The 57671-nt window shown below is 52.0% G+C and carries 44 protein-coding genes, 2 tRNA genes and 1 pseudogene (2 of these 47 cut by a window edge); 15 read left to right on the forward strand and 32 right to left on the reverse strand.

The genetic code is table 11. The features are described from left to right. The 7 genes from AC286M_RS20495 to AC286M_RS20525 form a co-directional block, all read right to left on the reverse strand. On the reverse strand, positions 1-6269 hold the 5' portion of the coding sequence (locus AC286M_RS20495; protein ID WP_488206161.1) for a strawberry notch C-terminal domain-containing protein. The gene continues 256 nt to the left of window position 1, outside the view; 6269 of the gene's 6525 nt are visible here — the first part of the coding sequence; it begins with the start codon at positions 6267-6269; the stop codon falls past the left edge of the window. Positions 6270-6275: 6 nt separating this feature from the next. Beyond that, positions 6276-6527 carry a hypothetical protein gene (locus AC286M_RS20500; RefSeq protein ID WP_488206162.1) on the reverse strand — a complete coding sequence of 84 codons (252 nt, stop codon included), beginning with the start codon at positions 6525-6527 and terminating at the stop codon, positions 6276-6278. After that, positions 6524-7129 carry a hypothetical protein gene (locus tag AC286M_RS20505; RefSeq protein ID WP_488206163.1) on the reverse strand — a complete coding sequence of 202 codons (606 nt, stop codon included), beginning with the start codon at positions 7127-7129 and terminating at the stop codon, positions 6524-6526. Before AC286M_RS20505 ends, AC286M_RS20500 begins: the two co-directional genes overlap by 4 nt. 62 nt (positions 7130-7191) lie before the next feature. Beyond that, entirely contained in the window at positions 7192-7851 is a 660-nt protein-coding gene (locus AC286M_RS20510) for a hypothetical protein (RefSeq protein ID WP_488206164.1), read from the reverse strand. A 1-nt stretch (position 7852) separates the two neighbouring features. After that, positions 7853-8230: a hypothetical protein gene (locus AC286M_RS20515; protein WP_488206165.1), complete on the reverse strand. Its 378-nt coding sequence runs from the start codon at positions 8228-8230 to the stop codon at positions 7853-7855. Positions 8231-8256: 26 nt separating this feature from the next. Further along, positions 8257-8508, reverse strand: coding sequence for a hypothetical protein (locus AC286M_RS20520; RefSeq protein ID WP_488206166.1), 252 nt, complete (start codon positions 8506-8508; stop codon positions 8257-8259). Beyond that, the gene (locus tag AC286M_RS20525; protein WP_488206167.1) at positions 8502-10649 is read right to left on the reverse strand and encodes a hypothetical protein; all 2148 of its coding nucleotides are present in this window, start codon (positions 10647-10649) and stop codon (positions 8502-8504) included. The genes AC286M_RS20520 and AC286M_RS20525 overlap by 7 nt, the downstream gene beginning before the upstream one ends. 183 nt (positions 10650-10832) lie before the next feature. Here AC286M_RS20525 and AC286M_RS20530 point away from each other — a divergent pair, with 183 nt between their 5' ends. From AC286M_RS20530 to AC286M_RS20550, 5 genes are all read left to right on the forward strand, one after another. Beyond that, positions 10833-11177 (forward strand): DUF5674 family protein, encoded by a 345-nt coding sequence (locus AC286M_RS20530; protein ID WP_488206168.1) that lies wholly within the window; start codon positions 10833-10835, stop codon positions 11175-11177. After that, the gene (locus tag AC286M_RS20535; protein WP_488206169.1) at positions 11168-11539 is read left to right on the forward strand and encodes a hypothetical protein; all 372 of its coding nucleotides are present in this window, start codon (positions 11168-11170) and stop codon (positions 11537-11539) included. The genes AC286M_RS20530 and AC286M_RS20535 overlap by 10 nt, the downstream gene beginning before the upstream one ends. A gap of 171 nt (positions 11540-11710) precedes the next feature. Beyond that, complete coding sequence (locus tag AC286M_RS20540; protein ID WP_488206170.1) at positions 11711-12862, forward strand: DUF262 domain-containing protein; 1152 nt, start codon at positions 11711-11713, stop codon at positions 12860-12862. A gap of 2 nt (positions 12863-12864) precedes the next feature. Next, complete coding sequence (locus AC286M_RS20545; protein WP_488206171.1) at positions 12865-14031, forward strand: AAA family ATPase; 1167 nt, start codon at positions 12865-12867, stop codon at positions 14029-14031. After that, on the forward strand, positions 14031-14993 hold the full coding sequence (locus tag AC286M_RS20550; protein ID WP_488206172.1) for a hypothetical protein: 963 nt from the start codon (positions 14031-14033) through the stop codon (positions 14991-14993). Before AC286M_RS20545 ends, AC286M_RS20550 begins: the two co-directional genes overlap by 1 nt. Before the next feature lie 52 nt (positions 14994-15045). On the opposite strand, the gene AC286M_RS20555 is transcribed toward AC286M_RS20550, so the two are convergent. The 8 genes from AC286M_RS20555 to AC286M_RS20590 form a co-directional block, all read right to left on the reverse strand. Further along, positions 15046-16074, reverse strand: coding sequence for a hypothetical protein (locus tag AC286M_RS20555; RefSeq protein WP_488206173.1), 1029 nt, complete (start codon positions 16072-16074; stop codon positions 15046-15048). Positions 16075-16091: 17 nt separating this feature from the next. Next, entirely contained in the window at positions 16092-17879 is a 1788-nt protein-coding gene (locus tag AC286M_RS20560; RefSeq protein WP_488206174.1) for a type IV secretory system conjugative DNA transfer family protein, read from the reverse strand. After that, on the reverse strand, positions 17876-18643 hold the full coding sequence (locus AC286M_RS20565) for a hypothetical protein (RefSeq protein ID WP_488206175.1): 768 nt from the start codon (positions 18641-18643) through the stop codon (positions 17876-17878). The genes AC286M_RS20560 and AC286M_RS20565 overlap by 4 nt, the downstream gene beginning before the upstream one ends. Further along, the gene (locus tag AC286M_RS20570; protein WP_488206176.1) at positions 18640-20115 is read right to left on the reverse strand and encodes a TrbI/VirB10 family protein; all 1476 of its coding nucleotides are present in this window, start codon (positions 20113-20115) and stop codon (positions 18640-18642) included. The genes AC286M_RS20565 and AC286M_RS20570 overlap by 4 nt, the downstream gene beginning before the upstream one ends. A 15-nt stretch (positions 20116-20130) precedes the next feature. Next, positions 20131-20880 carry a hypothetical protein gene (locus AC286M_RS20575; protein ID WP_488206177.1) on the reverse strand — a complete coding sequence of 250 codons (750 nt, stop codon included), beginning with the start codon at positions 20878-20880 and terminating at the stop codon, positions 20131-20133. Between the two features lie 12 nt (positions 20881-20892). Continuing rightward, positions 20893-21993 (reverse strand): hypothetical protein, encoded by a 1101-nt coding sequence (locus AC286M_RS20580; protein ID WP_488206178.1) that lies wholly within the window; start codon positions 21991-21993, stop codon positions 20893-20895. 213 nt (positions 21994-22206) lie between these two features. After that, positions 22207-23286 carry a PstS family phosphate ABC transporter substrate-binding protein gene (locus tag AC286M_RS20585; RefSeq protein WP_488206179.1) on the reverse strand — a complete coding sequence of 360 codons (1080 nt, stop codon included), beginning with the start codon at positions 23284-23286 and terminating at the stop codon, positions 22207-22209. Positions 23287-23361: 75 nt separating this feature from the next. Continuing rightward, complete coding sequence (locus AC286M_RS20590; protein ID WP_488208855.1) at positions 23362-25353, reverse strand: SUMF1/EgtB/PvdO family nonheme iron enzyme; 1992 nt, start codon at positions 25351-25353, stop codon at positions 23362-23364. Between AC286M_RS20590 and AC286M_RS20595 the strand changes: the two genes are divergently transcribed. Then, positions 25282-26214, forward strand: a complete 933-nt coding sequence (locus tag AC286M_RS20595) for a transposase family protein (RefSeq protein WP_488206180.1) — start codon at positions 25282-25284, stop codon at positions 26212-26214. The two genes, AC286M_RS20590 and AC286M_RS20595, sit on opposite strands and share 72 nt — an antisense overlap. Positions 26215-26274: 60 nt before the next feature. On the opposite strand, the gene AC286M_RS20600 is transcribed toward AC286M_RS20595, so the two are convergent. From AC286M_RS20600 to AC286M_RS20615, 4 genes are all read right to left on the reverse strand, one after another. After that, on the reverse strand, positions 26275-26511 hold the full coding sequence (locus AC286M_RS20600; protein WP_488206181.1) for a caspase family protein: 237 nt from the start codon (positions 26509-26511) through the stop codon (positions 26275-26277). Further along, entirely contained in the window at positions 26501-26944 is a 444-nt protein-coding gene (locus AC286M_RS20605; RefSeq protein ID WP_488206182.1) for a hypothetical protein, read from the reverse strand. The genes AC286M_RS20600 and AC286M_RS20605 overlap by 11 nt, the downstream gene beginning before the upstream one ends. Before the next feature lie 346 nt (positions 26945-27290). Further along, complete coding sequence (locus tag AC286M_RS20610) at positions 27291-28070, reverse strand: hypothetical protein (protein WP_488206183.1); 780 nt, start codon at positions 28068-28070, stop codon at positions 27291-27293. Beyond that, positions 28060-29619: a putative type IV secretion/conjugal transfer ATPase gene (locus AC286M_RS20615; protein WP_488206184.1), complete on the reverse strand. Its 1560-nt coding sequence runs from the start codon at positions 29617-29619 to the stop codon at positions 28060-28062. The genes AC286M_RS20610 and AC286M_RS20615 overlap by 11 nt, the downstream gene beginning before the upstream one ends. Positions 29620-29783: 164 nt before the next feature. Here AC286M_RS20615 and istA point away from each other — a divergent pair. The 3 genes and pseudogenes from istA to AC286M_RS20630 form a co-directional block, all read left to right on the forward strand. Then, positions 29784-30845, forward strand: a pseudogene (istA, locus tag AC286M_RS20620) (IS21 family transposase); the annotation flags it as partial. Positions 30846-31224: 379 nt separating this feature from the next. Next, the gene (gene istB / locus AC286M_RS20625) at positions 31225-32022 is read left to right on the forward strand and encodes an IS21-like element helper ATPase IstB (RefSeq protein ID WP_488203569.1); all 798 of its coding nucleotides are present in this window, start codon (positions 31225-31227) and stop codon (positions 32020-32022) included. A 211-nt stretch (positions 32023-32233) separates the two neighbouring features. Beyond that, positions 32234-32869 carry an XRE family transcriptional regulator gene (locus tag AC286M_RS20630; RefSeq protein ID WP_488206185.1) on the forward strand — a complete coding sequence of 212 codons (636 nt, stop codon included), beginning with the start codon at positions 32234-32236 and terminating at the stop codon, positions 32867-32869. Between the two features lie 105 nt (positions 32870-32974). Here AC286M_RS20630 and AC286M_RS20635 read toward each other — a convergent pair whose 3' ends face one another. The 4 genes from AC286M_RS20635 to AC286M_RS20650 form a co-directional block, all read right to left on the reverse strand. After that, positions 32975-34147, reverse strand: a complete 1173-nt coding sequence (locus AC286M_RS20635; protein WP_488206186.1) for a tyrosine-type recombinase/integrase — start codon at positions 34145-34147, stop codon at positions 32975-32977. A gap of 232 nt (positions 34148-34379) precedes the next feature. Continuing rightward, positions 34380-34451 (reverse strand) — tRNA-Gly (locus tag AC286M_RS20640). A 24-nt stretch (positions 34452-34475) separates the two neighbouring features. Further along, on the reverse strand, positions 34476-37769 hold the full coding sequence (locus AC286M_RS20645; protein WP_488206187.1) for an efflux RND transporter permease subunit: 3294 nt from the start codon (positions 37767-37769) through the stop codon (positions 34476-34478). 192 nt (positions 37770-37961) lie between these two features. Further along, positions 37962-39299 (reverse strand): efflux RND transporter periplasmic adaptor subunit, encoded by a 1338-nt coding sequence (locus AC286M_RS20650; RefSeq protein ID WP_488206188.1) that lies wholly within the window; start codon positions 39297-39299, stop codon positions 37962-37964. Positions 39300-39901: 602 nt separating this feature from the next. On the opposite strand from AC286M_RS20650, the gene AC286M_RS20655 reads away from it, so the two are divergent. Together AC286M_RS20655 and AC286M_RS20660 are read left to right on the forward strand one after the other, a co-directional pair. Next, entirely contained in the window at positions 39902-40768 is an 867-nt protein-coding gene (locus tag AC286M_RS20655) for an Npun_R2479 family HD domain-containing metalloprotein (RefSeq protein WP_488206189.1), read from the forward strand. Between the two features lie 151 nt (positions 40769-40919). Next, complete coding sequence (locus tag AC286M_RS20660; protein WP_488206190.1) at positions 40920-42272, forward strand: AI-2E family transporter; 1353 nt, start codon at positions 40920-40922, stop codon at positions 42270-42272. A gap of 6 nt (positions 42273-42278) precedes the next feature. Here the strand turns inward: AC286M_RS20660 and AC286M_RS20665 are convergent, their stop codons facing one another. From AC286M_RS20665 to AC286M_RS20685, 5 genes are all read right to left on the reverse strand, one after another. Further along, positions 42279-42986, reverse strand: coding sequence for an HAD-IA family hydrolase (locus tag AC286M_RS20665; RefSeq protein ID WP_488206191.1), 708 nt, complete (start codon positions 42984-42986; stop codon positions 42279-42281). A 218-nt stretch (positions 42987-43204) separates the two neighbouring features. Then, positions 43205-44215: a glycosyltransferase gene (locus AC286M_RS20670; protein WP_488206192.1), complete on the reverse strand. Its 1011-nt coding sequence runs from the start codon at positions 44213-44215 to the stop codon at positions 43205-43207. 217 nt (positions 44216-44432) lie between these two features. After that, positions 44433-44504, reverse strand: a tRNA-Gly gene (locus AC286M_RS20675). Positions 44505-44589: 85 nt separating this feature from the next. Beyond that, entirely contained in the window at positions 44590-46623 is a 2034-nt protein-coding gene (cobJ, locus tag AC286M_RS20680) for a precorrin-3B C(17)-methyltransferase (protein WP_488206193.1), read from the reverse strand. 205 nt (positions 46624-46828) lie between these two features. Then, complete coding sequence (locus AC286M_RS20685) at positions 46829-48424, reverse strand: NAD(P)H-quinone oxidoreductase subunit N (protein ID WP_488206194.1); 1596 nt, start codon at positions 48422-48424, stop codon at positions 46829-46831. An 874-nt stretch (positions 48425-49298) separates the two neighbouring features. Between AC286M_RS20685 and topA the strand changes: the two genes are divergently transcribed. Next, positions 49299-52046, forward strand: coding sequence for a type I DNA topoisomerase (topA, locus tag AC286M_RS20690; RefSeq protein WP_488206195.1), 2748 nt, complete (start codon positions 49299-49301; stop codon positions 52044-52046). 67 nt (positions 52047-52113) lie between these two features. Here the strand turns inward: topA and AC286M_RS20695 are convergent, their stop codons facing one another. Further along, positions 52114-52647, reverse strand: coding sequence for a gas vesicle protein K (locus AC286M_RS20695; protein WP_488206196.1), 534 nt, complete (start codon positions 52645-52647; stop codon positions 52114-52116). A 315-nt stretch (positions 52648-52962) separates the two neighbouring features. On the opposite strand from AC286M_RS20695, the gene remA reads away from it, so the two are divergent. Together remA and gmk are read left to right on the forward strand one after the other, a co-directional pair. Then, entirely contained in the window at positions 52963-53223 is a 261-nt protein-coding gene (gene remA / locus AC286M_RS20700) for an extracellular matrix/biofilm regulator RemA (RefSeq protein ID WP_488206197.1), read from the forward strand. A 235-nt stretch (positions 53224-53458) separates the two neighbouring features. Continuing rightward, positions 53459-54016 (forward strand): guanylate kinase, encoded by a 558-nt coding sequence (gene gmk, locus AC286M_RS20705; protein WP_488206198.1) that lies wholly within the window; start codon positions 53459-53461, stop codon positions 54014-54016. Between the two features lie 123 nt (positions 54017-54139). Here gmk and AC286M_RS20710 read toward each other — a convergent pair whose 3' ends face one another. Next, positions 54140-54718, reverse strand: coding sequence for a DUF4278 domain-containing protein (locus AC286M_RS20710; RefSeq protein WP_488206199.1), 579 nt, complete (start codon positions 54716-54718; stop codon positions 54140-54142). 266 nt (positions 54719-54984) lie between these two features. Here AC286M_RS20710 and AC286M_RS20715 point away from each other — a divergent pair, with 266 nt between their 5' ends. After that, positions 54985-55461 (forward strand): hypothetical protein, encoded by a 477-nt coding sequence (locus AC286M_RS20715; protein WP_488206200.1) that lies wholly within the window; start codon positions 54985-54987, stop codon positions 55459-55461. Between the two features lie 171 nt (positions 55462-55632). On the opposite strand, the gene AC286M_RS20720 is transcribed toward AC286M_RS20715, so the two are convergent. Both AC286M_RS20720 and AC286M_RS20725 read right to left on the reverse strand, forming a co-directional pair. After that, a complete protein-coding gene (locus tag AC286M_RS20720; protein ID WP_488203413.1) occupies positions 55633-56832 on the reverse strand; it encodes an IS4 family transposase in 1200 nt (399 codons plus the stop codon). A gap of 99 nt (positions 56833-56931) precedes the next feature. Further along, positions 56932-57671: the final stretch of a branched-chain amino acid ABC transporter ATP-binding protein/permease gene (locus AC286M_RS20725; protein WP_488206201.1), read on the reverse strand. It continues 1687 nt past the right edge of the window; 740 of the gene's 2427 nt are visible here — the last part of the coding sequence; its start codon lies off the right edge, out of view; it ends in the stop codon at positions 56932-56934.

Genomic DNA, 57671 nt, shown 5'->3' on the forward strand with positions numbered 1-57671 from the left:
AGGATGTAGCGGGCCTGCTCAGAGACTGCGTTGAGTTGGGACTGCCAGGCAGCCTCATCGCGATCTAAAGCCTGGAAATCGCGATCGCTGAGTACCTGCCCAGCAATGGCTCCCTTACTAATCACCTCAATCTGCTTCAGGTGTTTCTCGGAGCGACCCACATCACGAGCATGGCGATACCACTGCCTCAGGTCGTCTATCGAGGGTTGGCTCTTGGCTGGAGTTGTCTCGATGACGGAGAATGGCTGAGCTTCTGCAGTAGGAGAGGGCTTGGACTTAGGACATTCCGGCGTTTCTTGGTTCCAGGTCGGATCAGCACTGGAAGGTAAGGACGTCGTGGAAGAGCCATTTTGAAAGGTTTCGAGAGAAAACAGAACGGCCTGCTCTTCTTGAATAGCTGACGGTGTTTTGGCAACCGAAGAACTTTCAGCGTCTTGAACAACGGTTGGTAGTTCGGGAGCCGGTGGACTTTCGGCAACAGCTTCTGGTCTCACCTGCGGATAAACTGCAACGGCATTTGGGCCATCGACCACTGCTACCGCCGTGGTTTGCCTGAGCATATCCAAGTAGCGATCTGTCGCGTGAACCGGAAAGCCCGTCACCGGAATTCGTCCCAGCTCAGAACTTCCGGAATCGATGCTGGTGAGAATGACCTCAGTTTTCTCTGAAAGCGCCCTGGCATCCTCCAGGTAGGCTTCGTAGAAGCGACCATCGGCTGTTTTGCTCAGCAGCAGAGCATCGAGATGATAAGCTTTAACGTCGAGGTAGGCTTGCAGGGCTGGTTTTAGGGGATGGGTTTTCTGGGGAGCCACCTCCGGCTTGGGCTGGAGTTGTTCCCTGGCGGCTTCAGCAAACCCCTGGTGGTGGATGTTGCGGGAAAAGGTCTGAGCGAACAAACGATCCGGGCTGCGGCATTCTCCCCCTCGAATCGGGTCTTGGGTAGCGACTTCCTTGAACCGAAGCTGCCCATCGGCTTGAATCTTAAACACCATCTCGGTATCGATGAAGGTGTCGCCGTTTTGCTCCAGATAGTGGGTCAGGTACAGCTCATCCAGCTGTCGCTCCACAACGAGAGGAATGTAGGGCTCATTCTCGATTTTGAGGTGGTAATCTTCACCTGCCGTGACGGCCTCTCGAATTCCGGCTTTCTCCAAGAAGTTGGCAATACGCTTCTCGATCTGGCCTTGCTGCTGTTTAGGGGGAAGAATGCTGCCAGAAGTTGGAGTGGGTGGAGCCGATGCTAGAGGCGGAGGCGGTAGTGGGAGCGGTTCCCGAATGGGCCTCGGAGCCGGAGTCCCAGCATCCACTACTTCTAACTTGGGCAATTCGATCCCTAAGTAGTCCCGGGCAACATCCTTGTGGTCGAAGGCCGCCAGGGTGTACTGGCGATGGTTCATCAGCACCGTGAGGGTTTGCTCCAGCCGTTCAGCCGGTATGACGACTTCCATGCGATCAGCGACGGAGTGGAAATCGTTGCCGACAGCGGCAATCAGAGCTTCATCAAGGAAGTACTTGGCCCCCGATTCCTTCGCCTTGGGCGCTTGCAGGATAAATCCCTCGCCGTTGATTTGAGCTTTGAGAATCAGCAGTTCATCCAGGGTCTTCACCGCGCCTCGGCGACTGGTCAGATCGGTGAGGAAGGCTTTGACCTGGTGGCCCTGTTTGAAAGCGACAGGTTCCTTATCCAGCTCCTCGCGAATGTCGAACTCCTTGGGCATGACCAACCCCTGACGCACCTGTCCCTGATGGTCTGTGAAGTTGACCAGCTTGCCTTTGGGGTATTTCTCAAAGGCTTTGATGATGTTGCCGGTGAATATCTGCCGTTCCACCCGACCGCTCTGCTGGAACTTATCGAACAGGCTGTAGACATCGTTGCCAAACCAGTCCTGAGCTTGGGGCGTGATGGCCACCGACCCTTCCCGCCAGCTATTGAGCTTGGAGAGGGGCACAGTAATCTGCCGGGCAGAATCGGCGACCAGTAGTCGCAGCTTCCAGTTATTAGGGGCAGCGGGACTGCCGGGACGAATCTTCTGATCAATCCCTGCGACAACACCGTAGAAGACGCTTTGGGTAGTACCGGAGACAATGCGAACCGGGGTGCCAGTGGGGAATTCCCGCAGAGCTGATTCCACTTGATCCAGCTGTTTATCGATGCGATCGCTAAACTTGCTGGCCGCCGATTCTTCCTTCTTGGTGGCGAGGACAGCGGTGCGGTATGTTTCGGTGGCATCGGTGAGGGCTGCGATCGCATCATTCGCCCGTTGTTGTGTGGGAGCACTCAGAGATTCTGGATCATGCTCTTCCAGGTTCTTCACCACCTCCAATCCCAGCCCCTCCCGCAGCACATTTACCGCCTGAAGCTGAGTCAGAGGTTTGCTGGCACTCTTGGCATCCACAATTTCCAAAAAGACTGGCCCGGTAAACTCTGTCTTCACCGGACTCTCATCTGGGATGACTTCCATCCGCGCCGTCGTGCGAGCATCGAGATCCAGCTGATCGGCTTCCAGGATGCTTTCACCCATCGCTCGCGCCTGATCCACCAGCTCTTTGTACTCGGATTCGATCAGGTCATAGACCGCTTCCTGTTGCTCGATCGGCAGCAGCGGAATAGCTCCCGTCACTCGCTTAATCAATGCGACTTCGGAACCATCGTTTTGCGCTTTCAGGGTAGGAAAATCCAGCTGAGCGTTGAGTTCGAGGTCATCGGTGAGCAGTTCACTTACCACCTGTTCCCCATAGGCATTCATGAAATCCACCACATTGCTGATGGAGATATCAGTTTCTCTAGAGGCAGTGGTGTTGGCGTTGAGGCTGGCCATCTTACGACAAAGGATGGCCCCCGGTCGTTTTTCGGCAGGCAAATCGCCCATCAGCAAGGTATAGCTGGGCAGTTCGACTTGCCCGGTGCGGTGGATGCGGCCCAGCATTTGCATGAAGACGTTGATGTCTCGCTCGGCCTGGGCGACGATCATGTGTCGGGGGCGCTGGTCGGCAAATTTTTCTGAGGCGTGGAGGGAAATGCCCGTAGAGCCGGAGCAGTTCAGCAGAATCACATCGGCATCTCCAGCATTGAAGAGGGCCACCGCTTCAATCTTGGCTTTGGAAGAGGTTTCGCGTTCGGTGCGGACTTTGTAGGTGGTAGTGCCATCGGGGGCGTAGTCCAGCCCGGCTTTGCGTCCGGTGACTTCGCTGACTCGGTATCCGGCCTGCTCCAGGCGCTGTTCAATGTAGTCGATGGGGCTGATGGGGATGCGGCTGAAGTCTCCTTCCCGGATGCACTCCAGGGCTTCTTCGTAGGCAAAGAGTCCTTCATCCCCCAGTTCATCATCGGTCAGCCGGTGCCGATCGCTCTGTCCCTTATAATTCCGCAGCACCACATCCCGGGAGCGTTCTAGGTAGCGTTCCAGCAGGTCTGCGAAGGAGAGGCCGAGGCGATCGCCATTTTTCAGGTCATGGGCGTCGGCATAGCCCTGAATGAAGCTACCCATGGTATTCGCAACCGCAATCACCGGCTTCTGCCCATGCTGCAGGGAGTGAACAGCCTCCTGCACCGTGGCTTCTGCCTTTTGAGCTAGCAGTCCCTGCTCAATGCAGTTGTGCATCAGAGAAGTGAAGTTGGTGCTCTTGGCTCCCACTTCACCGATCGCATTGTCCTCACCCAGGGCTTTGGCCTCTTTTTTGAGTTCCTTATCCAGTTCTTTGACGGCCTTCTGCTTGGCGCAATCGAAGTCTTTGATCGCTCGCATGGCCGCCGAGAATTCATCCGCGACTTCTCGATCCACCGGCACAACTTTGGCCTCAAAACTAACGCCTTCGTAGGAGCGCTCGCGTCTGAGCATCTGACCCGAGGCGACAAACTTGCTAGCCACCATCTGCTGCAGGGGCACACCGCCACGGGTGAGGATATTTTCTAGGGCATCCATGCTGCTGACGGCTAACTGCAGGTCGGTGCGACGGGCATAGAGGTCCATCACATCGGGGCGTTTGGCGTAAGTGGCGGAGGAGTAGAAGACGCCGGAGGAAAGGTCGATGAGCTGGCGGACAAATTCAGCTCGATCCGGAGCTTGGTTTTTCAACTTCCACTCGTTCTTGGTGCCGCCTGCTTCGTGAGCTTCATCAAGGATCAGAATCGCGTTGGGGGCAAGGGCTCTCAAAAAATCGCGCCGCAGGGGCTCTTTCTTGCCCACCGTTTGTAGCTGACTATAGGTCGTAAAAATCGCGCTGTGGTTATTGAGGGTGCCAAATCGCATCATCTCCAGCATGGCCTTTTCTTGCTGGAATTTGCGCCCAGTAAGTAGTTCGCCGCCATTTGGGAGGGGAATTTGAATATTGATGTCAGTGGCAAATGGCTGAAACTGCCGAGTGCCAATGTCAGAGACATCGCGCATCATGTCGGCATATAGAGTCTTGTCTTTAGTGATGAAGATGGCGTGTTTGCCCTGCTGCTGGGCATAGCGCATGATACTCGCGCAGATGCGCCCTTTGCCGATGCCGGTTTGGTCTCCCGTGATAAAGCCCTGCCCACGCTCCAGGTTATCGATCGCCAGCGCCGATGTATCCACCTGTTCAGCACTGAAGTACTGGTGGAGTTCTTGAGTAGAGGCGTAGCCAAGACGAGTCGCTAAATACTCATCGATATCGCCATGGCGCTGCTCAAAGTGATCCAGGGCGGCCTGGGCTGCACTCACCATGTTGAAGGGAATTAGTGTTTGGGAAGAAACACCTCGGCTTTTGGGCTGGTAGGCGACCTGTTTAGGTTGAGCATAAGCGTCTTCTGATGGTAGAGCAGCGTTGGATTCGGGAGAGATTTCCATGACGGTGACTGGGTCTAATGCTGAAGGGTGGTGCTCAGAGCCATGAGCCAGGCTTCCAGGTGAGTGTCTTGATGCACTTCCAGAAAGGGCTCGAATTGGGGATGGGTTGGCGGAAATGGAGTTGTCGGAAAGCTGGTTTGCCCCATTCCCATCAACCAAAGGGCTTCGCTGAAAGTGGAGTTGTGGCGGATGAAGGTTTCCGCCCATTCCAGCCGCCAAGCCCATAGGTTGAAGGTTTCCGGATCCTGCTCCAGGAGCGGAAAATCCTGGGAGGGATGCAACTCGCTCAGGCAGATAGCTAAGAGGGTTTGAGTAGCTTCCAGAGTTGCGATCTCGAGCCAGCTTTGAATCATCCAATCGAGACGTTCCACCATCAGAGTCTGGTAGGTTTTCTCGTCTAGAACCAGGCAACTTTGGATCACTTTCACCACGAATAAGGACGTGTTGTGGGGCGGTGCCCAGATATGGGGATAGCTGTCGTATTGGCCCATCAGGTAAGGTCTCCTTAAGTTCAGCGAAGGTGGTTTTTAGGCCAGGGACTTCAGCGGCGGGAAGAGAGCGGGTGGATTGTCCTCGTCCGGCGATGACGATGACATCGATCGGAAAGCCTGCCCCCTGCTTGCGGTAGAGGTCACCGGAGATGGAGAAATGCTCGGTGACGGAGTACTGGTTGTAGAGGACATAGAAGAAAGCGCGACTTTCACGGGTGTTGTAGCGCTCGGATCGCAGCTCCGGGTCAATCCCCTTCTTGCCGCCCAAAATCAGCACCGCTCGTCCGTTGTCTTTCATGGCCTTCAACGCCTTGAGGGAGATCGCCTGGTCGATTTGAGTGGTCCAGGTATCAGCAATGGGGAAGCGTTGGGTGCGGTGATTCGCTCCTTTGACTGAGCCAAAGGGTGGGTTGCAGATGATTCTGTCTACTGGTTCTGGTGGCTGGTAGGTTGTGGCATCGTGCTGGGTAAGTTGCTGGTAGCCTCGGGTTTGCAATTCAGCGAGGCGATCGCCGTTAATCTCATTAGCGATGACCCGTTCCGGATTCGCCCCAATCAGCAGCGCCCCATTTCCCGCAGTCGGTTCATACACCGATGTTTCAGGCGTGATGTCGGCTAGCACTGAGGCCAGATAGGCAATCGGAATCGGGGTGCTATACGCCTGCTGGAGAACTGAGGTCGAAGAGCGAACGCTGAGATTGGGCTGACGTTCCAGCAAATCTATCAGGCAGTCGTAGGCATCATGAGTAGTCGAGCATTGGGCGATGATTGGGCCAGACGCTCGCACCACTGCTGCTTCCATTGCCTCATCGACCACCTTGGTGAGCGGATCACCAGGGACAATAATCTGTTCCAAAACCTCTGTCGCTTCTCGCCGAGCTTCGGTGATGCGGCTATAGCTGGCACCGGCCAGGAGGCGATCGCGGAAGTGCTGAATGAGCTGTTCTTTGGCGTCGGCGTGCATTAGGGGTCATGGTTCCCCCATGGTTGAGGGCGCTTCGGGATCGCCCCAGTAATAGCCCCACCAGGAAACGCTGTCGTCCGAGGGGCAATAACGATAGACTTCGGCTCCACCAAAGAAGACCGACACGTCTTCTGGAATAAAGGGCAAGTACTGCTGAAGCACAGCTTGAAGGGCTTGAGTCAGTTCTTCAATGCTCTGGGGGAGAACAGCTGCGGAGCCTTCCGCTTCAGTCGGGGTCGGAATAATGACAGGGTTCATGGGGTTGTCCTCTCGTTTTGAATGGCGGAGTTGGCAAAAGCAATGAGCGTGGCCTGGGAGCCGTAGCGGATGCCAACGCCGTAGCGAATCCCGCTTTGCTCCCAGAAGATCTTGGATGTGTCGCAGTTCGCACCGCAGACAAAGGGAATGAAAAAGCCGGTGATGCCGCCTGTGAGGAGGACTTCACCCATAACCTCTGGCGATCGCGCCACGGGCTGAAAGTCAGGTTGCAGTTCATAGGCATAGAGGGAGGCCACCGTGGGGGTATCTTGAAAGACCTGTTGGCCAGAGAGCCACCCGAAAGAGCAGCGGTCTTCTCCCTGGCAGTTGGGGGTGGCATCCAGGGAGATTTCGTAGTGGGTGGGCGTGGCAACGGTGATGTGGAGAACGACCTGCTGAAAGTGACCATCGGTGGTTATTGGCACGTTCAGATAGGGCTTGGGGCCACTGTCTGAGGGCACCAGGGCATCAGTGGGAATGACGGTGGGTAGCACAAGCGGGAGCTGGGTTTGTTTCTGAAGCGTGGGCAAAATGCTTTGGAACTCCGGCAATACCGCTTGGGCACCAGGAATGTAAGAGGTGTCCTGTCCGTGGGCAGCCATGCAGCTGGACAGGAAGACGATTCCACAGAGGAAGCAGACAAAAGAGAAGTGGCGAAGGCGAATCATGGTTCTGGCGGAGGGAAGGTATCGTCGGTCAGCAGGCGGTAGCTATCGGGAATAGTGATGCGAAGCTGTTTGAGAGCGTTCACCTGTTCAGCGGAGAGTAGATACTGCCCCTGTTCTGCAGTGATGTGGGCAGTCAGATCTTGTTGAAAGGCATTGGCGCTGCCGAGTTGAGCGATCGCATGGCGGTATCGCTGTAATTCCAGGTTTTCTGCTGCCTTGACAACGTTGCTGAGGGGGCGGCGGGTGGAGGTGGAATCAATGAGGCGATCGCATCCCCGCTTTGGTTCAACCACAATCACCTCATCGCTGGCATCCAGGGGATCGGTGGTGACGAAGTCGGAGTAGACACCCAGCAGATAAACGGATTTGCCCTGGTCTTGGGCAGTACCAAAGATATCGAAGCGTTCGCCAAAGGATTCCAGACAGAGTCGGGTCGCATCCGGTAGATGAACGTCGGGGAGCGGACTGGGTAGATAGAACTGGGCCGCTACAGTGGGAGAAAGTTGGGTCGGGACTGGAGCCAGAAGCGCTGATGGTTGTGGATTTTGACCCCAGCCCAGCTTCAGAGGCAGAATCACTAACAGAAGCCCAACGATGAAGCCCATGAAAAGGGTGACGATCCAGCGATCGGTACGGTTGGCGAAGCGGCGCGTCATGTCATTCCTCCTGACTCCACTGAGCCTGGAGTTTCTGTACTAGCTGTACCGCAGTACTCTCAGGAACACCCAATGCAATCAAGTTCCGAATTTCGTAGGAGCCACCATCACCACTGATCGGTAGCCAGTCGCTGCCTTGAAACTGAAGCAGCAGCTCACCACCGCCTTCCCCACACTGCCATTCCACCAGGGCATACGAATTGAACTGGGCAACGTGGAGAATTTGGGGCAAGCAGATGTCAGCAGGGATATCAAGAGCCGTTGTCACGGCTGCTGCAAGTTGGGAATCGATGGGAACCTCATCGGCAAAAGCAGGCAGGACTCCGAATAAGGTGAGTGCAGTTGCTAAAATTAGAACCGGAAAAATGTGGCGAAGCATAATGGGTATATCTCCAAAGAGGACGATCAACCGTTGACGCGATAGATATGACCTTCGGTGTGGTAGTAGCTTTCGTAAGAGTCACGACTGGCAACCCATCGAAAACGAGCCTGGTGGGACGAGTTGGAGAGCACTTGGCTACAACCGTCATTCAAACAAAAGCCAATGTGGTCATCAGACGTGCCGCGAAACACAATGACATCTCCGGCATGTGCCCATTGAGCGCCGATATGTTGCCCCGAACCAGATTGCAAATCCGCTTCAACGGAAGCTACCAAGTTGGGATTGGAGCCAATCTTGTGCCCGATGGAATCTTGCAGCACCCGATTGACTTCATAGGCACAGGCAACATTGCCGCCCCCTGACCACCGGCAGACGATTCGTTGTAGTGGGCATTGATGGAATTGACGATTTTCTGCTCAGTCGCATTGCCGTTGGAGTGGGCAATCAGCTGACCAGGATGATCGGCGCTGGTGAGGTTCGTGTCAGTGGTAGTCGCAACGGTAGAGCACTGATTGAGTGCCCCCAAAAACCGATCCGCCTGCTGCGCCACCTGATTGCTCTTGTCGCTGTCGTTGACGATATGGCGAGCCCCGACAAAATCACGATGGTCGCCGCCGATGTACTGCCCCAGTCGTCTGCCGGTGAAGGTGCCATCCCGCATTCCTTCCACGGCAATGCGAGCCGCTAAGTAGGGCTGGTTGGCCAGCTCGGGATGGTTAATCAGGTCTACCCCCAGGCGGTTAGACCAGTACTGGTAATTGCTCTGGCCCGTGAGCTGCACGTCGCCGCGACCGAAATAGCAGCCGGGGCCGTATTCACCGCAGTAGCCGCCGTCCTCGCTGCGGGGACGAAAGTTGGTTTCGGTTTCAGCCGTGGCCAGAATGTAGGCGATTTGCGCTCTGTCAGTGATGCCTGCTCGCTGAGCGGCTTCCAGCAGCTTGGGCACAGTCGTGGCAGCAGCGGCAGATTCTGAAGGCGGCACCTGGCTCATGATTTTGGCCAAGCAGGGGCCATCCACATTCACTGCACTGAGAAAATCGGGCTCGTTCGCCTGAATCAGAGCGTCAATTTGCTGCTGCACCTCAGGAGGCAGGGGTGGAATGTCAGGAATATCGCCCGGTGGGGTGCCTGGAGTCTCACCGACAAAGACAATGCCTTTCTCCTTAGTGCTGAACCAGGGGATGGGGCCGATGAAGTAGGGCGTACAGCCCAGGTCGATGAAGCCGTGGTGGCAGACCCGAAAGTAGATGCCGAAGCTGCCGGTGCCCGTGGATTCGTCGGTGTTGGTGAGCACTACTTTGAAGACCGGGCCAAAGGGCAAACGCCCGGTTGGCTCCTGCCCGCCATTAATGACCCCCAAAATGCCGTGGCCACCGGGCACCATTTGAGCCCCCTGTCCGGAGCCACCTTTAATCCACTGCGCTCCGTGGAGTCCGGTTGGATCGCCCGACACACCGAGGGATATGGGCGAGTTGAGTTCCAGGTAGGCGCAGCCTCGGGATTGAGCGCACTGATAGTTGAAACCTACTTTGTCGCTGCCGGTGATGGAGCGCTGGGTGGGGGTGTTGCGGTGCTCCATCGGGCCGTAGGTGACATCATCAATGGCAATGAAGCCGAAGTAGCCTGCGGCAGGGGCATTGGGAAAAGCGGTGAAGGGCACCTGGGAGAGCCCCGGTACCTGACCGACAAAAGTTTGCTGCCAGCCCTGGAGGTTTGCCAAGGGGGTTTGGGTGAGACCGGGGATGTCGTTAAAGCTGTACTGACTCAGATTCAGGTCGCCGAGGGAGAATTGACCCAGCAGGTCGTTGCTGGCGAGTTCTGACAGAGGGCTGCTGCCGAAGTCATCCAGATTGAGAGATTGCAGAGCCAGGTCAGTGAGCGCAGAGGTACCAAGGTTGTGGAGGTTGAGGTTAACCAGGTCTTTGAGGATGGGCACCTGATCGAGGGTGCGCTGGGCCAGTTGGGGAATGGCATCGACCAAACTGGCGAGGGTTTGTTGGGCGATGAGAGGAAAGTTGGCTAGGCTGATGCCGTTAAGGTTGAGCCCGGTGAGCTGGGCAATAGTGGCAAGGTTGAAGGCTTGCAGACCAAAGGCATCTTGCAGGTCGCCGAGCATCAGCACCTGGTCGATGGGGGTGTTTTCTGACCAGATGCGGGAGGGGTTGTAGCCCAGTTGCGCGGCAAGTGAATCGGGGATTTGTAGGGAGCCCGCTTCGCTGATGACGGGTAGGTTGGAAAAGGTGATGTTGCCCCAGTCGGGAATCAGTGCCCCGTTGTAGACGGTGGAGGGGATGTGCTCGTCCCAGGCTTCGGCGTGGGCTAAGGGAAGCCCGAGGATCGGGGCCAGCAGCAGAATGAGGGCGAGAATGCTGGCGAGGAGGAGGGCAGTTAGGTGTTTGGGAAGGCAGCTGGGCATGGCTCCCAGGGCGAGGGGTGGAGGATGGGGTTCCCTCGGAGGCCCTGTAAGCCAAAGGTTAGGAGGCGGCTATGGCAGGTTTGTGGAAAATAGGGGCAAATGTTGGGCGGTAAGCACCGAAGCTTCAGTATTCATCTTGAGTGAGACATGGTACATTTGCATCTATTCCGTTAACTGATCACCATGATTCACATCATCCGCAGCCGTGCGGAACCTGAACAAATGCGTCAGATGCTGGAGGCTCTGGGAATCTACATTAAACTTGCAGTAGATATCGAGCGCCGAATTCTGGCTGGGGGTGGTGAGCTTCATGCGGATTGCGAGTTAGTTTTGTTGGATGATGGCAGCGAGCAGGCTAATGTTTGGGGCGCTGACTGGTATCCACTCAGGCAAGCAGTAGGATACGAATCACTTATCAACATTCGTCCGAGTGCGAACAATCGGTCTATGGAAGTTCAAGATCCTGCCCTGCAGGAAAACATCCGCCAAATCGTGCAGTCTCTTTTGGGTGACGTTGAATGGCAATAAACTGGGACATTCTCAAAGCACAGTATTTACAGGCCAATCGGGCGACTCAGCTAGACAGTTTGGCCTTAAACTTAACGCGGATTCAGCTTTTGGCGAGGAGCGGCACAGACGAGTCAGTGGCTCAGCATTTGGTTAGAGAAAGCCAGTTTTTTATTGAGTGGGCTGTCCCAAGTATTGATTTGGAAACGGACGTAACCTTTGCGACTGAACTGGTAGATCTGCAACGATTGCTGAGTCAATGGAAGCTAAGTTGGTCAGAGTTTTGGGCAAGTGAGAGTAAGCGACAGGAAATTGCTCTACAGGCTCAACAGTGGTGCGATCTCATTAACGGAAAATGTGAGCTACTTACTAACAGATTTTAGTCAGTAAAGACAGATTCTACTATCAAGGAAAAGTTAGCATATTCATTATTTATTGATGAAATTTCAGACGCAATAATTGATGATAGCAATTTACAACTTAAACTGAAAATCATTTTTGCAGCCACAAAACTCATTTTAGGGGACTGTATGTTTAGCGAGGGAAAATCATTAATGAATAATATTGACGCTGCTACTGACATCAAAAATGGTATCTCTGAGGAGCTTGAAGGTCTAGACGTTTCAGAGGAAGAGGGATGGGGAGACTATCCATTAGATTCTGTTTTTGTTCGGACAGAACAGAGGACAGTTAGTGAAGTTGTCAAGAGAATAAAAAACGATTGTTTTATACTAAATCCAGATTTTCAGAGGGATTTTGTCTGGCCAGTCAAGAAACAATCCAGACTTATCGAGTCTTGCCTGATGCGCATTCCGTTACCGGTGCTATATGTAGCTGAAGCGGAAGATGGAAGAATAATTGTCGTTGACGGCTTGCAAAGATTGACAACCTTTATACGATATCTTAATGATGAGTTTCCTTTAAGCAAGCTAGGAGATGAAGAAGATGATAAAAAAAATGAATATTCTCTTACTGGAAAGCGCTTCAGTGATCTCCCGATTAATCTTCAGGAAAGAATTGAAGACACACAATTAACTTTATACATTCTTGATGCCAAGGCTCCACAAAGAGCAAAACTAGATATTTTTGAACGTGTTAATAGTGGCGAGCCTCTTGCTCGCCAACAAATGAGAAATTGTCTTTTTAATGGCCCTGCAACTAAATGGCTAGCTAATGCGGCAGAAGGCCAAACTTTCTTAGATGCTACAGGCGGAAGTCTTAATAAAAAAACGATGCGAGATAGAGAAGCAATTAACCGCTTTTGTGCATTTAGGTTGCTAGGTTTCAAGAGTTATAAAGGAGATATGGATGATTTCCTGGCAAATTCTTTGGAATTAATGAATACTCTTCCTGAAACAGAGTTGCATGAATTGAGAATTTCTTTCCAGGAATCGATGAAGGCGAATCATTCTCTCTTCGGCAAACATGCTTTCCGAAAATCTCTAACTTACAGGAGTGGTACAGCGTCCAGATCAGTCATTAACATAGCTTTGTTTGATGTCTGTTCAGTAACTTTCTCCAATCTCAATTCAAAAACTGTAATGGAAGAGCTGGAATCTCTACGAGATACAGTTATAAGTTTAGTCAACGATGAAACTTTTTCGCAAGCGATCACTATTTCAACCAATGGTCTTAAACAAGTAAGAACACGTTTCACAATGTTTGAAGAGGCTATTGGGAATCTATCAGTCAGCACGATTAATTAGTAATGATCAATCAACTTCGCGTCAAAAACTTTAAATGCTTTGATTCTCTATCGTTGCCACTAGCACCATTAACCTTGTTGACTGGATTTAATGCTGCAGGTAAATCAACAACTTTGCAAAGTCTTCTGTTACTCGCGCAGAATTTACGTCTTGGCGGACGTTCCCCAAAGCTAAATATCAATGGCTCCTTAGCACAGCTAGGGACACCTAGTGAAGTACTGAATTTAGGTACTGGCGATCTAGTTTTCACTGTTGAAGATGATGATTGCAGTGTGCAATGGATACTTCAGTCCGAGGATCGAACCAGCGGGCTTCATATGGAAATTATAAGTATTGAAATTACAGACTCTAGTGGAGTGAAAAAAATAGAAGATTGCAATAATCTTGATATGCTTTTGCCCTTTCAAGTGAGCGGAAAAGCAGTCGAACTGATGAATCGTATAAAGGAAACTATTTATCTCAGTCCTATTAGGATCGGGACTAGTGACGTATTCCCTTGTCCTGAAAGCAGTCTGATAGCCCAAGCTGATGTCGGCATTCAGGGGGAATATGCGCCTTGGTGGTTTCATGAATTTATCGATGAACCGATTGATAAACGACGCTGTCATCAATCAGATAAAGCTGTTACTTTACGCCGCCAGTTTAATGCATGGGCTGGAGAGCTTTTTCCAGGTGCTCAGGGAAATGCACTCAGAATAGATAGAACTAGTTTAGTACGTCTAGAACTAAGAATTGGTGATATTGGAGATTGGAGAAGACCATCAAATATTGGTTATGGTTTAACATACGCATTTCCAGTTTTGGTAGCAGGTCTTCTTGCAAAAGAAAAGCAAATCCTAATAATTGACAGTCCAGAAGCTCATTTACATCCTCTAGGACAATCTCAAATAGGTCAGTTTCTTGCCACTGTTGCCGCCTCAGGCGTTCAAGTAATTATAGAGACACATAGCGATCATGTCCTGAATGGAATTCGTTTGGCAGCTTCTGAAGGCAAGATATCTCCTGAAAAGATTGCAGTCCATTTTTTCAAGCATATTAATACTGATTCGTCCAATCAATCTCGGGTCATTTCTCCTTTGATAGATAGTGAAGGTAATCTCAGCGAATGGCCAAATGGATTTTTTGACCAATCAGAGAAGGATTTGGCACGATTAGCAGGATGGATGTGATGGAATGGCATATTAATGACTTGTCGTTAGTAGGTAACTTTCCTAGTTACGAGATATTTATTCAGGCTGTGAGCGATCTCCTGAAAGTGAGATTGAAAAATCTACTATTAAAAGAAAATCTGTACTGCTCGCGATCAATTCACCTTTGTAAAGTGATTCAAAATACGACCTTTAGCCAAGCTGTTTATGGCACGAATGACAAAATTTTCAAACAATTAGTACTCGAATGGGTAACTAAGTCAGGTCCATTTTGGGATGATTCTAGACAAGAAAATCAAGACGATTATTTTGAATACTGTACCTACGATGTTACTGATCAAGGTTTGGGGGAGGCCGCTCGTCGTAAGCTCGCTAGTATAGATGCCTGCACATTTAGCTTTGAAGGCTTTTTAATGGATTTCAAGAAAGAAAAACTAGAAGTTCAGCATGGCCTTACTGAACAGCCAATTGGCTTTGTTGAAATCTATAACTTTTGGGATCTCAATCAAATTCTAGAAATTCTAGAACATGAGAAAATATATTCTTGCTGGCAGGACGTATATGATGAGATCATGAATCGCTTTGAGGGTTTGATTCTTTTGAATGGTCTTATGGCTGAACTGATGCCTTTTCCATTTAATAGTCAAGTGGCGAAAAGGATACTTGAATTGTTAAATATATTAGAGTCTATCTGCATGGAAAGTGATGAATCTGGCAAGCTTTCTCAGCATGGTTTAGATATCCTTGATACTCATTTTGTCGGCACAAAAGCCTGGTTCACTGATGAATCAGATACTAATAAAGACAAATTTAGAGCTGAGATGACTTTTCCAGATCCAGTTAATATCGAAGATAAAATTTTTTGTCCCTGGCATGGAAAAATTAAAACTCCTCAGATTCGCATTCACTTTCAGTGGCCTCGTCCTGAAGGCCAAAAGGAAATTAAGGTTGTTTATATAGGTCCAAAGATAACCAAGAAGTAGAGGTCATCTTTGAAGCGATCTGCTAAGAGAATTAGTGTAAATTACATCTTATTTAAGGACAGCAATCAAGGTCCAAATCTTTAAGAGAGTGTATGTCCGACTCATGTAGACATTTCAGTAAAAGCCCTCTAGCGGTGTCAAACTGCTGAAAATCCTGGGCTTCCAGCCGCGAAATGCCTCTCTCCCCATCTACCGCCAACACCTCCCCACGCCCATCCTTCGCCTCTACCGAAAGCTGATTCCCCGCCATCTTCAGCCGATAATGCTGGCCTTCAAACTCCTGTAAGCCCGTCAGCGCGAAGAACTGCTGCACCGTTTCTACCGCCAATCGCACTTCCGGTGATAACTCTGCTGCCACCTCATCCGCTGACTCAGTTTGTTCTTCACGGTTCTCCGCTGCCTGAGCCAACCCCTCAATCTGGGCACCTAACCTGGGGTCATACTCCACCTGTCCATCCGGCAGCACCTCCACCACCAGCACCGGAGGTTCCACCAATAGCTCAGGATGGGTAATCGACGATTCGTTCAACTCCTGGCCCACCAACCGCTCCGCTTCATCATAGGTAATCCGCTCCAGATGGGGAGCCAACTGCTTAGACGGCTCATGGTGAAAGCAAGGTACTCCATCAAGTTTGACATCGACAATCTCGCCGTCAATCACCTCTACCTCACCTGGCAAAGCTGTAGGCTCCATCACCTGCCGCAGATAGCCCACCTGCTCTGGTGGCAACTGCAGCAACTGCTCCAGCAGGTCACCCTCCAGGGCTCCCGCCACGACCGCCTCGCCAATCTGAACCCGCACGGGCGCTGCTGCCAACTGATATGGAGGACCCGGCTTCAGCAATTTTGGGTCATCGCCTGTTAGCAAAGATTGCTCATCAAAGTGCTCTATCTCAGCAATCTCAAGCGGATCGCTTTCCAGTTCTGCCTTGAGTTGCAAAGGTTCCTGCTGGGCTTCCCTTTCTTCTTCCGCTAACTGCTGGAGCCTTACCTTGGCCAGCATTTGAGCAATGGCATCCAAAATCGAATTGATATCGTGCTGCACTTTCTCAGCACTGTGGGGAGAGCCGCCGAAGGTCATGGGTCACCTCGCAAAAGTCAAAACACATCCTGAAACTGCTTGAGAATTGCCGGCTCTTTGAGATTGGGCGCACTGGGCATTGATTGTTTAGGTAAGGGAAAGAGCTTCTCTGCGATTGCCATCCGAGATGCCAACTGTTCGCGGGTATGCGTCTCCGAATTGAAGTGCTGGTGAGACGCCGCAATCAGCCGTTCTCTCACCTTGGGCCAGCGATCTTTGCTCCAGGCTTCCTGGGCCAGATCCGCCTTGGGCACCTTCACCTTCAAAATCAGCGGAATCGAGCCCTCATCCTTGCGGCTGTAGGCCGGGTTAATCAACACACACTTGCCCGTGGTCAGCTTGTTGAACTGGGCCGGTTCCACAATCGCCCGCTTCTGGGTGTGCCCTGCCGTGCTGGTGCTGCCGCCCCCTTTGCCCGTGCTCTTGGTTTTGGATTTGATCTCCACTTCCTCTTCTCCCAGGTAGTCGCTGAACAGGCGAGCGCTGTCTGGGTCTTGGGGATTGAACAGGGCTTTGGTGGCACAGCCGCCCAGAATCGAGCGGCTCACCTCGCGGGAGTAGGCTTTTTCTAACTGGGTCAGGTTTTGAAAGCCGACAATCGTCACCAACCCATCAGAGCGGTTCTCGTTGAGCCACTGGGTCAGGTAGGGCAAATACAGCGTCGGCAACTCATCGAGGGCCAGCACTAGCGGGTCACGGCGTTTGCGGGTGACGTTGCGGGTGACAATCAGGTGCAGCAGGGTAGCGACCAGGGGCGCAACCGCTTCCCGCCGCTGCCGATCTAGCCCCAAAATCAGCAGCTGTTTACCTTCTAGATCTAGGGGCAGGGTGGTCTGACCACAGAAGGCACTCACCAGTTCCTGACTAAGGAAGCGGCTGAAGACCTTACTGGCCATGCCGATGACTCCGGCCACCGTCTTCTCAGAACCGGCTAGCTGTAAGAGCTGAGAAAAGGCCAGATACACCCAGTTGCTCATCTGCCAGTTGGCTCCGGCATCTCCTCGTTCTTTGGCATGGCGAATGCGGCTGGGCAAATCCGTCAGGCTCAAGATCGCTGAGGCCATCATCAAGTCCGGCTCCGGCATGCCCTTGGCCAGCATCAGAATGGCCTGGGTGAGCTGGTCTCCGGCATCGGCAAAGAACTTGTCTTCGGAGGCATTAGCCGAGAGGGCAAAGTTGCGGTTCATCACCGTGGCGATCTGCCGCGCCATCAGGGCATCGTCGGCATTCCGCAGGAAGTCGAGGGGATTGCAAACCTCGCTTTCGGGGTAGCCGGGGGCAAAGATGCTGACGGAGTAGCCCCGCTTAGCGGCATAGGCGGCGAGGACTTCCGTCTGGTCGGGGTACTTGAAGTCGTAGACGATCGCGGGCGTACCCTGATCCAGTGCCGAACGGATGGTGGGGTTGATCATCGAGAACGTCTTTCCCGAACCAGGAGCACCACAGACGGCAATCCCTCGCTGGGCATCGGGTAGCCAAAGACTGCGACCGCTGTTGATTTTGCTTTTGGCGTTCCGAATGGCGCTGCCGACGTATAGGGTGACAGCATTATGACGGCGTTCTTGCAGTTGCTGCATGGCCTTTTTGCGGGCGGCTCGCTTCTCCCCACTTCCGGCCAGGTAGCCTCGGGCCAGTTGGCCTTTCTTCTGATTCTTGCCGACGAAGGACATGACCATCATGGCCGCGATCGCACCCACGAGCACCAGGCCGTTCTGCCCTTGCAGCGAATGGAAAATGTTGTTGCCGGTGCTAGTGATGCCATCGGGAACGGGAGTCACGCCGATACAGGCTTTGGGAGCACTCATGGATTAGCGGCCTCCAGCGGTACAGTCGGAGGCGGATCGACGGGTTGAGCGATCGCAGGCAATCCCATCTCCGCCAGTCGCGACACTACTGCCAGGGAAATTCCTGCGGCATCGGCAGCGGCTTGGGGCGTTGCGCCATTGCGGACACGGGCCAGGAAGTCTTGAACTTTAGCGATGACAGGGCTATTAGAAGAAATGAGTTGGGACGCGATCGCATGTTGTAGCCCCAATTCCACATCTACCAGGCTGGCCGTTCGACCACTGTTAGTGACGATCGTGGAGGACTGGGCAGATACATCAGGAGCGATCGCCACCGTCGCGTACTGCGGATCGCCTGAACCATAGTTCACTTGAAACTGGTAAACCTTGCGCCCTTCCGGCGCATCTGTCACTACCGTTAGCAGGGTAAAGGCAGTCTCGGGCAGATTCTCAAAGTGAATCCCGGTCACTCGCCGCAGGTGAATGACACTGGCTCCGGCCTCATCACAACTGCTAGAATCCCCCTGGCCACAAAGGTTGCCATCGAAATCGAGGGTGAGCCGACTGGGGTCATCCAGCCAGACGCGCTGAATCACTTCCCCAGTACGGGTAAAGTCCAGGTTGGTGCCGGAACCAGGCCAGACAGAAATTTGAGCCCCATCATCTGTAAGTCCCTGAGCCTGAGCTTCGGAGAGTTGACGGACAATGGGGGCAGCGAAAACGGGTTTTGAGATCGCCAGCAGCGAAGCGACTACCAGCGGCAGCATGAGAGAACACCGTTTCATAGCGCCACCTCGAAAGAGTTGCCGGTAAAGACCTGCACAGGTTGCCCAGCCGGGATGTACCAGACATTGGGACGGCTGAGGATGTCTTCGATTTCTTGCTGCTGACGATCAGACACCTGATCATGGAGCGCATCAAAGCCCCCTTCCAGCACCGCTCCCAAAATATTCGGCGGTGGATTGGTCGTGGTTGAGGACGAGTAGAACACCGAGCCGGTTGAGGTTTGGCTGGTGGGACGGTTGAGGATTTCGCCGACTTTACCCAGTGCCCCCATCAGGGCCACGCTGGCATCCAGACTTTGGATGTGTCCAGTATCGTGGTTGTACTCCTCCGCCATCAGCGGATTGCCCTGCTCGCCCTGAATCAACACGGCTCCAGCAGGGACGGACACTACCTGATTGCCGGAGGCAGTAGGGATGACCACAGCGATGACCGAGAGTTCCACCAAGCCGCTTTCAGAAATCGTGTTGACCTGAGTCACCATCTGGGTACCGGCAGGTAAGGCAACGGTGCCATCGGCGGCCAGAATTGGCTCGGTGAGCTGAAGACCGAAGCGCTGAGGCTGCTGCTGAGTATTGTCCAAATCCTGCGCCCAGACGACCGGGGTGCTGAGGGTGGCAGCGGCTTTCGCTCCCGCCAGAATGCTGATGACATGGCTGGGGGTTCCTGAGAGAATCGCGGCGGCATCGGCTTCATAACGAGTCTGGTCAGGATCTGCCGATTTAACAGCGGCGTCTGTCACTACGGGAATTCCTTCGGATGCGACAGGCGTTGCGGTGTCAGGCTTTGCCGGGTCGTAGCTAACCTGTCCGTAGCTGCCCAAAGTCACTGCAGTTTGCCATTGCTCAACCGGATCGGCTTTGAGTGTGGGAGCAGCCGCGATCGCAGATACAGGAGCAGAGCGCACAGGAGCTGAGTAGGCGGGTGGCGTAGCGTAGGTGGCCGGAGTCGGATGGCTGATGGGAGTCGGGGGCGTCGCAACTGCCGTGGCGGGAATTGGCGTGGTCGTTACCGTTGAAGGAGCGGTTTCCGGCTGGGCTTTCTCGGCTTTCAATGCTTCTGCCTGACTTCCTAAGGCTTCAACGGTCTTGAGGCGGCCAATTTCGCTGGGGTCGGCATCGGCTTGCGTCGTTGAGTCAATGGGCGCTTCCACCGCCGGAGCGGTTTCATCGGCAACGGGAGTGTTGTTGGGGGCATGAACGCTGTGGAGAAAGAGTGCAACGAGACCGATCGCGATCGCCAATCCTGACCCCACAAAGGCGGCTTTCGCCCAGGGATTACTCCACAGTTGCGGCTGAGTGGTGGGGTCGGTCTCGGTTTCAAAATCTTCCGGGTCGAGTAACGCAGAGCCGTTAGTGCTAGGAACTGCTGGCGTAACTGGCTCTTCGCTGTAACCCGTGAGGGCCGCCAGATGACTGAGTTCATCGGTCTCGGGCAGCGGTGTTTCAGTCTCGGGTGAGGGGGTGGATAACATGGCAAACGTCCTTGCTTAGCTGGGATTGGGGGCGAGTTGTTGAATGTCCAGGTCGCGGATTTCGGTGATTTCCAGACCGTTTTCCCGCAGGCGATACACGGCTTTTTGCAACGGTGTGGAGGTTTCCGGCAGCGGGTCAGCAGCGGGTTCGACCGCCTGGACGAAGAGACTCTTGTTGAAGGGCACCGCCAGCCCCTGCGGATGAGTCGGGTCAAAAATCAACAGATTGGCCACCATATCCACCTGCCAGTAACCGGCTTGCAGTACCTTCGGCGTCGAGATCGTTTCGATGTTGAGCACGCTTTGGGCGCTACCGCTGAACACACCGGGGGGCGTAATGGCGGCGACCTGATCCAGAAACGCGGTGCGGAAGTCTTCTTTGAGGGCAAACGACGCTTGCCAACTACTGGTGGTGATGCGGCCATGACCGATGGGGACGCCCTGATCGGTTGCGGTACTGGCATCGGCAGTCTCAGTAGGCTGTCCTTGGGGATTCCAGGTAAACATCAGCCCCATAGCGGTTTTGACGAACTGTTGAATCACCTCCGGCGTCCGCTGGCTGGGGTCAACGGCTTCGGTGCTGATGGAATGGCCATCCACCAGCTGCACCAGCGAGGGCACCGGGCGATGGGCCAGCATCGTGATGCGGGTGGTGTTCAGCAGGGTCAACACCAGCAGTAATCCCTGGACGCCGAGGGTACCCAGAACGAACAGCGGCAGAATGTCAGACGAATGAAAGCGACGGGAACGGTTGAGGAGTTGCATCGAAGGTTTCCCCTAACGAAAGGAATGGAAGTAGCGGGGTGAGGAGGCGTAGGAGCCCAGCAGGTTGACCATGCGGGCCGAACCGCTGGTGATGATGTTGAAGACAGCGAGGCCACCGCCAGCAGCGATCGCTAGCGCCAGCGCCGGAGCCAGCAGCCCGATAATCACCAAAAAGCCGAGGGTGTCAGTGACATCGGCATTGACCACGACCACCCCCGCCAGCCCGACGATGATGTTGTAGGACACCTGCGCCATACCCAGGCTGAAGAAGCCAGTCAGCCAGGCGAACAGGGGCTTGGCTTCAAAGGGCAGCAGACTTCCGGCGACGGCAAATGGCCCCATCAGCCCAGTGAGCAGCATCGAGATTTCCAGGATGTTGGTGAAGGCCCACTGAAAGGCCAGCAGCACATATTGAATGATTTCCTGGTTAACGGAACCGAGAAAACCGGCGAAGAAACCAGCCGTACCAAAGACGGCTCCCGATATCGGGTTATTTTCAGACTGGGCGGTCTGCACGGCTCCATCGATGGCGCGGGCAATGTTGCGGAGGGAATCGGGCAGGGGAATAAAGCCCTGGTATTCGTTGATGGTGGCCTGCACCTGAGCATTGGCGGCGGTGAGGCAGTCGATTTGCTTTTGCCCCACCATGCCTTCGCACTGGCTGAGTTGAGCGCTGATTTCGCTGGCAACGGCGCTGCGAGAAGTGGCGGACTGAACGGCATCGCGCAGTTTGACATCCAGCAGGGTGACTTCGAGCACCTGGTTGGAGAGGGTATGGATGACGCCGCGCAGGCTGACGGTGGAGACGGCGAGCAGGTGGGCGTTGTTGGCTAGCAGGCAGACGACGATGATGGGCCAGATCAGGTTTTGCAGGGGGCGGGTGAGGTCGCCTTCGACGATGAGCTGCCGTCCAAACTGGACGATGAAGAAGATTAGGGCACCCGCTGCGAAGATAGCGGCGGTCTGGTTGATAGCGACGTAGAGGGTGCTATCGAAGATGGTCAGCCATTGCTGATCCCAGGATTGGGCGATGCTTTGAGAAGTGTCGAGCCCTTGTTGGAGAATCTGGGTTGTGCCCGTGACGGCGAACCAGGGGAGGGGTGGAGAGGTCATGGAGGTGCTCGCAGAGCGAGGGTGAGGGATATCACCTCAGGCTAGGAAGCAGATATGACTGGGAGATGGAAGATTTTGGCAACTTCTTTGAAAGTTAAAAACACATAGATTTACAGCTAGCATCAAATATTCAGATGCTCAATCCATAAATGATATCCATTTCAAATGTGAATTTATGAGAGCATATAGCCTTTAATACAATGCTCAAACAATTTATTGCAATGAACGAACAGGTACATAACCAACTTCGCGTACAATTTGCTGACCTTGATTGCTTAACAACATATTGACATAAGCAACACCTGCTCTTTCGCTTTCTGTTCCATCCCGTCTAATAACCACAAAAAGTTCTCTCGTCAAAGGATAAGTGTCATTAGCAATGGTGGGCACAGTCGGTTTCCCCCCGCTGCATGGGGGAAATAATGCTCCTCCTGCCTCGATCTCCAAAGGTCTAATACTGCTCTCCGAGCAAACAAGAGAAACATCGGCAAAGCCAATTCTACCTTTCTCCTCAGAAACTGCTCGCTTAACTTGAGTAATGTCGTCTCTAGTTTCTATGTTAGGAGAAAAGAAATCACCTTCTAAAACCTCTTTTTGAAAATACTCTGGCTCACCTTGGTTATCAACAGGATCTGGGCTAAAGGGTTGAATTGGAAAGTTCTCTCCAGGGATTCCCAGCTCTTCTGACGAAACACCTAGATCAGTATAAATTTCTCTAATTTGATCTAAAGTCAGGCTATCAATTCTATTCTCATCTTCTGCCACAAAAAATGCAAGACCGCTTTTAGCCACAGGAATAGCTTCTAGATCGATGCCTCTCTGAACCGCCAACTTGAGCTCCCTTTCAGTCAAATCTCTTGAAGAAAATGAAATATCTATTTCTCCATCAATCAACTCCTTGATACCTTCACCGGACCAAGCAATTACTCCCTCAGAAGAGGTTGCGACCTGCTTAAAATTCATGTCGAAATCTGGATGAGCTTGAGAAATTCTCTCTTTTACTGGATCAGCTAAGACTATAAGAGACGTTGATCCGCCATATTGAAACTCTCCATAAATATCAACTGGGACGGCATTAAATCCACTAAAGAAATCACAGGATATGAAATTAGTCTTGTACTGTCCTAGTGGGCATTCTTTACTTGAAGAATAAGCAATAAATGCCCCTCCCAAGACGATGACAGAAACACCAGCAAAAGTAAGAGGGGTCAAGTATTTACTAAGGTAGTTCCCAGACCTATCTTTCTCTTCTGGTTTCTTAATTACTTTCTCGTCTGGATCTTTTATTACCATATGTATTCCTTGGTTAACCCTGACAGCAAAACCTCTGATTCAACCAGAAAAATTCAAACGTAGAAGATGAGTCTCTTAGAAAGAGCAAGCTATGCGAAAACCAACTATAGAATCTCCTTCATCAGGAAAACCACCATTTCGTACAGCAGATCGACAAAATTTTGCACCGTATTTCCAAGAACCTCCTCTCAACAATCTAGGAATCTTCTCACCTTCTTTGTCACACCATGCAGAACCGTCTGCCGGTGCTCCTTCGTAATTATCATGCCATTGATCTAAACACCATTCCCATAGATTTCCGTGCATATCATATAGTCCGAATGCATTAGGAGAGAAGCTGTTTACTGGTGTTGTTTTTTCTCGAAATTCCCCTGAATTACCTTTCGCATAAACAGAGTCGCCATCATAATTTGCTAAATCAGTGCTAATGGTCTCGCCAAAATAGAAAGGAGTTCCGGTTCCAGCACGACAAGCATACTCCCATTCCGCTTCCGTTGGTAGTCGGTATGCTTTCATTGTATGCCTAGAAAGACGTTCACAAAATTCTACTGCTTCAAACCAAGTGATTCCTTCGACAGGGTAGTCTTCACCATGTTGAAAGTGAGAAGGTTGTGGAATTAAATCTAGTTTTACTTTAGGCAATTCAGCAACAGCTTTCCACTGTTCTTGAGTAACTAAAGTTCTAGCTAAGCAAAATGAATTAATTTTTACTTCATGCCTGGGGCGTTCGTCAGTACTAGATTCTATTTCTCTGTCATCAGCCCCCATCTCAAAAACTCCACCATCGATAAATATCATGTCTAAGTTGGTGTTTTCATCAATCTCCTCAACAAAAAATTCTGCCTCCCCCGATTGTGAGTATTTTGCAATCTCTGAGCCTAAGCCTAACCATCCAGACTTGATTTCGAGACGTGTTATCTGAAACTTGGCCACTTCTCTATTAATTTTGATGTCGTCAATTGAAGGGAGGCTCTCTTCAGTAATGACAACTAAACTCTCAGAAGCCAGATACTCAGATTTATCTTTTTCCTTAATACTGCCTAGTTGCTCAACAACAAATTTTTCTATTTTCTCTGCGACATCCTTACCCAAACTTAAATCTCTATAAATCTCATCAAGGCACTGACGATCTTCGTCGCTAAATGGAAAACTGTTTTGATAAGCTAATTTGACGGCTTGCTTGTATTCTTTGCGTCTTTCAGCTCGAATCGGATATGGAGATTTGACGTCTTCCTCAATTTGTTTGGCATCTTCTAAAGACAACTTGAGTGACTTTCGCTTGGTATCGAGACGTATACGTTGAACTGATGGATTTGGAATTTCCCCATCAAATTCGAGATCTCCTTCAGCAAGCCTTTGTAAAATTTCGTCTACGGTTTTTCGGTACTCAAGCTTAGGGTCACGTTTCGGGGCTTTTGCAATGGGAATTTTGTAACCTTCTGCTTGAGCAACGATGATCTGTGGTTGAGTAGCACCTTGGTATTGAATTTTAAAGCGCCGTCCTGCATACATATGCAAGTCATCCGCTACTATCCAGTCTGAATGGCGGAATTCCGCTGCTCCTCTCATCCCTTCGATCAAATAGTGTGTGTACAGTGACAAACCATTGGGGGCCTGAAAAGATACCTCTGCTGAGCTTGAAGATGTTAAGATAACCCTGCCAGGAGCCTTGGGATCGTTTGGATCTATCAACTCTTTACCTAGTGCTATTGGTCCCTCGCCTTTCTTAAACATCTCAGCAATTGCTCCGCTGTAGCAGCAATCTAAAATCACCACAATTTGTCGCGAATCACAGGTATCCATTCTGCGTTTGAGGTAGTCTGCCGCCATCGCAGTAAACTCAACCAAGCATTTTTTATCTTTGTAGGAGTCGCTAGCACATAGATGTAAGTGTTGGTTAGGAAAATTGCCTAAATCTCCATGTCCTGAAAAATAAACCTTATCGGAAATTGAGCCGATAGAATTGGTATTAGGAGCATCGACCCAGGTGAGCCAATGAGAATGACCTATGCCGAGTTGCGGACAAACCCCCGAACCTTGTGTAGCTTGACGGGACTGAGGGTGCAGGAGTTTGAGGCGTTGTTACCCAGCTTTGCTCAGGCATGGGAGAGCTTTGTGAAAGCCACCTTTGAGCGTGAGGGACGCAAACGGGGGATAGGAGCAGGTCGTAAAGCTCATTTGAGGGAGCTAGAAGATAAGTTGCTGTTCATCCTGGTGTACTTCCGCCTCTATCCGACACAGGAGGTTCAAGGCTTTCTCTTTGGGATGAGCCAAGCGCAGGCCAATGAATGGATTCATCGACTGACGGGAGTGCTCAACCAAGCATTAGGATATGAACAACAGTTACCCGAACGTGAACCCGCGAAACTGGAGGCGCTCTTGAGCGCCTGTCCCAGTTTAGAGTTCATCATCGATGGCACTGAACGTCGGATTAACCGACCAAAAGATAAAGCCGACCGCAAGAGGTATTACAGCGGCAAGCGCAAGGCCCACACCGTCAGGAATCTAGTTATCCAGGAGCGTGGGGGCAAGGTGCGCTATTTGAGTGACACCTATGAAGGCAAGAAACATGACAAAGCGATTGCCGATGAGGAGAACCTATCGTTTCCGGACGGGAGTACGCTCTGGCAGGATAGCGGGTTTCAAGGCTTTGCCCCAGACGGGGTGAGCCTTCAGCAACCGAAGAAGAAACCGCGCAACGGGTCGCTCACCGCGATTGAGAAGATGAACAACCGCAGTATTTCCAGCGTTCGCGTCGAAGTGGAGCACCACATTGGCGGCATCAAGCGGTGTCAAATTTTGGTGCATCCGTTTCGTAATTGGGTTGACCATTACATCGATGATGTGATGGAAACCGCCTGCGGATTGCACAATTTCCGCTTGACCCATCGGGCACAGCAACGGAGTTCTCTGAACCAAGCCGCTTAATGCCAAACAACCACGGGTGAAGTTGGTTCGCAGCGACTGCTCTCCTATTTCCGATAAAGTCTAATAAAGCAACAGTAAGTCATCAGACTTCCCATCCTGAAAAAACTTTCCAACGTTTTTTTCCATATCCTCGCGAGTTGGGTCTGGCAAAAGTTCGACATTTTGAAAGCTTCCATGCTCAGGATCACTCAGCACATTCGCCATTTCGTTAATATCTTCCAAACTTCCTGGAAGAGGTTCAAAACCTTCGCCATATTGACTTACTCCTATTAATAAGGCTGAACGGTTACTGAACATTTCTTTCCTCTCTATGCTCTTTTACCGCAGCTATAAATCGTTCAAAATCTTGCACGGCTGCCGCTCGATCTCTTTCATTCCTCCCTTCAAATTCAAAAGTGTAGTTCTCACATTTGAATACAACCTTGGTAGGAGTACCTACAAGTCGGTCATAAAACCAACTTCCGAATGTTTTGAGAGTGTCTAAGTTAATTTGAATATCTAGAATGCTACTGGATGGCGTTCCTTTTAGAACTACAGAATCATCTGAGCTTTCCGAGCTTTTAGTTTGAGTTTTACTTAATGATATTGAATCTGCTTTAGTCTTTAATTGGGATGCAATAGCCCGAGTAATACCTTGTAGCTCATCTGAGCTTAATTTTGAAGAGACTTTAGGATCTTGGCTAATCTCTATAGATATGGAGTCAGAGTTAGGCATTGTTCTTGCGGTCATGCTTTTATGCTCTATTTGAGCACTTTATTCGAATTTTTGAGGAATAATTAAGTTTTTTGATAGATTCAACAATATCGTTGTCAGCAGGCTGCTCTAGCATTGGCAAAGGTAAAGCCCCTTAATCTCTGTGGGTCTAATTCCCCGTGGCTTGCCACGTTAGTGGTAGCGCGGGAGTGCGTCCCGAAGGGCAAATTCCGTAATGCCCCGTCCGCTTGCGGCGGGGATAGGAATTTGAGCGCCCCGCGAGATTTACTCTCAAATAAAGATGTTGTATTTAGCCAAAGTGAATACTACTACAGCTACTACTTATGTGAGGCGTAATTCGGTATAACGTGTAGCACTTGAACTAAGTCCCCGGCAAATACACACTCGCCGCCGCCTGCACTACCTGCTGCGCCCCCGCCATCTCCTCCGCGTGTTTCGCCCGATTCCCCTCATCCAACGCCTCCGAAATATTCGCCCCAATCAAATTCGCTGTCGCCGACTGCTGCCGCAGCTGCATCAACTGCTCATAGCTGCCCGACTCCAGCTGACTCTGATGGCTGACCATGTCCGTCAAATTTTTCATGACATCTTGCGTCACATCCAGCGACTGGGCTTCCTGAGACTTGTCGGCAATGGCACTCAATGCCTGCTCTGCCGCATCCATCTCCTGCTTCATCGCCGCCTGTCCCTCGGTTCCCAACACCGAAGTCGCCATACTGCGGGCACTTTCCCGATCTGAAGCATTTGCCAACGACTGCTGTAACACCACTGGGTTGGCGTTGAAATTATCCAGCCGCTGCGTCTCCCCCGATGCCTGCCCCGTCACATCCCCCAGCCCGTCGCCCCCAATTACCTGGTCTAACTCCTGCCAGTCTCCGGGCGGGTCGGGAATACCCAACTCTCCCGTGTTGCCATTCAAAATATCGCCCAGCACCCCGCCCAACACATCATTGACCGTGCGGGTGTAGTAGCCCTCAAAGATTTGCACGTACTGATTCACAATGCTTTTGAACGGCTGCAACAGATCAAACGCCTGGGCCGGAGCCATGAGGATTCCGGCACTGCCTAAAGATAAAGCCAGAATCAGCACGGAGCGTTTCAGCGTCGGACGGGTGGGTTGATGAAGCGCATCAGTAGACATGGTGCAAATCCTCCTGGGGTTGAGCCGTGATAGAGGATAAAGAAATTTCAGGTTGACCGATCGCCTCAAGGTTGGAGCCGCCGCGAATCGCCGCCACATACTGCTCCGCAAATTTGGCGATGCCCAGCAGCGAGTTGCCGCCATACTGAGCCAGCACCCGAGAACGGGCCGCCTGCTCATCCGGGTTGTTGACCACCGTCGCTAACTGCACCGGACTGGGATAGTAGCGACAGTACGTATAGAGCCCGTCACTATCCAACAGCCAGTTGGAGTAGAGTTCGGATCGCTTCGGAAAAAAGCTTTCCGTTGCGTTGCGGGCGATAATGGTGCGCTCATAATGGAGCAGCCGCACAAAGGACTCGATCGCGAGCGGCTGAATCCGCCCAATCAGCCGGGTATTCATGTTCTGCATGATCTGCTGCCCCGCTACCGAGTGCATGATGGTATCCGGGTCTTGCCCCGAGAGAAACACCCGAATGCCGGCTTTGGCACCGTTGGCACACAGTCGCCCAATCAGCCGCGAAATCGTGGGGTAGGCAAAGAGAATCGGCGACTCATCAATAAAGAAGATGGACTTGGGCGACTCCAACGCTCGCCGCAGGGCGGCAGAGTAGGCACTCAAGGACAAGATCGCCGCTTCATTTTCATTGGAGAGGTTCCGCAGAGCAAACACCAGCAGTTGAGCATTGGTGGGGAAGGAGCTGGGCCGACCGATCGCCTTGCCCACCCGTGAATCCAGCCAGTATTCCAGCTGCAGCTGAATCTGGGACTGGGCATTACGGATGAGGCCAACGCCGACTTCTTCCAGCTCCAGCTTTTCGGACGTACAGAAATCCAGCAAATCCCGCAGCGTTGGCGTTTGCTGCCAGGCGGCTGAGCCGAAGCCTCCCTCTAGGGCAGCCGCATAGCGCTGCTGAATATCTTCGTCCTTGAAGAAATTGGTCAAAGCACGGCCCACCAGCGATCGCACTGTCTGCTCCAGCAGCAGATCTTCCTGAGCCGAAGGCAGCACCATCGTCACCAGCGCACTTTCCAAGAATGACTTGTAATCCTCAAAGCGCTCCCGCTGCTGTTCAGCCGGGAGGTGGCGCAAATCCGGCTGCTCCAGCAGGTTGTTGCTCTCCCGCCCAATATCGAAGTAAGCGGCACGGGGCTTGAGGAATCCGGCATAGTCCGAGAAGGTGGAGGTGCCATCCGGTTTGGGGTAGTCCAAACACACAATCGGATAGCCCTCCGCCAGAAATTGCGTCAGCATGCCGCTCACCAACACCGACTTTCCCGAACGGGTGGTGCCGAAGACCGCCAGATTGCGGTGCTCACTGACAAAGTCAATCCGCACGGGAGAGCCGCCCTCATCGGCAATCAGCTCAAAGCCACTGGCACTGCCGGGACGGGTTTGAGTCAGGGGAATTAGCCCTGGCGCTTCGTTAGTCAAGTAGGTGAGCTGCCGCTTGAAGGGACTGCCCAGCAGCTTGTCCCAGGCAATTGGTAGGGTTTGTAGCCAGAGCTGCCAGGTAATTTCCGTCTCGCTATTAGACGACAATGACATAGGCGGGTGAGACCTGCCGACGACAGTTACACAGCCGGGTAGAGAGCACCATTTTTTATCACCTGTTCCAGTTGTCGTCATAGAAAAAGACACTAGAGGCATCTCCCAAGAATGTGGGGAAGCCACCAGTGCCCAAACAAACTATTCAAAGTTATCAAATCAAAGTGTATAAGAAAGCGCGAGAGCTCGGCCTAACGCAGAGTGATGCAGCTGCGATTGCCGACTTTTCAGACCGAACCGGTCAACGAATTGAAGCAGGGACGCATCAACCCAATCGAGGTCGCTTGCGGGATTGGCGCACCAGCGCCGACCCGTTAGCTGGGGTATGGGAAGACGAATTGGAACCGATGTTGCGGCGTGAGCCAAGACTGAAGCCAATGACGTTGTTCGAGTACTTACAAGAGCGCTATCCGGGTCAATATCCGCAAGTGCTGCGCACCCTGCAACGGCGAGTGAAAACGTGGAAAGCATTGTATGGTGAAGCACCGGAAGTGATGTTTGAACTACGCCACGAGCCTGGGGTGATGGGCATCTCCGACTTCACGGAACTCAAAGGCGTTGAGATTACGATTAACGGTCAACCGTTTGAGCATCTGCTCTACCACTACCGCTTGGCCTATAGCGGTTGGCGCTATGCCCAAGTGATTCAAGGGGGCGAGAGCTTTATCGCTTTATCGGAAGGGTTGCAGAATGCGCTGTTTGCCAGTGGTGGAGCCCCCAAGGAGCATCGCACCGATAGCCTGAGCGCCGCCTATCGCAATACCGGTGGCACAGGTCGCAAACCGTTGACTCGCCTGTATGATGACCTGTGCCACCACTACCGTCTAGAACCGACGCGCAATAACAAAGGGATTGCTCACGAGAATGGCGCGATTGAGTCTCCGCATGGCCATCTGAAAAACCGCATCACCCAAGCGTTGTATCTGCGGGGCAGCCATGACTTTGAGAATGTGGCCGCCTATCAAGCGTTCATTGCGGCTTCGGTTGATAAGCTCAATCAGCAGCACCAAGCCAAGTTTACCGAAGAGCAGAAGCATTTACAGCCCCTGCCCAATCATCGGGTGGCTGATTATGAAGTCCTCACCGCCCGCGTGAGCACGCGCAGCACCATTGACGTGCGCTGCATCCTCTACACGGTGCCCTCCCGGTTAATTGGTCGTCAGCTCGAACTGCATCTGTATCATGACCGCATCTGTGGCTACCTGGAGCGCCAGTTGGTGGTGGAACTGCCACGGGTGCGCGTGACGGCCAACGATAAACGGCGCGCCCGGTGCGTCAACTATCGCCATGTTATCGAAGGTCTCAGGCGCAAACCCCGCGCCTTCCTCTACTGCACATGGCAGCACGACTTATTGCCCAATGACCACTATCGCTCTCTATGGCACCAACTGGAGACGTCTTTTGACCGCGATTCTGCCGCTCGGTTAATGGTTGAAGCACTCTACATTGCGGCTACGCAAAACCGAGAAGCGGCAGTGGCTCAGTATCTAGACGCGCAATTAGCCGCTGGCACAGTAACGCTGAGCGCGCTGCGTCAACACTTTCAACTCCTGAGCGAGTCCGTCCTGCCGAACATCCAGGTGCAACAACATAACCTCCAAGACTATGACCAACTCCTCCGAGCCGACGCCACCGATCAGTCCTTACCAGAGCCTGAGTCTGCACCTCAAACAACTGCGGCTTTCTCACATGCTCCAGCATTGGGAAAGCCTCGAACATCAAGCCATGCAAGACCAGTGGTCTTACGCTCAATTCTTGCTGGCACTGTGCGAATTGGAGGTGGAGCGGCGCTGGAGCCTGCGCCTCCAACGCGCCCTACAAGAGGCCCAACTGCCCCCGGCCAAAACGGTTTCCAACTTTGAGTGGGACCATCTTCCCCAGCTCAATCCGGCTCCTTTGATGCAACTGACCACCGACACCCGCTGGTTGGAGCGAGCCGAAAACTGTTTGATCTTTGGCCCCTCTGGCGTGGGTAAAACCCATCTAGCAACTGCGATCGCTCGCGCCATTGTGGAACTGGGCAAGCGGGCTAAGTTCTTTGCCGCAACCACCTTGGTTCAGCAGTTGCAGCAGGCTAAATTACAACTGCAACTGCCCGCTTTGCTCAAGAAACTCGACCGCTTTGACTTGCTGGTGATTGATGATCTCGGCTATGTCAAAAAGTCAGAAGCCGAAACTTCTGTCCTCTTTGAGTTGATTGCTCATCGCTATGAGCGGCGTAGTCTGCTCATTACCGCGAACCAGCCCTTCAGTCAGTGGGACGCTGTCTTTGCCGACACCATGATGACCGTTGCCGCTGTCGACCGGCTGGTTCATCATGCTCTGATTGTTGAAATGCAGGCCGATAGCTATCGCAAACGGTCGGCCGCGACGCGCTCCGCTCACGCTTCATCTCAGGCTTAATCCTCATTTGGTCAGCGATCATAGCTGTCGTGACAGCTATGATCGATTATTCATTCCGTTATTCATCGGCAACGGTTCAACTGACGGATTCGCCTATCTAGCTGTCGCGTCACGCCAAAAGCTTGACATTTGATAACATATGGATGACGCTAACAATTAATAACGCGAGCGTCAAGAGCTATATATTGCAACTTGAATCCTAAACATGCCCATGTGTGACTCATTCCCGGATGACAACCCAGCGAGTACAGTTGAAGTCAATGATTTTCCAGCTCGCTTAAAAAAAGCGATTGGTGATCAGAGTATCCGAGGCTTTGCGAGAAATTGCGGATTTTCGGATACCGTACTCCGTCAATATCTCAGCGGCCAAAGCGAACCCACTCGCCCCGCTTTGCTCGCTATAGCTCGCACAGCAAACGTCAGTGTGGAGTGGCTGGCTGCTGGCCAAGTCGCAACACAAGATTCAATTAAGGCTTTGACTCAAAAGTACTCTTATAAGAGTCCGTTAGCCTTTGACACTGACTGGCTAAAGGAGCAATTTCCAAAATCATTTGAAAACCTTTTTTTGACAGAGGTTTTAGACGAAAGTATGGAACCCACACTCCAGATGGGAGATCTGGTTCTAGTCAATACAAATGAACGTGACTTAACTGCAGTGAATCATGGAATCTACTTGTTGAAACTGGATGATCATATTTTGATTAAGCGTCTGCAATATGTCGCAGAACATACACTGAGAGTACTGAGTGATAACCTTGCATATGAAAATTTCTCACTAGAGCTATCAGAACAGTCTCTGAGCGTCAGCCTTATGGGTAAAGTGGTTTGGTTCAGCCGAAAACTGTAGACATTGCGGATTGCCTAGTTGCTTGATGATTTAGGGTAACCAGAATCAAATTGGAACAAATTATTTAAAGATGCTCAGGTTCGATTAGAGGAGACTAACAGTCCATTAGAAAAAAGTTGGCACCTCAATTTTGTGAATCAAACCAGCATAATGATCCAACAAAATTTTAGGATCATGTCCGGTTAACTTCGCGACCTCAATCACTGACATTCCCTTGGCCAGCATATGGCTAATGAAGGTATGCCGAGTATTGTACTGAGTTCGATATAGCCCATTCTCTTTTGTCATTCCACACTTCTTCAAAACGCTCAGCCATGCTCGGTTGACAAAATTGGTTGCATCGATTGGTTTACCCTTGGGACTTGGAAAGACCAACATATCGGGACTGTAGCCTTCAGGACGAATAGACAGCAGAAGCGACTGGAGTTCATAATTACAAGGAAATGTCCGAGAACGGTTGGTTTTTGTCGCCTTTCGCAAACGTGCTGTTCCAGTTCCTTTTCTCACTAAAGTTTCGTTGAACGTGATTTCTAAGCCGTCATAACGAATGTGTTTCCATTGCAATCCAATGGCTTCACCTGTTCGGCAACCAGTCATAAATAAGAAGCGAACATAGTTCGTGTAATAGGCATAGTAGCGATCTCGTTGGAACTGATCGATGATTTGCTGAATTTCTGTTTCACTAAAGGGCGGGGCTTTTAGTGGGGGGACTGGACGGCACAATTTCGTTAAACCAGCAAATGGATTTTCCCAATCGGTATTCACCAACTTGTGTTGCTGAACCCAGTTGCCGAAATCGTTCAAGATAATGACATGCTTTTTAATTGTTGCTGGGGCCGCATCCTGAAGCATAAAGTGGATAAACTCTTGGGCCTCCTGAGAGCTGATAAGCTGGCGGCCAAACTTGCGCACCTTTTTGGGAATCGGGTTGTACATCGCGACAATGGTAAACGGGTTATCTAGCCGCTGCTCTTTGTCGTCTACAAACTCGTCCCAGTGTTGTTCAAAAACCTCAGAGAAAGTTTGACTCCCGCTTACTCTTCTTGATTTTAGTAGGAATGTTGAGGAAACCGACTCGGGTCTATATTTCTCCAAACTTGGATCAAAGTTGCCGCTGAGCATATCCAACTCTATTTGCTGAGCCTTCTGAGAAGCAACCTTACGATTAATCACACTGTCGGGTAAACCAACAGATAAACAATAGCGTTTACCCTGATAGCTCCACCGTAATCTTAAGCGCTCAGCGTAAACCTCGATTTTGACTTGTCCTTTAGCCATAGTCCGGAATAAAAATAAAGTGTGTTGTCTGCACCCTTACCAATGCCGATGGTTATTCCAGACCCCTTCAGACCGCTTTTCGTGCCCGGTATTTTATACCAGTTTTATACCAGTTTTTACACCCAAACTGCCCCAATATGACCAAACGCTATCGCCATATTTCTTAAAATTCATCAACATCTTGATGTCTGAACCCGTTCTACAATAGGCATTATGGGCTTTATCACTTGAAAGCGGATGATGGGACTCGAACCCACGACATTCAGCTTGGGAAGCTGACGTTCTACCACTGAACTACATCCGCAATGGCTTGGATAGCCATTATAGATTATTTCCCAATCGGCAGACGCTGCGATCGCAATTTCTTCCGATTTAGCCGCTGGCGAGAATCCGGCGAGGCCGAAACATAGCGCACCAGTTGCTTCAGCCAATCATAGAAGCGATCCACATAGGTAAAGATCACCGGAACCACCACCAGCGTCAGCAGCGTAGACGTACTAAACCCACCGATTACCGCGATCGCCATTGGACTGCGCGACGTACCGCCTGCTCCCCACTCCATCGCAATGGGCACCATCCCCGCAATCGTGGAAATTGAGGTCATCAAAATCGGACGCAGACGAGTAATTCCCGCCTCCTTGACCGCTTGCGTCAGCGGTTTGCCCTGCTGCTTGGCCATCAGCGCATAGTCCACCAGCAGAATTGAGTTTTTCGTCACCAGTCCCATCAGCAACACAATACCGATGAGCGCAAACAGACCCAGCGACTTTTGGGTAATCATCAAACCCGTCAGCGCTCCACCCAGCGACAGCGGCAGCGCCACCATAATTGTGAACGGGTAGAGGAAGTTGTTGTACAGCAGCACCAGCACCGAATAGATCATCAGCACCGCCGTACCGAGCGCCAGCAAAAAGCGGCTGAAGATATCGCGCATAATCTCCGCGTCGCCAGCGGGTTCTTGGGTGACACCAGCGGGCAGATTCTGCATCGTCGGCAGCGCATTGACGGCTTCTAGACCTTGTCCCAGCGTAATGCCTTCCAAATTGGCACCGACGGAGACTTGGCGAGAGCGGTCAAAGCGGTCAATCTGCGAGGGGCCACTGCCAAACTCAATGTCGGCAACGGCAGACAGGGGCACGAGATTCCCGTCCTCGCTGGGCACTTTCAGATAGCGAATCGTATTGGGGTTGTTGCGATACTCCGGCGCTAGCTGAATGCGAATTGGGATTTGCCGATCGGCTAGATCAAACTTGGGCAAGTTGGCTTCGTTGTCGCCAATGGTGGCCAAAGAAGCCGTATTTGCGATCGCACGTACCGAAACCCCCTGATCCGCCGCTCTTGCCGGGTCAGGAATCACCAGAATCTCTGGTTTAACCAAGCTGGCACTGGATGACACGTCCACTAGGCCAGGGATTTGACGTACCTCGCGGGTGAGCTGGTTTGCCGTTGCCAGCAACGCATCGGCATCTTCGCTCTTTAAGACAATGTTGAGATCTTTGCCTTCACCGGACGCACCTTGGCTGTCATAGCTAATTCGCGCACCGGGGATCTGCTCAAACTGTTGGCGCGTCTGGTCTTCAAACTCGAACTGTGACAGATCGCGCTCGTTCTTGGGCTTGAGATTGACATACAGTTTGGCCCGATTGACGGCACCACCCGTACCGTCCTGGCCCGTCCCTTCAGTCGCCAGAATACTGCTGACGGCTGAGTTTTCGAGCAGGATCTGAGTGATTTGATCCGTCACCGCTTGGGTATCTTCAATTGTGGAACCGGGTGGAACTTCTACCGTAATGCTCGATAGTCCCTGATCATCGCCATCAAACAAGCTCGTGGGGATGTAGGGCACCAGCATCAGACTGCCGACGAAAAATGCGATCGCACATGCCAGGGTTGTTAACCGATGCCGCAGCGCAATGTCTAACAGACGACGATAGGGATAGAGGCCCGGTTTAGTGGGTGGAGCTGTGAGGGATGAATCATCCTCGTAGGCTGTCTGACCATGATCATTGGGATACTGGCCGTTACCGTTTGCCTGACCGTTTTGCTGACCGTTTGCCTGACTACTAGAGAGTTCACTATATGACTCACTCAACTGGCTACTAACCTTACCGTTACCATTCGCTAAGCTGGGCTGCTGCTTAGGTTTAGGCTTTAGCAGGTAGGCCGACATCATTGGTGTCATCAGGCGGGCTACCAAGGTCGAGAACATAGTCGAAACCGCTACAACCACACCAAATGGTTTGAAGAACTGTCCCGGCACGCCTCCCATAAAGGCAACCGGAATGAAGACGGCCACAATGGTAGCGGTGGTGGTCAAAACGGCCAGTCCCACCTCTGCGGTAGACTCCATCGCCGCTTTGTAGGGACGCTTGCCCATGCGGATATGGCGCTCAACGTTTTCAATTTCAACGATGGCATCGTCTACCAAGTTGCCAACTGCCAGCGTCAAACCTAGAGTGGTCATACTGTTGAGCGTATAACCTAGTGCCTGCATAACCAGAAACGTAGGAATAATCGAAAGGGGCAGAGCCGTTGCCGTAATTAGCGTAGCTCGCCAGTCCCGCAGAAAGATGCCAACCACTACCACGGCTAAGATACAGCCCATGATCAGCGCTTCAATCGAGGCTTGATAGGATTCACGAATGTAATCAGCCTCGGTAAAGATTAACTCTAGGTTGATGTCCTCTGGCAGCGTCTGATCGAGTTGCGCCACCACGTCGCGCACGCCTTCTTCAACGGAAACCAGCGTGCTGCCTGTGCTCCGGAATACGGAAAATGCAACCACTGGCTGACCATTAAACTGAGCCGACTGGCGCTGCTCGGCAAAGCCATCTTCAACCACACCCAGGCTGGAAAGCGGCACCGTGCCCCCGCTCGGCAGCACAATCTGATAGTCTCGCAAAGACTCTACTGTTTCAGCGCTGCCTAGGGTTCGGATGCCCTGCTCTTGTCCGCCGATATCGACTCGGCCACCGGGCAAGTCAATATTAAAATTGCGAATCTGATCGTTAACCTGCGTTGCGGTAATCCCCAGTGCTTCCAAGCGATCGGGGTCGAGATCAACCCGAATTTCGCGATCGACACCGCCTACCCGTTGCACCTGTGAAACGCCTTTTACGGCTAGGATCTCGCGGCTGAGCGTGCGGTCAATCAGGTCACTCAGTTCTTCCACCGAGCGCTGGTCAGAGATGACGGCATAGGTCATGATTGCGCCGCCTTCAAACTCCAGCCGCTGCACAATCGGCTCATTGATGTCGGCAGGTAAGCTTTGGCGGATCTGCGCAATCTCATTCCGTACGTCATTGGTGGCGCGATCGCTATTGGTGCCCAAGAGAAACTGCACCACCGTCGTCGATACGCCATCGTTGACGGTGGAGTTAATCGCGTCAATATTGCCGAGGCCCGCGACGGCATCTTCCACCTTTTTGGTGACTTGGGTTTCCAGTTCTTCTGGCCCCGCACCGGGCTGCGTTACCGTCACGCTCACGGCAGGGATATCAATATTGGGATTCGAGTCAATCCCCAGATTGCCAAAGGCCACCATCCCCGCCAGCGTGAGGACGAGAAACAGCACAATGGTTGGAATTGGACGCCGAATCGACCAGTTAGAGACGTTAAACATGGGTGAAGCGTGGGGAGAAAGAGTTGGACAGTTTTATCCTGGCGCTGTAGATCAGCGGGTGTTGGAGTTAGAGCAGGGGAGCGGAGGGCAAGGAGGCTTGAATTGGTAGTGAACTTGATGAAGGCGAGAGTTGGAGTAGGAGGACAGGACTAGTGGTCAGGACGGCGAAGAAGCAGGGAACTGACCTGGGAACTACTCGGCTACGCGGACGCGATCGCCTTCTTGGACATAGCCTGCCCCTTTGACGACAACTCGATCGCCCGAACCCAAGCCGCTCAGGACTTCAACCTGGGCATCACCATCACCTTGCGGCAGACGAGCACCCACTTCAATTGGTCGCCGCTCCACCACATTATTGACATCCAGTGCATAGATGAAGGATGCGCCGCTATTATCAGACATCACTGCTTCCGACGGAATCGCAAAGCCCCGCCCCTGCTCGGTGACAATTTCGGCAGACAAGAACATTCCAGGTCGCAGCAGCGATGAAGATGGTAGTGAAATTTTGACCGTGGCCTCCCGTGTATTCGCATCAACCAACGGCGCAATTTCCCGAACTCGACCTTCAAGCTGAATGCGGCGGTCGGAACTGGAGGTGATTTTGACGGGCGCACCCAGGCGAACTTGCGCTAAATCGGTTTGCGGCACTTTTACCTGTAGCTCCAGCAGGTCATCACGAATCAGCGTAAACAGCGGATCAGAGGCCGAGGATACATTGCCGACACGGGCAACTTTTTCAGCAATAATGCCGTTGGCGGGTGCCACAACTAAGGTTTGATCCAGTTGCGATCGCAACTGAGATAAATTCGCCTCCGCGCTTCGTACACTCGCCTCAGCATTGGCAATATCGGCTTGGGCTAGGCTGACGGATTCCTGAGCCGTTGCCGCTGCTGTCACTTTGGAATCCAGTGTTTCGCGGCTGATTGCGCCCTCATTCGCTAACGTCTGATAGCGCTCAAAATTGCGCTGGGCTTCTGCCTGACTAGCCTGTGCTTGGGCCAACGCCGCCTGCCGCTGCCGCACGCCAGCCTGAGCCGATTCAATCTGAGCTTCAGCCTGGCGAATTTGCGACTGGAGCACCGTATCGTCCAGTACAGCCAGCGTTTGCCCCGCCTGTACTGCATCGCCTTCTTCCACCAGCACTTGCTGTACCTGCAACCCGGAAGCACGCGGCGCAATCGGCAGCAGATCAGTTGCTTCCACTGTCCCCGTAGCGTTGAGGGTTTGATCAATCGGAATCTCTTGGACTCGATCTGCAGTTACGGTCTGACTTGCCACCTGATCGGTTTCTGCGGGTGCAGGTGCAGATTCATCAGCCGCAGGTTTTGTGAACTGCAATCCTGCAAACGTTAATACAGCCCCCAAGCCCACACCCAATAAGACACCTCGACTACCAGACAGCAACCCACCGTCCCGCTTCGACGCCCGAGACGGCACTGCATCATCAAAGTGATGCGCCTGCGACGGCTCTGTCTGCTTGCTTGACTGCTGATTGGACTGCTTTGGTTCTAATGCATCCGCCCCATTCATGGCTTACCCCCTTAACGTTGCCTCACTGAACTTGCTCGCCACCCATTGTTTATTGCCTGTAGTGAAAAGGCGCGATCGCACATTTCTTGACTCACGCCTTTACCACTCACATCCAAAAACCTCTGAACCACCCCTTTAGAATTCCCTGACTCCCTCGACACCCTCTAAGCCCTCGACAATCCCAATTCCGAAACTCTCTACAGCCCCCCTACCCCCTCAAACCCCTTCCCCAACACCCCACCATTGTAATAACCAACCGGTAAGTATGTTTTCCACATTTTTAATGTAACAAAATATTAAATACTATGCTACGGTGCAAGCGATCAAATGCGTTGTGTCGCTTGAATACGGAATGTTTCGCCTGAGGAAGATTACTATTAAGACTGACGAATATCACAGCAAATTTGTCACAGTCTCGTTTTAATGAAAAACAGACTGGCTCAGCTTGTCTATCATTTTCAGACTAACCTGGGCACTTTAAGCTAAATGCCTCAAACAACGGATACTTCTTATCTGCTGATGGGTAGCTCATTTTGGCTACTGTAAAGTTAGTTCCTGAAGGTTTGATTCATCCTTACCCTTAGCGCAAGTGGACGTAGAGCATGTTTAATGCAACTGAACTCCTAATCGATAACTTTGTCGATAAGCTGCGATCCGGTTATCGCCGTACGTACGGTGGCTGGAAGCCTGATTATGAGGACATCATTGCCTGGGCTGGAAGTATGGCCCTAGAAAACATTGCTAATAGCGATGCCCTCTATCACAACGTGGAGCACACCATTTTGGTCGCTCTGGTCGGTCAGGAGATTCTGCGCGGCAAGCATATCCGGGAAGGGGGGGTATCCTGCGAAGACTGGCTGCACTTCATCATTTCGCTGGTTTGCCACGACATTGGTTACGTTAAAGGGGTTTGTCGGGATGATCGACCCGGTCTCTACTCAACGGGTCGCGGCGATGAAATGGTGCCGTTACCACCCGGTTCGTCCGATGCCAGCCTGACACCCTACCACGTCGATCGAGCCAAGCTGTTCGTCGAAGAGCGCTTTGGTGGTCATAAGCTAATCGATGCCGAACAGATTAAGTACAACATTGAGCTGACTCGCTTCCCCGTCCCCAAAGCCGAAGACCATCAGGACACGGTCAACTATCCCGGCTTGATTCGCGCCTCTGACCTGATTGGTCAGCTCAGCGATCCGCGCTACCTGAAGAAGATTGGTGCCCTATTCTACGAGTTTGAAGAAACAGGGGTGAATAAGGCGCTGAATTACCAGCATCCCGGCGACCTGCGGATGAACTATCCCAAGTTCTACTGGAACGGCGTTTATCCCTACATCAAAGATGGCCTGCGCTATCTGTCGCTGACTCAGCAGGGCCAACAGGTAATTGCCAACCTCTATTCCAACGTGTTTGTGGTTGAGCATGAAGCAATGGCAGAAGCCAACTCGCAGCTACCACCAGTAGCCGTTTAGTAGAGATTGCTGATGTTAGGTATGAATTGGGATGTGGGGACAGTGCCTCACGTCCTAATTCATATCCAAATTAAGCAATGTCGTTTAGTAGAGGACTGTCGCGGGGCGAGCGTGTTACATTAACCTGCGATCGCAACTTTATTTCGCGCACATGTATCGCGTATTTTCACCTCTGCAACAGGCTCTGATTACCTGGCTCTTGGTGCTGCTGGCTGGCTGGGCCACACTCAACTTGCTCAGCTATATTGGCGAACTGCTCAGCATTTTGATTACGGCGGGTCTGATCGCCTTCATTCTCAACTATCCGGTCAAGCGCTTGCAGGTTGCCATGCCACGCAATATTGCGGCGGTGATTGTCTATGTCGCCACCGGATTCTTTGTGGTGGTACTTGGGATCACGCTGCTGCCGATCATCATTGAACAGGCTCGTCAGTTTATTAACAATGCGCCATCGCTGCTGGAGTCAGCGCGATCGCAGTTGACCGAACTCCAGCAACTGAGTGAGTACTACAATTTGCCAATTGACGTGCCGCTGCTAGAACAGCAGGTACTGGCTCAGCTCCAAAAACCGCTCCAGGGCATTGCGTCAGGGAGCGTAGGATTCGTCCTGGGCACGTTCAACGGCGTACTGGATCTGATCCTGATTTTAGTGATCTCGTTCTACATGCTGGTGGACGGGGAGCGGGTTTGGCACGGCCTGATTCAGGTGTTTGCGGTTAGTATCCGCACCAAGCTGACGCTCTCGCTCCAGCAAAATTTACAGAAGTTCGTCTCCGGCCAGCTCCTACTCGGTTTATTTATGGCCGTCAGCCTCAGCTTTGTCTTTTTCTGGCTGCAAGTGCCGTTTTTCCTACTGTTCGCCGTATTCATTGGCGCAATGGAAGTCATTCCCTTCATCGGCGCGACCTTGGGCATTGGCACAGTGGGGATTATCGTCGCCTTTCTGGACTGGTGGCTCGCGATCCAGGTGGTGGGAGCTGCGATCGCAGTTCAGCAAGTTAAAGACAACCTAGTGGCACCGCGCGTCCTAGGCAATCTCACCGGATCGAGTCCCGTCGTCATCTTCGCCGCCTTGCTCCTGGGAGCTAGAATCGCCGGACTTTTGGGCGTCATTCTCGCCATTCCCCTAATTGGCGTGATCAAGAGCCTCGTCGATATCGTCCTCGATCCCTCTCTACCACCGCAAACCGGATCGTTTTTCTACAATCCCATTGCCGACCAGGAAACTACTATTGTCATGCCCGACGGCTCTACTGCCGTGGTGGCTGACGGAGTGGAACGCTCCACTGCCCCACCCCCCGAGGAAGCCCTCCGCGAAGAACAAGAGCGGCTAAAGGAAGCCGAAGCCGAAGCCAACGACCAGGAGCAATCTGACGTCTCTGCCGTGGATATTCAAACCCGCTTAGAACGCGCTGCTGCTGAAGCCCAATCCACTACTTCATCCATTGATGACGTTCAAACCCGCTTAGAACGCGCCGCCGCCGAATCCGAGACAACAGAATGATACGGTTTAACCACTGACTAAAGAAGCTTCGTAACCATCGTCTGCTAAATCTATTGCTGGCAAATTACAAAGTTCAGGCTGAAAATCAGCTAAGGAACTCAGTACCAAGTCAGCTTCCTGAAATAAATCTGCCTCTAACTCTGGGGCTGGCACTGCCACTACGAACATGCCCGCTTGTTTAGCTGCCGTGACGCCTGCTAGAGAATCCTCGAACACGAGGCACTGCTTTGGATTAGCCTGAATCCGTTCTGCTGTAATCAAGAACATATCCGGAGCGGGTTTACCCTGCTCAATCGCCGGATCATCACCCGTGACAATGCAGTCAAACAGTTGGAGCCAATCCGCATAGCACTGCACTTTCCGGTTAAACCGCATGCGGGCCGAACTAGTTGCGATCGCTTGTGGAATACCCGCGTTATAAAAATGCTGCGTCAGCTCAATTGCTCCCGGCATCGGCTGAACATGTGGATACAAATCAAAAATAATGCCGTCCCGCTCCTCTAAATAGCTATCAACGGTGAGCGGCAGACCCAGCATGTCAATAATGATTTGCGCCGAATCTTGAGATGTGCGACCGATGATTTTGGTGTGAACCGACAGGTCAAACGTTTTCCCATAGCGATTGGCAATATCGGCATTGACTTGCCAATGAATCGGCTCGGTGTCTAACAGCAATCCGTCAAAGTCATAGATGATATGGGTAATCTGAGGCATAAGTAGCTGATTAAGTGGCTGATGTGTATTCAAAATGGTTGAAAATTACTGATAACGCTAGCCATTAGGCTAAGCCAGTTTGGCAAAACGGGTTTGCTGCTTATTCAAAACATTCATAGTCCAGCCTAGACAAGGATAGCGATAAGTACTTAGCAAGTGGAACACATACTTACCTACTTTTGACCATCTATTTACCTCTTGTTGCTGTTACATCACTGTTACCGACTGATTTTCTGCTGAAGTTTGGTTATCAGTCTGCGCGCCCTCAATTGAGCGATACGCAGGGGAGTTAGAGGGGCGATATCACCAGGATGCTTAGACGCATGGTCGAAGAACTGGTTGACCTCCCGCAGAATTACCTCCAGTCGAGCCAGGATGTTATCCGTGCGATACTCATCAAAAAAGTCGGCTGGCAGCGTTGGGGCACTGTTCTCCTGCACCACCTTTAGAATCCGATCCACATCGTAGGTGGTTGAGTAGCCAGCGATTTTGTAGCAGTTAAAGCCCGGATCGAGATAATCCGACAGGCCACCATTGACGCTAGAAAATACTTGACAGCCACAGGCCATTGCTTCCATTGGCTGGAGGCCAAATCCTTCGCTCACCCGCTGCTGTGCCCAATACTCGGCTGAATCATAGAGATAGACCTTGGCCCGACTAAACAGTCCTGGCAGATCCTCAACGTAAGACTTGACGACAAACACTCGGCAGCAAGTTTCCAAGGCTGGAATTAATTGCTGCATCAGGTATGCCGATGATTTGCGAGCCTGTACCAGGACATCAATATCGCGCTGAGTGCGATCGCAGTTTTGCACCCCAAACTCGTCGGAAATTTGGTTGGGCAAATAATAAATCAACGAGTGCGACGATCGCTGTCCCCAGTAGCCAAGCGTATTGCGGCTGACGGTAATAATCGGCACGCTAGCGGGCAGGTTAAAGCCATAGCCTGCGCTATGGGCGTGATACACCACCGGATAACCCTTCAACCGTTTGACCAGCTTGCCAACATCAAAGCCCCAGCTCACGACAAAGATGGCATTGTCTGGACTAATCGATGCATCGTTCAGTACGTCCGGGAGAAACGGATGCTCTGCCTCTCGCTGCCGATAGGTGACGACTTTAGCCGAACAGATTTGCTGCGCCAAACGGAAGGTTTTCAGTTCAGCCCATAGTCCACCACAGGCAAACTTGCCATCGGTTCCAGGCAGCAGAAAATACAGCGTTCTCATAAATTTCTCAGTACTTGATGGCTATAATCACGTCCGTGTATGAGAACCCAATTTATTGCTTAGGATTGCATAAACAATAAAGTAGGCTTTCGACCGGACTTTGGCTAAGTCAACCCGCTTCGTGATTTCAACTGTCAAACCTATCGCGGGAGAGTACCTCTCATCAAGTGTTCAGATCCAAAAAGGAGTCTTGCTCAGCAAGACTCCTTTTGTTTTAAGCGGGTAACGCGATTCGAACGCGCGACATTCACCTTGGCAAGGTGACGCTCTACCACTGAGCTATACCCGCGTGAGGGTTGCGCTGTGTCTCGTATGCATCGCACCGTGTCCCGAGCGCTTTATTAATATGACAAAACTTCAAAACACTGTCAACCCTATTTTGGAATTTTTTTTGGGACTGATTCCGCTGGCTCGGAATTGGGGGATTGAAAGCCTAAGTAGCCCCTGGGTGTAATCAGCCAGTCGGCATGATGGCGTGTGCTGGAGTTGCCGATTAGCACCGTTGTCACCATGTCAATTGGGCACTGGGTGAAATCAGCCAGCGTCGTGAGCATAATCGCCTCATCCTCCCGATAGGCGGATCGGACAAGGGCAACCGGAGTTGTTGCTGGACGATGCTGTAAGAAAATGTGCTGAGCCGTTTCGATTTGGCTGGTGCGCTTTTGCGATCGCGGATTATAGAGCGCCACCACAAAGTCTGCCGCCGCCGCCGCCTGGAGCCGCTGCTCAATCACGGGCCACGGCGTCAGCAAATCGCTGAGGCTGATGGCACAGAAATCATGCATCAGCGGTGCGCCAACGCGGGATGCCGCCGATTGTAAGGCGCTGATCCCCGGAAAGACCTGCACCGCTGGTGTTTTGCCGTCCCAGCCCGTCTGTTGGAGTTCTTCCATTACCAACCCGGCCATGCCGTAAATACCGCAGTCGCCGGAGGAGACTACGGCAACGGATAAGCCCCACTGGGCCAGCTCAATTGCACGCTGCGCTCGCTGGCGTTCCTGCGTGATGGCACGGGCTTCAATCAGCTGTCCCGGACGCAGCAGAGGCCGAATCAGGTCGATATACATCGAGTAGCCCACAATAGCATCTGCCGCCGCAATCGCCGCCTGAGCCGCTGGCGTGATTTGCTCCAGCGCTCCTGGCCCCGTGCCAATTAGCCACAGCGCTCCGCTGCGCCCCGTGTATTCCTGCTCCGCTTGGGCAATGGCGACGGTAACGGCTCCTGGCTGATCGGGATCGCGCACAATTTGCTTTTTGACCCGCAGCCAAGCTGTCGCGTCTTGGGGTAGATCGGGATGACTAGCGACCGGAAACGTATCGTCTCCTTCAGCATCTGGTGCCGAAGCCAATTTTCCTGTTGGATCGCAGGCCGCTGCGATCGCAGCCGCTTCGGCTACGCTAGGCGTCCCCACAGCCTGCTCCACCACGTCGGAAGGGGTCGGCACCTCGATTTGCTTCAGATCCTTGGCTGAGAAGCAGCGCAGCGGCCACTGATGCGCTTTGCAGGTATCAATTAAGCCGATCTCATCGGCTTTCAGATCAATCGTGGCCACACCTGCGATCGCACATTGAGAAAGGTGGTTCACCCGACAGACTTCTGCGATCGCAGTTTCAATCAGCGCATGCGAGGTGCCCCGTTCACAGCCAATGCCAACCCACAGCACCCGTGGATGCCACTGCGCTTTCGGTGGGTCAGAATCGGGCGCAAACTGCCGCTGAACGGGACTAATCCAAAGGCGAGCCTGGGGCTTAGTAGATAACGGTTCGGAATCGGACGCTTCAGGCGGCGACGAATCTGCGGAATTGACTTCATCATTGAACTGAAACGGATGGGGATCGCTCAAATTTGTCCGCCACCAGTCCGTTCCCGCTTCTTGTAGTACCTCAATCTGGCCACCACGAGCCGCAACCGCGCTCACCTGCGTCCAGTTGCCACTGCCGCGCTGCCAGCCAAACGGCTCACCCAAGGTATCTACCGCTGGAAATCCTTGAGCATTGGCCGCTCCGGTCAACACAGGTGCCGCCTGGAGCTGATGGGCCAAAACCTGAGTGAGCTGGTCTGCGCCGCCCTGATGCCCACCACAGAGACTAATCACAAACTGGCCTGCTTCGTCCACGACCACTACGGCGGGATCAGTTGATTTATGCTCCAACAGCGGCGCAATCAGCCGCACAACTGCACCCGTCGAGAGACAAAAGACAAACCCCCGATAGTCTGACCAAATGTTGGCCAAGTGCGATCGCAACGAATCCGCTTCATACGCCTGCACCGGAAATACTTCACTAGCAGCTAATTCAGATGAGGTGAATAGCGGGATCTCAGCGCCACGGCAGACTGAGGAGAGCCGCTGAATTCCGGCAGGGGTAACTGCGATCGCGGCCAAGGGTTGAAATTTATCTAGAGTCATGATGACGGATTTAACAAAGCGCTGAAAACAAGGAGGACTGTGCTCAAGCGAGACAGTCCTCTATTGATTATTGAGTTAACTATTGAAAAGTTCTACAAAAACTATTGGATATCCAAAGGCTGAGTCATTGCCGTGCTGGGCTACAGGATCAAAAGCGAACTGCATCCTTCATCCGCACGACTAACTATCAACCAATCCATTCCGCCTAAAGCTCCATCGAAATATCGGTGGTTGTAGCCTTCATCGTGTCAGCATCAGCCGCTACAGGCTCCTCAACGGATGGAGGTGTCAAGGTTGCTTGAAACAGAGACGATTTGACCACAGAGTCATTGGCAAAGGTAAACAGTGGATTCGACAGAATTCCGGCTATTGAAGTCGCAATCAGCGTCAGTACCAGACTCACTTGCAGCGGACGCATTCCAGGTAGTGACCATTGGGCTTCGGGATAATTCTTCACCACTTCTGACATTTCCTGCGGCTCTTTCACCACCATCATCTTGACGACGCGGATGTAGTAGTAAATCGAGATAACGCTGGTAATCAAGCCGATTAAAACCAGGCCATAAGCGCCTGCTTGCCAGCCAGCCCAGAAAATGTAGAGCTTACCGAAGAAGCCTGCTAGCGGTGGAATACCGCCCAGTGACAGCAAGCAAATGCTTAAGCACAGGGTGAGTAGCGGATCTTTCTGGTAGAGGCCGCTGTAGGCATCAATTTGGTCGGTATTGGTGCGTAACGAGAACAGAATCACGCAGGCAAATCCGCCCAGGTTGGAAAACAGGTAGATTAGCAGGTAGAACACCATACTGGCGTAGCCCGCTTCCGTACCGATGATCAGACCAATCATCACAAAGCCTGCCTGCCCAATCGAGGAGTAGGCCAGCATCCGCTTCATGCTGTTTTGCGCTAGTGCCACCACGTTGCCCAGCACCATACTGAGAATGGCCAGTGCCGTGAAGACAAAGTGCCACTGATCGGATACGAGCGGGAAAACCGTGACCAGGAGACGAATCGCTAGCGCAAAACCTGCTGCCTTTGAACCCACAGATAGAAACGCGACTACGGGTGTAGGAGAACCTTCGTATACGTCGGGGGTCCACTGGTGAAAAGGCACTGCTGCGATTTTGAACGCGATCCCGGCAATGACAAAAACCAGGGCAATCACCAGGGCGATGGGGACATCTCCCGGTTCTGCCAAAATGCTGGCTGCAATCTCAGTTAGCCGGGTTTCCCCACCGGATAGGCCATAGAGGAGGGAAGCACCGTAGAGAAAGATGGCCGAACTGGCCGCACCGATCAGCAAGTACTTGAGCGCGGCTTCATTGGAACGGGGATCACGCTTGGCATATCCCGTGAGTAAGTAGGAGGAAATACTGAGCGTTTCGAGAGAGACGAACACCATCACTAGCTCATCTGAGCCGGACAGGAACATGCCCCCGAGCGTTGCGGTTAGCAAAATCGAGAGAAACTCGGCTAGCGAAGTCCCCGACTGCTCGACATAGCGAATCGACATCAGAATTGTCACCGCTGCGGAAAGCGCGATGATGCCGCGAAAGGCGACGCTAAGCGCATCGCCATTGAATTCGCCCAAAAACGAAAGGGGATTGCTAACGTCCCACTGAAAATAAAGGGCACCCACGGCACCCAAGAGACCTGCGATCGCAACATAAGGTGTCCAGCGAGACGAGGATCGCCCCACAATTAAATCGCCTACGACCACAATCAAGAGTGTAATAATTACAATTCCCTCAGGCAGAATCCTGCCCGCATTGAGAGTTGCCGAGGAAATATTTACAAATTCCATATTCGTTCCAACGAGCTAACGCTGCCAAATCGGCTGCCTGTAATAATCTTTCACATTGGCATCCTACTGGGCAATATTAACGCGATTTGTAATCCTTGCCCAGACTATAGAGGAATGTCATCCCACTAGGGATTCTGACTGGCTTCATCATTTTTATTTATCGCGTTTATTTATCGCGGCCAAACGATGAGAATCGTTGCACAGCACTGACTTTTTCCCAATTCTTTAGGGAACTTTAAGGTGCAGTGCCGGATTTCCTGACCTTGCATCTGGAAGGAATCCGCTATAAAAGGATTAATTACCACTGCGTTAAGCAAGGCTGAACTCTGCTGAACTCTTAAAGTTGTCAATCGGCCAGTAAATCTCGCGGGGCGCTCAAATTCCTATCCCCGCCGCAAGCGGACGGGGCATTACGGAATTTGCCCTTCGGGACGCACTCCCGCGCTACCACTAACGTGGCAAGCCACGGGGAATTAGACCCACAGAGATTAAACGCTGTATTACAGCTAATAGAGATGGTTAATTGGTTTACTCCTGTTCAGATTGCTCTACCCTGGCATTGAGTCAGGTCTGCTACCGATCTGCTATCAATGTTATTAATTCTGAGTTATTAATTCTGAGGATTCTCTGAGATACGCTGCATTCTGCCGCATGCTCAACAGCGATAGATGCTGGTTGGTTTGCTCGCAGCTTGCAGATGAATGACACCCAGGGGTCATTCAACCGAGTAACGAACAGCTCATGCTGGATCAGACATAGCTTGATTCAATTCTCAGTCGAATAGAGTCACAGTTTGTCATCTCGCTGAATCTGCTGCTAGATTCTTGAATCCTCAATCCCGCTGAATGCCGTTGCCTTAAAACGTCACCATTCCATGTCAAAGCTCGTCATTGTCGAATCGCCAACTAAAGCTCGTACCATCCGCAACTATTTGCCCTCGAACTACCGTGTCGAGGCATCAATGGGGCATGTCCGAGATTTGCCTCAGTCAGCCAGCGAAATTCCAGCGGCTGTGAAAAAGGAAGAGTGGGCACAGCTTGGGGTTAATCCCCAGGCTGATTTTGAGCCAATTTATGTCGTACCCAAAGATAAAAAGAAAGTGGTCAAGGCGCTGAAAGAAGCGCTGAAAGAGGCGGATGAACTACTGCTGGCGACTGACGAAGACCGAGAAGGCGAAAGCATTAGCTGGCACTTGCTCCAGTTGCTGAAGCCCAAGGTGCCGATCAAGCGCATGGTGTTCCACGAAATCACCCAGGAAGCGATCCAAGATGCGATCGCAAATTGCCGGGATGTGGACGAGCAGTTGGTCAGAGCGCAGGAAACCCGTCGGATTCTTGACCGACTGGTGGGCTACACGCTGTCGCCGCTGCTGTGGAAGAAAATTGCTTGGGGACTATCGGCTGGTCGCGTTCAGTCGGTAGCGGTTCGCCTACTGGTCAACCGAGAACGGGAGCGCCGCGCCTTCCGCAAAGGTTCCTACTGGGACTTGAAAGCCTCTCTGCTCAAAGATGAAGCTCCGTTTGAAGCGAAGCTGACGACCCTGGATGGGGTCAGACTAGCCAACGGCAGCGACTTCGACGAAGCCACAGGTAAAATTCCCGAAGGTCGCAACGTTGTTCTACTCAACGAAGAACAGGCTCGCGCCCTACAGGCACGGCTGGAAAGCGGCGTGTGGAGCGTCGCTAATCTAGAAGAGCGCTCCTCGACCCGTAAGCCCTCACCGCCATTTACCACCTCAACCCTGCAACAGGAAGCGAACCGCAAGCTGCGCCTTTCCGCCCGAGAAACCATGCGGACAGCGCAAAACCTTTACGAGCAAGGCTATATCACCTACATGCGTACCGACTCGGTGCATTTGTCCCAACAAGCGATCGCAGCCGCTCGCGAATGTGTTGAGCGCAAATACGGTAAGGAATACCTCAGCCCCAAATCTCGTCAGTACGCTACCAAGAGCAAGGGTGCTCAGGAAGCGCACGAAGCGATTCGTCCGGCGGGTAGCACCTTCCGTAGTCCGCAAGAAACAGGCTTATCCGGTCGTGAGCTGTCGCTCTATGACCTAATCTGGAAGCGGACAGTCGCCACCCAAATGGCCGAAGCGCGTCAAACCCACATCACGGTTCATCTGGAAGTGGACAATGCAGGCTTCCGCGCGTCCGGCAAGCGGATCGACTTTCCTGGCTTCTTCCGCGCCTATGTGGAAGGTTCGGATGATCCCGATGCGGCAATTGAAAATCAGGAAGTGGTTTTGCCAGTTCTGAAAGTAGGCGACCATCCCTCCTGTACTGAACTGGAACCTGTTGGCCACGAAACTCAGCCACCTGCCCGCTATACGGAAGCGTCTCTGGTCAAAATGCTGGAGAGTGAAGGCATTGGTCGTCCCAGTACCTACGCCAGCATCATCGGCACGATCATCGATCGCGGCTATGCTCAATTGGCCAACAACAGTTTGGCACCAACGTTCACAGCGTTTGCCGTAACCTCTTTGTTGGAGAAGAATTTTCCTGATTTGGTCGATCCTAGCTTTACGGCTCGGATGGAACAGACACTAGATGAAATTTCCACGGGCGAAGCCGATTGGCTACCCTACCTCAACCAGTTTTATTTGGGGGATGAAGGACTAGAGAACCTGGTCAAGCTGCGGGAAGATCAAATTGATCCGAATGAAGCCCGCACGGTGGAGCTAGCCGACTTAGAAGCCAAAGTTCGGATTGGTCGCTATGGCCCTTACGTTGAAGCTGACAATGAGGGCGAAACGGTCAAAGCTTCGGTACCTAAAGATGTCACGCCAGCCGATCTCGATCCGGAACAGGTCGAGACGATTCTGCGGCAAAAGACCGAAGGCCCAGACAAACTCGGCTTCCATCCCGAAACGGGTGAGCCTATCTACGTATTAATTGGTGCTTATGGCCCCTATGTGCAGCTTGGAGACGTGACTGACGAACAGCCCAAGCCCAAGCGTGCCTCGTTGCCCAAGGGCACCGGCATAGACGATGTCACCCTGGAAATGGCCGTTGGTCTTCTGTCTTTGCCCCGTCTACTCGGTTTCCACCCGGAAACGGGCGCTAAAATCCAGGCTGGGCTGGGTCGCTTTGGCCCCTATGTAGTACACGACCAGGGTAAAGAAGGCAAAGACTACCGCTCACTGAAGAAGGAAGACGATGTCCTGACGGTTGGTTTGGATCGGGCGTTGGAACTGCTGGCTCAGCCCAAGCGAGGGCGGGGACGCGGAAAGTCAGCTACCCCCTTGCGAGAGCTGGGGGAGCATCCCGAAGATAAGGAACCCGTCAATATTTACAACGGTCCCTATGGTGCCTATGTCAAACACGGCAAGGTCAATGCCTCCATTCCGGAAGGGAAGGAAGTGGAGCAGGTGACGATGGAGGAGGCGCTGGAATGGCTAGCTGCGAAGGCGGCAACCAAAAAATCAGGCCGCTCCAAGTCCACCTCTAGCCGCAAGTCCAGTGGCTCGAAGTCAACGGCGAAAAAGGGTACATCCACTAAGAAAAGCTCGACGACCAAGAAAAGCTCAACGGCTAAGAAGAGTTCGACCAACAGCTCAACCAAGGGCACCACGAAGAAGTCTTCTACCAGCAAGTCAACGAGTGCCCAAAAGGACGCTTAGGCGGACGAACTGACAACTTGAAATGATCTTGCGGTCGGTATGTACCATACCGACCGCAAGATCATTTTTAATCGTTGCTTTCAAGTAAGGGCGGACGCGGAAAGGATGTCGTAGGCGGTTCGATGGGCTGAGATGTAAGAATCAGGCGCAGCTTAGCGTGCACCAAATTGATGTTAGCCAAGCCCAGATCTAAATCTCCCTGCACAACAACACCTGTATGCAATAGCCGATCCAGCAGTTCTAGAATGGTGGGGCTGTCTGACTTTTCACCAGGATAGTACGCGCCCTGTCGCGGCAGCAGCGTCCCAAATTCGCCCAGATCGATATTGAGATCGGCTGGATCAATGTCAAAAATCTCACAGAGCTGAACCACCTGCTCTTCCAACTTGCGTAAACTCTCAGCCGCGCGTTCGATATCGGCTTCACTGAGCTGCTCGGCCTCCATGCGGCGAATCACTTGAGCTTCCATTAACTGCCGTACAAGTTCCACAACCGTCAGCAGTAGTGGGGCTAGTCCTGGCTCATTGCGATCGCGTTTTTGTAAGTCACGGCCAGGAGTCGCTTGAATCGGAAATTCGGCGGCGGAATCGTCAGGCGGCATACAGTTTCAGTTTGCACAGATCACTAAATCTCAGCTTAGCGACGAATACTTGATCTGCGATCGCAGATTCGGCAGATCAGGTATTTCTAACGGCACAGAATGTTCTCTCGGCCACTTTTGGGGTTAAAACGCCATAAATTTACAAATTTCACAGAAACTTCCGACTATTGGCTGGTTTCTTCGCCATCGATTTTTTTACATTGATTACAGTAGAGGGAACATCCTGTCTTCGGGGCATACCCAAAAACTTTTTCAAAATCAAAATAGCGACTTAGCTGTTAATCGACTCGGCGACTACAGGACGCCTATAAATATATGGATATCAAACTCATTAATATTGGATTTGGCAACATCGTATCTGCCAATCGAGTAATTGCCATTGTGAGTCCAGAGTCGGCCCCCATCAAGCGAATCATTTCAGATGCACGAGAGCGTGGCCAACTGATTGATGCGACCTATGGACGACGTACCCGTGCGGTGATTATTACGGACTCTGGCCATGTTGTTCTCTCCGCGATTCAGCCTGAAACCGTTGCCCATCGCTTTGTCATCAGTAAAGACGCTCCATCAGAATAAAACTGAATACAATAAAGTCAATATTTCGTCAGCACCCCATTGGCTCAATTTGGAGTCATTCGGGGGCCAAATCTTAGCAAACGGGAAGAAAAAGATTAAAATAAGTTAACTTGTATACATTTTGCCGACAGACTGAAGCAAATCAACGGTGCGATCGCACCAATGGATTCTATCTGTCGGCTTATTCGTCTTCTCACCACAAATCTGAACTGGCAAACCTGAATAGCGGAGCATCATGAGCAAGGGCAGACTGATCGTACTTACCGGACCCAGTGGCGTTGGCAAAGGAACGCTGCTGCGATCGCTATTGCAACGCCATCCCGATCTTTATCTTTCCACCTCAGCAACCACTCGCGCTCCTCGTCCCGGCGAGGTGCATGGTCAACACTACTATTTCGTCAGCCGCGAGCAGTTTCAGCAAATGGTTCAGAACGATGAACTGCTGGAATGGGCCGAATTTGCGGGTAACTGCTACGGCACACCCAAGCGCCCCGTCCTAGAAAAAGTTGAGGAAGGCAAGTGGGTCGTACTCGAAATTGAACTACAGGGTGCGCGTCAAATTGCCGTTACGTTTCCAGAAGCCTACCGAATCTTTATCTGTCCACCGTCGATGGCGGAATTGGAGCAGCGCATTCGCAGTCGAGGCCAGGATTCTGAACCTGCGATCGCACGTCGCTTAGCCACAGCCCAAGCTGAAATCGAAGCCGCAGATGAATTTGATGTGCAAATCCTGAATGATGATCTAAATAAAGCCCTGTCTCGTCTAGAAGACGCTTTATTTGTGCCCGCCTAGCGATTAGTAGGCAGCCGTTGCCGTTTTGGTTGAGACCCGATCGAACGTTAGAACTTAGAACTTAGAACAAAGGAGTTGCGCGCTGCGCAACTCCTTTGTTCTATAAAAGATTCGAGCCAAATTCTATGACTTAGACTCTGTTGAAGATGAATCTGACGGATCAGATCGGTTGAATGAGGCTACCCGATGACCGCGATAACGAACGGTTGGGCGAATCTGAGACTCATCTGCGAAGACCGTCAATCTCTGCCAGTCTCGGCCACGATATTTGCCTTTGACGGGCGTTGAAGAGTCGCCATTTTGTTGATTAGCTGTTTGACTAGAAGCCTCTAGCGCTGATTGCTCGTGGTGATAGCTAACGCCGCGATACTTGAGATCGGCTTCCGTGTCCTGACTCGCAACCGCTGCGATTTGATCCTGCGATCGCATATCAACTTGCTTGGCTACGACCTGATTAAGTTTTGTAGAATCGAGCTTTTTAGCTTGATGTTCCGTAGGCTCAGGTGCCGTTTTTTCAACTGTCGGCTTTGCCATCATGTTGACAAGCGCCTCATTCTGGGTCGATAAGCGCTGTAGAGAATACAACCCAGCCAGCAGCAATACCAACAGCACAGGCCAAGGAGCTTCTACTAAACCAACGACCATCAGGGTTCCGGCTACAGCCACACCAATTGCGATCGCTAAAAGCTCTAAAAAAATCATATTGCGTCGTTTCCAGCAGAGGACTCAGCTGTCACACTCCACGCTATCGAAAAATTCTGTAACTTTCACCCGTATATCGCTTGATGTGAGGCAATCATGATGGTTTGATAGGAGAAAGAGTATGTTTGTTCGCCTTTAGAGTGTTGAGTTATTGCTATATCTACGCTGGTTAGAACGCGGAAAACTCTAAAACCGTTAGAACGTTGCAACGTTCTAACGGTTTTAGAGTTCGATTAATGTCTTAACTAAAATGGCTACGGCTATGTATGAAACCCTCAACTGCTAGTTCCGCTGCCCCCGTAACGCTATCTGCTGTTGAGCGTAAGTTTATGCAGCAACTGCTCGCATGCCCAAATCAAACTGCTTCCATTGACCAAATTCAACCGAATCCTAAAACCTCTGCTGCGAAGCGCGATCGCATTTGTCGCCGCCTACAGCAGCTAGGTCTAGTTAACTACACCATTGAAGTCACGCGATTCAGCATTACGCCGCTCGGTAAAACAACCCTCAAGCTAGACTGCCCCCGCGCCTGCTTGCCAATTACACCAGACGAACGAGCCATTCTCCTCGCCTGCCAGTACCGCACAATTACGCTCCAAACCCTAGAGCCGCTGCGATTAAACTCACCCGAACAGCAGCAGCAAATCATTCAAAACCTAGCCCATCGCCGCCTGATCAAAATTGTCGAATCCATCATCACCCACGTATCCGCCACACAGCCCGAGCATTCCGCGCAACCTTAATTCTCATTCTCAACAACTGTAGCCCCAAAGCCCCCTTGCCCCCTCACTCTCCTACCCTCCCACTCCCTCACGCCTCACACCTCACTTCTACGCCCCTAAATACGCCCTCATCACCTGATCATCCTGCTGAAGCTCCGCTCCTGTTCCCGACCTGAAAGGGTGACAACATAGCTAGATAGCTTGCTGCATCAAGGATAGGGCACGGAGACCCCGCTGAAAATAGAGGCGTTTGTGGGGTTTGAGCGCCATCAACTGAAACGCTTGATTGGCCCACAGTTCCATCCCATACGTCCACCGTTGCCCATAGAGAGCCAAGCTGAACTCACTGTGTCGCAAGGTTTTATCTTGGTGTTTTTGAATACGTCCAGCATAGTGGTCAATGCGGAGTTGCCGCATCCATTGCCCCTGTAGGGTGGCCAAACTGTACGCGATCGCAATGAGTAAGAGCAAGGCTAAAAATCGGGGTTCATTGACCTTGGTGTCCTCTAAGTTGTAGCCCCCAGTCTTACAGTCCTTGAAGAGCTGCTCAATGCCCCAGCGACAGCGATAGATCTCAATGGCCTGCTTCAAATTAGGCAGATTGGTGAGAATATACCAGGGGTCTTTCGGGCCTTTGTTACGATAGCTTCGTTTCCAATAGATCGCCAAATTAAAGGGACCCAACCCATCGCCTTTGTTGGCCAAGATGCCCCGATAGAACTGTCTCATGCCGGGTTGAATGCCCAAGTCTTTCACCACGGTATACTCCTGTTGCACACTCACTTGAAAATGAAGGTCTTTCTTCTGCCGCAAGGCAAACATGATGCCCCTGGAGTCTAGCCATTTAGCTAGTTTTGGACTATGGAACTCTCGGTCTCCAAGCACTAAGACGGGGTAGGATTTCAACAGGGGGAAAACGGCTTTTAGCAGTCGTTTTTGAGTCCGAAGGTCGCTGTTGCCGCTTTGCTTTAAGACCTCCCAATACAGGGGCAGGGCATGGGTGCCCCAGATCAGAGAGACCATGAAGATATTTCGCCCTTTCCACTGAGTGCGGTCAATCGCCAGAATCCAGTAGCCATACTTTTGATGCTTCAGTTGTTTGAGGCGGCGGCGTTGGGATCGATTCAATCCCCGTCCGGTTTGCTCTTGCCGAATCCAGTATTTCACCAGCGGAAACCACAGCAGTTTGACCCTCAGTTGAGGCAAGACTAAAAACCGCTGTAAGTTCCGTTTTCGACTGCCATATTGAATCGGTTGAGGAAAGACACTGGCTAAAACTGACAGTTTGACCTGACGATGGGCCTGTAGCAAACATAACAAGAGCTGCAGGGTCAAATACTGCGGGTCGCTCAGATGAGCTTGGAGGGTGGTTTGGTAGAATGCAGGAAACATATTTGGTTGGGGGAGTCTGCTCAAGGCTCCCTATTTCTTTGCCTCTGTTATTCTCTCAAAGCTTTGTCCACCTTGGTTCTGAACTCGCTTGTCACCCGGTTAGGTTCCCGACTGCACCACTTGCCCGGTTTCGAGTAAGTAAGCCCGATCGGCAACCGCCAGCGCCAAGCCTGCCATCTGATCGACTAGCAGAATCGTCATGCCTTCATCGCGTAGCTGAGCCAGCGTTGCATAGAGATCAGTTACCAGTTTGGGAGCCAAACCCAAAGACGGTTCATCCAGCAGCAGCAGTTTAGGGCGAGCCATTAAACCCCGACCAATGGCGAGCATCTGCTGTTCGCCACCCGAAAGTAAACCCGCTTTTTGATTGCGCCGTTCCTGTAAACGGGGAAAGCGATCGAGTACTGCCGCGATATCCAGCTCAATCTGATCATCCTGACGATTGAATGCTCCCAGTCGCAAGTTATCAATCACCGTCAGTTCCTTGAATACCTGGCGACCTTCCGGCACCAACACAATGCCCTGCTTGCCGATGTCATGGGCTGGAATTCCCGTCAGCGCTTGGCCTTGAAAGGTGATCTCTCCTGACCAAGGCTGGATCAGCTGCGTCACCGACTTCATCAAGGTGCTTTTGCCCGCGCCATTGGCCCCAATCACCGCGACTAATTCACCTGCATTCACCGTCAGGTCAATTTCCTTCAGCACCTGCAGCTTGTCATAGCCAGAAACTAACTGGTGGATGTGCAGCAAAGGTTGCTGTTGCACAACGGCAGGACGAGTCAGATCAGGCGAATCGATGCCCAAGTAGGCGGCTAGAACGTCTGGATCTTGCTGCACCT

This window comes from Thainema salinarum CENA647 (genome assembly GCF_057732415.1).

Excerpts from the sequence above, each read along its gene's own strand:
- AC286M_RS20500 (WP_488206162.1), bottom strand. The coding sequence starts at position 6,527 with ATGAACCCTGTCATTATTCCGACCCCGACTGAAGCGGAAGGCTCCGCA.
- AC286M_RS20505 (WP_488206163.1), bottom strand. The coding sequence starts at position 7,129 with ATGGCTGCCCACGGACAGGACACCTCTTACATTCCTGGTGCCCAAGCG.
- AC286M_RS20510 (WP_488206164.1), bottom strand. The coding sequence starts at position 7,851 with ATGACGCGCCGCTTCGCCAACCGTACCGATCGCTGGATCGTCACCCTT.
- AC286M_RS20515 (WP_488206165.1), bottom strand. The coding sequence starts at position 8,230 with ATGCTTCGCCACATTTTTCCGGTTCTAATTTTAGCAACTGCACTCACC.
- AC286M_RS20525 (WP_488206167.1), bottom strand. The coding sequence starts at position 10,649 with ATGCCCAGCTGCCTTCCCAAACACCTAACTGCCCTCCTCCTCGCCAGC.
- AC286M_RS20530 (WP_488206168.1), top strand. The coding sequence starts at position 10,833 with ATGATTCACATCATCCGCAGCCGTGCGGAACCTGAACAAATGCGTCAG.
- AC286M_RS20535 (WP_488206169.1), top strand. The coding sequence starts at position 11,168 with ATGGCAATAAACTGGGACATTCTCAAAGCACAGTATTTACAGGCCAAT.
- AC286M_RS20540 (WP_488206170.1), top strand. The coding sequence starts at position 11,711 with ATGAATAATATTGACGCTGCTACTGACATCAAAAATGGTATCTCTGAG.
- AC286M_RS20545 (WP_488206171.1), top strand. The coding sequence starts at position 12,865 with ATGATCAATCAACTTCGCGTCAAAAACTTTAAATGCTTTGATTCTCTA.
- AC286M_RS20550 (WP_488206172.1), top strand. The coding sequence starts at position 14,031 with ATGGAATGGCATATTAATGACTTGTCGTTAGTAGGTAACTTTCCTAGT.
- AC286M_RS20555 (WP_488206173.1), bottom strand. The coding sequence starts at position 16,074 with ATGACCTTCGGCGGCTCTCCCCACAGTGCTGAGAAAGTGCAGCACGAT.
- AC286M_RS20560 (WP_488206174.1), bottom strand. The coding sequence starts at position 17,879 with ATGAGTGCTCCCAAAGCCTGTATCGGCGTGACTCCCGTTCCCGATGGC.
- AC286M_RS20565 (WP_488206175.1), bottom strand. The coding sequence starts at position 18,643 with ATGAAACGGTGTTCTCTCATGCTGCCGCTGGTAGTCGCTTCGCTGCTG.
- AC286M_RS20570 (WP_488206176.1), bottom strand. The coding sequence starts at position 20,115 with ATGTTATCCACCCCCTCACCCGAGACTGAAACACCGCTGCCCGAGACC.
- AC286M_RS20575 (WP_488206177.1), bottom strand. The coding sequence starts at position 20,880 with ATGCAACTCCTCAACCGTTCCCGTCGCTTTCATTCGTCTGACATTCTG.
- AC286M_RS20580 (WP_488206178.1), bottom strand. The coding sequence starts at position 21,993 with ATGACCTCTCCACCCCTCCCCTGGTTCGCCGTCACGGGCACAACCCAG.
- AC286M_RS20585 (WP_488206179.1), bottom strand. The coding sequence starts at position 23,286 with ATGGTAATAAAAGATCCAGACGAGAAAGTAATTAAGAAACCAGAAGAG.
- AC286M_RS20595 (WP_488206180.1), top strand. The coding sequence starts at position 25,282 with ATGAGAATGACCTATGCCGAGTTGCGGACAAACCCCCGAACCTTGTGT.
- AC286M_RS20600 (WP_488206181.1), bottom strand. The coding sequence starts at position 26,511 with ATGTTCAGTAACCGTTCAGCCTTATTAATAGGAGTAAGTCAATATGGC.
- AC286M_RS20605 (WP_488206182.1), bottom strand. The coding sequence starts at position 26,944 with ATGACCGCAAGAACAATGCCTAACTCTGACTCCATATCTATAGAGATT.
- AC286M_RS20610 (WP_488206183.1), bottom strand. The coding sequence starts at position 28,070 with ATGTCTACTGATGCGCTTCATCAACCCACCCGTCCGACGCTGAAACGC.
- AC286M_RS20615 (WP_488206184.1), bottom strand. The coding sequence starts at position 29,619 with ATGTCATTGTCGTCTAATAGCGAGACGGAAATTACCTGGCAGCTCTGG.
- istB (WP_488203569.1), top strand. The coding sequence starts at position 31,225 with ATGACCAACTCCTCCGAGCCGACGCCACCGATCAGTCCTTACCAGAGC.
- AC286M_RS20630 (WP_488206185.1), top strand. The coding sequence starts at position 32,234 with ATGTGTGACTCATTCCCGGATGACAACCCAGCGAGTACAGTTGAAGTC.
- AC286M_RS20635 (WP_488206186.1), bottom strand. The coding sequence starts at position 34,147 with ATGGCTAAAGGACAAGTCAAAATCGAGGTTTACGCTGAGCGCTTAAGA.
- AC286M_RS20645 (WP_488206187.1), bottom strand. The coding sequence starts at position 37,769 with ATGTTTAACGTCTCTAACTGGTCGATTCGGCGTCCAATTCCAACCATT.
- AC286M_RS20650 (WP_488206188.1), bottom strand. The coding sequence starts at position 39,299 with ATGAATGGGGCGGATGCATTAGAACCAAAGCAGTCCAATCAGCAGTCA.
- AC286M_RS20655 (WP_488206189.1), top strand. The coding sequence starts at position 39,902 with ATGTTTAATGCAACTGAACTCCTAATCGATAACTTTGTCGATAAGCTG.
- AC286M_RS20660 (WP_488206190.1), top strand. The coding sequence starts at position 40,920 with ATGTATCGCGTATTTTCACCTCTGCAACAGGCTCTGATTACCTGGCTC.
- AC286M_RS20665 (WP_488206191.1), bottom strand. The coding sequence starts at position 42,986 with ATGCCTCAGATTACCCATATCATCTATGACTTTGACGGATTGCTGTTA.
- AC286M_RS20670 (WP_488206192.1), bottom strand. The coding sequence starts at position 44,215 with ATGAGAACGCTGTATTTTCTGCTGCCTGGAACCGATGGCAAGTTTGCC.
- cobJ (WP_488206193.1), bottom strand. The coding sequence starts at position 46,623 with ATGACTCTAGATAAATTTCAACCCTTGGCCGCGATCGCAGTTACCCCT.
- AC286M_RS20685 (WP_488206194.1), bottom strand. The coding sequence starts at position 48,424 with ATGGAATTTGTAAATATTTCCTCGGCAACTCTCAATGCGGGCAGGATT.
- topA (WP_488206195.1), top strand. The coding sequence starts at position 49,299 with ATGTCAAAGCTCGTCATTGTCGAATCGCCAACTAAAGCTCGTACCATC.
- AC286M_RS20695 (WP_488206196.1), bottom strand. The coding sequence starts at position 52,647 with ATGCCGCCTGACGATTCCGCCGCCGAATTTCCGATTCAAGCGACTCCT.
- remA (WP_488206197.1), top strand. The coding sequence starts at position 52,963 with ATGGATATCAAACTCATTAATATTGGATTTGGCAACATCGTATCTGCC.
- gmk (WP_488206198.1), top strand. The coding sequence starts at position 53,459 with ATGAGCAAGGGCAGACTGATCGTACTTACCGGACCCAGTGGCGTTGGC.
- AC286M_RS20710 (WP_488206199.1), bottom strand. The coding sequence starts at position 54,718 with ATGATTTTTTTAGAGCTTTTAGCGATCGCAATTGGTGTGGCTGTAGCC.
- AC286M_RS20715 (WP_488206200.1), top strand. The coding sequence starts at position 54,985 with ATGAAACCCTCAACTGCTAGTTCCGCTGCCCCCGTAACGCTATCTGCT.
- AC286M_RS20720 (WP_488203413.1), bottom strand. The coding sequence starts at position 56,832 with ATGTTTCCTGCATTCTACCAAACCACCCTCCAAGCTCATCTGAGCGAC.